52 protein-coding genes and 1 pseudogene (1 of these 53 only partly in view) are annotated in these 48,004 nt (G+C 60.2%); 22 read left to right on the top strand and 31 right to left on the bottom strand.

Features of this window, described 5'->3' with window-relative positions:
• The 4 genes in view from zur to NTD84_RS24790 are tightly spaced (at most 37 nt apart) and all read left to right on the top strand, a layout consistent with a single transcriptional unit that may run on beyond the window.
• Positions 1-432: the 3' portion of a zinc uptake transcriptional repressor Zur gene (gene zur / locus NTD84_RS24775; protein WP_262171087.1), read on the top strand. 51 nt of this gene lie to the left of the window's left edge; the window shows 432 of its 483 coding nt (coding positions 52-483); its start codon lies off the left edge, out of view; it ends in the stop codon at positions 430-432.
• On the top strand, positions 432-1,217 hold the full coding sequence (znuC, locus tag NTD84_RS24780) for a zinc ABC transporter ATP-binding protein ZnuC (RefSeq protein WP_262171089.1): 786 nt from the start codon (positions 432-434) through the stop codon (positions 1,215-1,217). The genes zur and znuC overlap by 1 nt, the downstream gene beginning before the upstream one ends.
• Positions 1,210-1,998: a zinc ABC transporter permease subunit ZnuB gene (gene znuB / locus NTD84_RS24785; protein WP_150630694.1), complete on the top strand. Its 789-nt coding sequence runs from the start codon at positions 1,210-1,212 to the stop codon at positions 1,996-1,998. Before znuC ends, znuB begins: the two co-directional genes overlap by 8 nt.
• Before the next feature lie 37 nt (positions 1,999-2,035).
• Positions 2,036-2,752, top strand: a complete 717-nt coding sequence (locus tag NTD84_RS24790; RefSeq protein WP_262171093.1) for a PA5502 family lipoprotein — start codon at positions 2,036-2,038, stop codon at positions 2,750-2,752.
• Between the two features lie 111 nt (positions 2,753-2,863).
• Here NTD84_RS24790 and katE read toward each other — a convergent pair whose 3' ends face one another.
• Positions 2,864-5,053, bottom strand: coding sequence for a catalase HPII (katE, locus tag NTD84_RS24795; protein ID WP_262171185.1), 2,190 nt, complete (start codon positions 5,051-5,053; stop codon positions 2,864-2,866).
• Positions 5,054-5,265: 212 nt separating this feature from the next.
• On the opposite strand from katE, the gene NTD84_RS24800 reads away from it, so the two are divergent.
• From NTD84_RS24800 to NTD84_RS24810, 3 genes are all read left to right on the top strand, one after another.
• A complete protein-coding gene (locus tag NTD84_RS24800; protein ID WP_262171095.1) occupies positions 5,266-6,273 on the top strand; it encodes a methionine ABC transporter ATP-binding protein in 1,008 nt (335 codons plus the stop codon).
• Complete coding sequence (locus NTD84_RS24805; protein WP_262171097.1) at positions 6,273-6,947, top strand: methionine ABC transporter permease; 675 nt, start codon at positions 6,273-6,275, stop codon at positions 6,945-6,947. The genes NTD84_RS24800 and NTD84_RS24805 overlap by 1 nt, the downstream gene beginning before the upstream one ends.
• 70 nt (positions 6,948-7,017) lie before the next feature.
• Complete coding sequence (locus NTD84_RS24810) at positions 7,018-7,788, top strand: MetQ/NlpA family ABC transporter substrate-binding protein (RefSeq protein ID WP_262171099.1); 771 nt, start codon at positions 7,018-7,020, stop codon at positions 7,786-7,788.
• A 180-nt stretch (positions 7,789-7,968) separates the two neighbouring features.
• On the opposite strand, the gene NTD84_RS24815 is transcribed toward NTD84_RS24810, so the two are convergent.
• The 5 genes from NTD84_RS24815 to NTD84_RS24835 are packed head-to-tail and all read right to left on the bottom strand — an operon-like array spanning position 7,969 to position 11,877.
• Positions 7,969-8,604, bottom strand: a complete 636-nt coding sequence (locus NTD84_RS24815; protein WP_262171102.1) for an SCO family protein — start codon at positions 8,602-8,604, stop codon at positions 7,969-7,971.
• Complete coding sequence (cyoE, locus tag NTD84_RS24820; RefSeq protein ID WP_262171104.1) at positions 8,601-9,500, bottom strand: heme o synthase; 900 nt, start codon at positions 9,498-9,500, stop codon at positions 8,601-8,603. Before cyoE ends, NTD84_RS24815 begins: the two co-directional genes overlap by 4 nt.
• Complete coding sequence (locus NTD84_RS24825; protein ID WP_262171105.1) at positions 9,488-10,567, bottom strand: COX15/CtaA family protein; 1,080 nt, start codon at positions 10,565-10,567, stop codon at positions 9,488-9,490. The genes cyoE and NTD84_RS24825 overlap by 13 nt, the downstream gene beginning before the upstream one ends.
• A gap of 10 nt (positions 10,568-10,577) precedes the next feature.
• Complete coding sequence (locus tag NTD84_RS24830; protein WP_262171106.1) at positions 10,578-11,171, bottom strand: hypothetical protein; 594 nt, start codon at positions 11,169-11,171, stop codon at positions 10,578-10,580.
• The gene (locus NTD84_RS24835) at positions 11,137-11,877 is read right to left on the bottom strand and encodes an SURF1 family protein (RefSeq protein WP_262171108.1); all 741 of its coding nucleotides are present in this window, start codon (positions 11,875-11,877) and stop codon (positions 11,137-11,139) included. Before NTD84_RS24835 ends, NTD84_RS24830 begins: the two co-directional genes overlap by 35 nt.
• Before the next feature lie 70 nt (positions 11,878-11,947).
• Here NTD84_RS24835 and NTD84_RS24840 point away from each other — a divergent pair, with 70 nt between their 5' ends.
• A complete protein-coding gene (locus NTD84_RS24840; protein ID WP_007940724.1) occupies positions 11,948-12,151 on the top strand; it encodes a twin transmembrane helix small protein in 204 nt (67 codons plus the stop codon).
• A gap of 17 nt (positions 12,152-12,168) precedes the next feature.
• On the opposite strand, the gene NTD84_RS24845 is transcribed toward NTD84_RS24840, so the two are convergent.
• The 4 genes from NTD84_RS24845 to coxB all read right to left on the bottom strand — a co-directional run bounded on the left by NTD84_RS24845 (position 12,169) and on the right by coxB (position 16,472).
• On the bottom strand, positions 12,169-13,056 hold the full coding sequence (locus NTD84_RS24845) for a cytochrome c oxidase subunit 3 (protein ID WP_262171112.1): 888 nt from the start codon (positions 13,054-13,056) through the stop codon (positions 12,169-12,171).
• 25 nt (positions 13,057-13,081) lie between these two features.
• On the bottom strand, positions 13,082-13,633 hold the full coding sequence (locus NTD84_RS24850) for a cytochrome c oxidase assembly protein (RefSeq protein WP_262171114.1): 552 nt from the start codon (positions 13,631-13,633) through the stop codon (positions 13,082-13,084).
• Between the two features lie 39 nt (positions 13,634-13,672).
• Entirely contained in the window at positions 13,673-15,262 is a 1,590-nt protein-coding gene (gene ctaD, locus NTD84_RS24855; protein WP_133835161.1) for a cytochrome c oxidase subunit I, read from the bottom strand.
• Positions 15,263-15,344: 82 nt separating this feature from the next.
• On the bottom strand, positions 15,345-16,472 hold the full coding sequence (gene coxB / locus NTD84_RS24860; RefSeq protein WP_262171119.1) for a cytochrome c oxidase subunit II: 1,128 nt from the start codon (positions 16,470-16,472) through the stop codon (positions 15,345-15,347).
• A gap of 372 nt (positions 16,473-16,844) precedes the next feature.
• Between coxB and NTD84_RS24865 the strand changes: the two genes are divergently transcribed.
• Entirely contained in the window at positions 16,845-17,495 is a 651-nt protein-coding gene (locus tag NTD84_RS24865; RefSeq protein WP_262171121.1) for a hypothetical protein, read from the top strand.
• 119 nt (positions 17,496-17,614) lie between these two features.
• Here NTD84_RS24865 and NTD84_RS24870 read toward each other — a convergent pair whose 3' ends face one another.
• The 3 genes from NTD84_RS24870 to NTD84_RS24880 form a co-directional block, all read right to left on the bottom strand.
• Positions 17,615-19,141, bottom strand: a complete 1,527-nt coding sequence (locus NTD84_RS24870) for a SulP family inorganic anion transporter (RefSeq protein ID WP_262171122.1) — start codon at positions 19,139-19,141, stop codon at positions 17,615-17,617.
• A gap of 89 nt (positions 19,142-19,230) precedes the next feature.
• Positions 19,231-19,962, bottom strand: coding sequence for a carbonic anhydrase (locus NTD84_RS24875; protein ID WP_262171124.1), 732 nt, complete (start codon positions 19,960-19,962; stop codon positions 19,231-19,233).
• Positions 19,963-20,204: 242 nt separating this feature from the next.
• Complete coding sequence (locus NTD84_RS24880) at positions 20,205-21,263, bottom strand: PA0069 family radical SAM protein (protein ID WP_262171125.1); 1,059 nt, start codon at positions 21,261-21,263, stop codon at positions 20,205-20,207.
• A 232-nt stretch (positions 21,264-21,495) separates the two neighbouring features.
• Between NTD84_RS24880 and NTD84_RS24885 the strand changes: the two genes are divergently transcribed.
• The gene (locus tag NTD84_RS24885; protein WP_262171127.1) at positions 21,496-21,801 is read left to right on the top strand and encodes a hypothetical protein; all 306 of its coding nucleotides are present in this window, start codon (positions 21,496-21,498) and stop codon (positions 21,799-21,801) included.
• 188 nt (positions 21,802-21,989) lie between these two features.
• The gene (locus NTD84_RS24890) at positions 21,990-22,631 is read left to right on the top strand and encodes a tyrosine-protein phosphatase (protein WP_262171129.1); all 642 of its coding nucleotides are present in this window, start codon (positions 21,990-21,992) and stop codon (positions 22,629-22,631) included.
• Positions 22,632-22,673: 42 nt separating this feature from the next.
• Here the strand turns inward: NTD84_RS24890 and NTD84_RS24895 are convergent, their stop codons facing one another.
• Complete coding sequence (locus NTD84_RS24895) at positions 22,674-22,961, bottom strand: YheV family putative zinc ribbon protein (RefSeq protein WP_262171130.1); 288 nt, start codon at positions 22,959-22,961, stop codon at positions 22,674-22,676.
• Positions 22,958-25,009, bottom strand: a complete 2,052-nt coding sequence (gene prlC, locus NTD84_RS24900) for an oligopeptidase A (RefSeq protein WP_262171132.1) — start codon at positions 25,007-25,009, stop codon at positions 22,958-22,960. Before prlC ends, NTD84_RS24895 begins: the two co-directional genes overlap by 4 nt.
• Positions 25,010-25,097: 88 nt before the next feature.
• Here prlC and NTD84_RS24905 point away from each other — a divergent pair, with 88 nt between their 5' ends.
• Positions 25,098-25,643 (top strand): gamma carbonic anhydrase family protein, encoded by a 546-nt coding sequence (locus tag NTD84_RS24905; RefSeq protein WP_262171134.1) that lies wholly within the window; start codon positions 25,098-25,100, stop codon positions 25,641-25,643.
• Between the two features lie 28 nt (positions 25,644-25,671).
• Positions 25,672-26,322 (top strand): HAD family hydrolase, encoded by a 651-nt coding sequence (locus NTD84_RS24910; protein WP_262171136.1) that lies wholly within the window; start codon positions 25,672-25,674, stop codon positions 26,320-26,322.
• Between the two features lie 35 nt (positions 26,323-26,357).
• Here NTD84_RS24910 and NTD84_RS24915 read toward each other — a convergent pair whose 3' ends face one another.
• Positions 26,358-27,449 carry an aminopeptidase gene (locus tag NTD84_RS24915; protein WP_262171138.1) on the bottom strand — a complete coding sequence of 364 codons (1,092 nt, stop codon included), beginning with the start codon at positions 27,447-27,449 and terminating at the stop codon, positions 26,358-26,360.
• Positions 27,450-27,509: 60 nt separating this feature from the next.
• Between NTD84_RS24915 and NTD84_RS24920 the strand changes: the two genes are divergently transcribed.
• Entirely contained in the window at positions 27,510-27,932 is a 423-nt protein-coding gene (locus NTD84_RS24920) for a hypothetical protein (protein WP_262171140.1), read from the top strand.
• 40 nt (positions 27,933-27,972) lie between these two features.
• Positions 27,973-28,392, top strand: a complete 420-nt coding sequence (locus NTD84_RS24925; RefSeq protein ID WP_262171142.1) for a hypothetical protein — start codon at positions 27,973-27,975, stop codon at positions 28,390-28,392.
• Positions 28,393-28,398: 6 nt separating this feature from the next.
• On the opposite strand, the gene NTD84_RS24930 is transcribed toward NTD84_RS24925, so the two are convergent.
• Positions 28,399-28,644, bottom strand: coding sequence for a DUF1161 domain-containing protein (locus NTD84_RS24930; RefSeq protein ID WP_262171144.1), 246 nt, complete (start codon positions 28,642-28,644; stop codon positions 28,399-28,401).
• A 148-nt stretch (positions 28,645-28,792) separates the two neighbouring features.
• On the bottom strand, positions 28,793-29,224 hold the full coding sequence (locus tag NTD84_RS24935; RefSeq protein ID WP_008152515.1) for an OsmC family protein: 432 nt from the start codon (positions 29,222-29,224) through the stop codon (positions 28,793-28,795).
• A gap of 242 nt (positions 29,225-29,466) precedes the next feature.
• On the opposite strand from NTD84_RS24935, the gene NTD84_RS24940 reads away from it, so the two are divergent.
• The gene (locus tag NTD84_RS24940; RefSeq protein ID WP_262171147.1) at positions 29,467-30,468 is read left to right on the top strand and encodes an LLM class flavin-dependent oxidoreductase; all 1,002 of its coding nucleotides are present in this window, start codon (positions 29,467-29,469) and stop codon (positions 30,466-30,468) included.
• Positions 30,469-30,531: 63 nt separating this feature from the next.
• Here NTD84_RS24940 and NTD84_RS24945 read toward each other — a convergent pair whose 3' ends face one another.
• Together NTD84_RS24945 and NTD84_RS24950 are read right to left on the bottom strand one after the other, a co-directional pair.
• Complete coding sequence (locus tag NTD84_RS24945) at positions 30,532-30,756, bottom strand: DUF1161 domain-containing protein (protein WP_262171149.1); 225 nt, start codon at positions 30,754-30,756, stop codon at positions 30,532-30,534.
• 122 nt (positions 30,757-30,878) lie between these two features.
• Positions 30,879-31,094, bottom strand: a complete 216-nt coding sequence (locus tag NTD84_RS24950; protein ID WP_262171151.1) for a dodecin — start codon at positions 31,092-31,094, stop codon at positions 30,879-30,881.
• Between the two features lie 157 nt (positions 31,095-31,251).
• Here NTD84_RS24950 and NTD84_RS24955 point away from each other — a divergent pair, with 157 nt between their 5' ends.
• Positions 31,252-31,578: a YqjD family protein gene (locus NTD84_RS24955; RefSeq protein ID WP_262171153.1), complete on the top strand. Its 327-nt coding sequence runs from the start codon at positions 31,252-31,254 to the stop codon at positions 31,576-31,578.
• Here the strand turns inward: NTD84_RS24955 and NTD84_RS24960 are convergent.
• Positions 31,551-32,468: a LysR family transcriptional regulator gene (locus tag NTD84_RS24960; protein ID WP_262171155.1), complete on the bottom strand. Its 918-nt coding sequence runs from the start codon at positions 32,466-32,468 to the stop codon at positions 31,551-31,553. The two genes, NTD84_RS24955 and NTD84_RS24960, sit on opposite strands and share 28 nt — an antisense overlap.
• A 112-nt stretch (positions 32,469-32,580) precedes the next feature.
• On the opposite strand from NTD84_RS24960, the gene trpB reads away from it, so the two are divergent.
• The 3 genes from trpB to NTD84_RS24975 all read left to right on the top strand — a co-directional run bounded on the left by trpB (position 32,581) and on the right by NTD84_RS24975 (position 35,178).
• On the top strand, positions 32,581-33,801 hold the full coding sequence (trpB, locus tag NTD84_RS24965; RefSeq protein WP_262171157.1) for a tryptophan synthase subunit beta: 1,221 nt from the start codon (positions 32,581-32,583) through the stop codon (positions 33,799-33,801).
• Positions 33,801-34,613: a tryptophan synthase subunit alpha gene (gene trpA, locus NTD84_RS24970; RefSeq protein ID WP_262171159.1), complete on the top strand. Its 813-nt coding sequence runs from the start codon at positions 33,801-33,803 to the stop codon at positions 34,611-34,613. Before trpB ends, trpA begins: the two co-directional genes overlap by 1 nt.
• Positions 34,614-34,734: 121 nt before the next feature.
• Positions 34,735-35,178 carry an RcnB family protein gene (locus tag NTD84_RS24975; RefSeq protein ID WP_262171161.1) on the top strand — a complete coding sequence of 148 codons (444 nt, stop codon included), beginning with the start codon at positions 34,735-34,737 and terminating at the stop codon, positions 35,176-35,178.
• Between the two features lie 121 nt (positions 35,179-35,299).
• On the opposite strand, the gene NTD84_RS24980 is transcribed toward NTD84_RS24975, so the two are convergent.
• The 10 genes and pseudogenes from NTD84_RS24980 to NTD84_RS25025 all read right to left on the bottom strand — a co-directional run bounded on the left by NTD84_RS24980 (position 35,300) and on the right by NTD84_RS25025 (position 45,119).
• Complete coding sequence (locus tag NTD84_RS24980; RefSeq protein ID WP_262171163.1) at positions 35,300-37,261, bottom strand: DUF4105 domain-containing protein; 1,962 nt, start codon at positions 37,259-37,261, stop codon at positions 35,300-35,302.
• Positions 37,258-37,578: a DUF2388 domain-containing protein gene (locus NTD84_RS24985; RefSeq protein WP_262171165.1), complete on the bottom strand. Its 321-nt coding sequence runs from the start codon at positions 37,576-37,578 to the stop codon at positions 37,258-37,260. The genes NTD84_RS24980 and NTD84_RS24985 overlap by 4 nt, the downstream gene beginning before the upstream one ends.
• Positions 37,579-37,605: 27 nt before the next feature.
• A pseudogene (locus tag NTD84_RS24990) lies at positions 37,606-37,913 on the bottom strand (DUF2388 domain-containing protein).
• 96 nt (positions 37,914-38,009) lie between these two features.
• Positions 38,010-38,327 (bottom strand): DUF2388 domain-containing protein, encoded by a 318-nt coding sequence (locus tag NTD84_RS24995; RefSeq protein ID WP_262171167.1) that lies wholly within the window; start codon positions 38,325-38,327, stop codon positions 38,010-38,012.
• Between the two features lie 358 nt (positions 38,328-38,685).
• The gene (locus tag NTD84_RS25000; protein WP_262171169.1) at positions 38,686-38,901 is read right to left on the bottom strand and encodes a DUF1127 domain-containing protein; all 216 of its coding nucleotides are present in this window, start codon (positions 38,899-38,901) and stop codon (positions 38,686-38,688) included.
• Between the two features lie 319 nt (positions 38,902-39,220).
• Positions 39,221-40,714 carry an acetyl-CoA hydrolase/transferase family protein gene (locus NTD84_RS25005; protein WP_262171171.1) on the bottom strand — a complete coding sequence of 498 codons (1,494 nt, stop codon included), beginning with the start codon at positions 40,712-40,714 and terminating at the stop codon, positions 39,221-39,223.
• A 180-nt stretch (positions 40,715-40,894) separates the two neighbouring features.
• Positions 40,895-42,328: an NAD(P)(+) transhydrogenase (Re/Si-specific) subunit beta gene (locus NTD84_RS25010; protein WP_262171173.1), complete on the bottom strand. Its 1,434-nt coding sequence runs from the start codon at positions 42,326-42,328 to the stop codon at positions 40,895-40,897.
• A complete protein-coding gene (locus tag NTD84_RS25015) occupies positions 42,328-42,648 on the bottom strand; it encodes an NAD(P) transhydrogenase subunit alpha (RefSeq protein WP_003187417.1) in 321 nt (106 codons plus the stop codon). Before NTD84_RS25015 ends, NTD84_RS25010 begins: the two co-directional genes overlap by 1 nt.
• A gap of 15 nt (positions 42,649-42,663) precedes the next feature.
• Positions 42,664-43,785 (bottom strand): Re/Si-specific NAD(P)(+) transhydrogenase subunit alpha, encoded by a 1,122-nt coding sequence (locus NTD84_RS25020; RefSeq protein WP_262171175.1) that lies wholly within the window; start codon positions 43,783-43,785, stop codon positions 42,664-42,666.
• Positions 43,786-44,219: 434 nt separating this feature from the next.
• Positions 44,220-45,119 (bottom strand): LysR family transcriptional regulator, encoded by a 900-nt coding sequence (locus tag NTD84_RS25025; RefSeq protein WP_262171177.1) that lies wholly within the window; start codon positions 45,117-45,119, stop codon positions 44,220-44,222.
• Positions 45,120-45,276: 157 nt separating this feature from the next.
• On the opposite strand from NTD84_RS25025, the gene NTD84_RS25030 reads away from it, so the two are divergent.
• Positions 45,277-46,458, top strand: coding sequence for an acyl-CoA dehydrogenase (locus NTD84_RS25030; protein WP_262171179.1), 1,182 nt, complete (start codon positions 45,277-45,279; stop codon positions 46,456-46,458).
• 13 nt (positions 46,459-46,471) lie between these two features.
• Complete coding sequence (locus NTD84_RS25035; RefSeq protein WP_262171181.1) at positions 46,472-47,692, top strand: CaiB/BaiF CoA transferase family protein; 1,221 nt, start codon at positions 46,472-46,474, stop codon at positions 47,690-47,692.
• The last annotated feature ends 312 nt before the right edge of the window (positions 47,693-48,004 follow it).

Consider the following 48,004-nt stretch of genomic DNA (forward strand, 5'->3'; position numbering starts at 1 on the left):
CATAGCGCTCTGTCTGAGGCCGATACCCTGTGCGCACGTCAGGGCTTGCGCTTGACGGCTTTGCGTCGGCGGGTGCTGGAACTGGTGTGGCAGAGCCACAAGCCGCTGGGTGCCTACGACATTCTCGCGGTGCTCAGCGAGCAGGACGGCCGCCGCGCGGCGCCGCCGACCGTGTACCGCGCGCTGGATTTCCTGCTGGAAAACGGCCTCGTGCACCGCATTTCCTCGTTGAACGCCTTCGTCGGCTGCAATCACCCGGAGCACGCCCACCAAGGTCAGTTCCTGATCTGCCGCGAATGCCACGCCGCCATCGAACTCGAACAGAAATCCATCAGCGACGCGATCGTCGGCAGCGCCGGGGAGGTCGGGTTCATCGTTGAGGGCCAGACCGTTGAAGTGGTCGGTCTCTGCTCGGGTTGCCAGGGGGCTTGATGAGCAACGCGTTGATCCGCCTCGAGCAGGTTGCCGTCACGTTCGCCGGGCAGAACGTGCTGGATAACATCGAGCTGAGTGTCGAGCCGGGGCAGATCGTCACGCTGATCGGCCCCAATGGTGCCGGCAAGACCACGTTGGTGCGGGCGGTGTTAGGCCTGTTGAAGCCGGACAGCGGCAGTGTGTGGCGCAAGCCGAAACTGCGGGTCGGTTACATGCCGCAAAAACTTCACGTCGACCCAACGCTGCCGCTGTCGGTGCTGCGCTTTCTGCGGCTGGTGCCGGGTGTGGATCGCCCTCGCGCTTTGGCGGCGCTCAAGGAAGTCGGCGCCGAGCAGGTCATCGACAGTCCGGTGCAAAGCGTTTCCGGCGGTGAAATGCAGCGGGTGCTGCTGGCCCGGGCCTTGTTGCGCGAGCCGGAGTTGCTGGTGCTGGACGAACCCGTGCAGGGCGTCGATGTCGCCGGTCAAGCCGAGCTGTACAGCTTGATCACCCGTCTGCGTGACCGCCATGGCTGCGGCGTATTGATGGTTTCCCATGATTTGCATCTGGTCATGAGCACGACCGACCAGGTGGTCTGCCTCAACCGTCACGTCTGCTGCTCCGGTCATCCCGAACAGGTGAGCGGCGATCCGGCTTTCGTCGAGCTGTTCGGAAAAAACGCACAAAGCCTGGCGATTTATCACCACCATCACGACCACGCCCACGATCTGCATGGTTCGGTGGTCACCGCCGCCTCGGCGGCTCAACCCCATGTTCACGGAGATGGCTGCAAGCATGGCTGATTTTCTGCTTTACGCCCTGCTTGCAGGCCTGGCCCTGGCGCTGGTCGCGGGCCCGTTGGGGTCTTTCGTGGTCTGGCGGCGCATGGCGTACTTCGGCGACACCTTGTCCCACGCGGCCTTGCTCGGCGTGGCGCTGGGCTTCCTGCTGGATGTCAGCCCGACGGTGGCGGTGACCGTCGGTTGCCTGCTGCTGGCAGTACTGCTGGTGACCCTGCAACAACGTCAACCGCTGGCGTCCGACACCCTGTTGGGAATTCTCGCACCGAGTACGCTCTCTCTCGGCCTGGTCGTACTAAGCTTCATGCACGAAGTACGGATCGACCTGATGGCGTACCTGTTCGGCGACCTGCTGGCGATCAGTCCGACCGATCTGGCATGGATTCTCGGCGGCAGTGCGGCGGTGCTCGCGTTGTTGATCACGTTGTGGCGACCGTTGCTGGCGATCACGGTGCACGAAGAGTTGGCGCGAGTGGAAGGCTTGCCGGTGCCAGCGCTACGCCTGACCTTGATGTTGCTGATCGCCGTGGTGATCGCCGTGGCGATGAAAATCGTCGGTGTATTGCTGATCACATCGCTGCTGATCATCCCCGCGGCTGCGGCACAACGCCACGCCCGATCGCCGGAACAGATGGCGCTGGGCGCGAGCCTGCTGGGTATGCTCGCGGTGTGTGGCGGGTTGGCGTTGTCCTGGTTCAAGGACACCCCGGCGGGCCCGTCGATTGTGGTGACGGCGGCCGCGCTGTTTCTGCTGAGTTTTGTCCTGCCCCGTCGAGGGGTGTAGACTTGCTCGTTTTTTGCGCAAATAGAGAGTCGCAGGAATGAAGCCGTTCGCCTCCCGTTATCTGCTCCTTGTCGCATTTTCGCTGCTACTAGGGGCCTGTCAAAGCACGCCACCGGCGGCCCCTGGGGCCACTGATGCACGGGCCACGGCCATCGCACAGCTCGAGCAAAGCCTCGCCAGCAGCGAACTGGCCACCGCCGAGGATCAACTGGCGGCGTTGCAGGCCGAGTCACCCAACGATCAATCCCTTGAGCAATACCAGCGGCAACTGGCCGAAGCCTATCTGCGCCGTAGCCAGATCGTGCTGCAAAAAGGTGATGTGAATGCCGCGGCGACAGCACTGAGCCGTGCCCGGGCGCTGATGCCCAAGGCGCCGGCACTGACCGGCGGTGTCAACAACGCCATCGTCAACGCGCGCAAGGCTGAGCTGGATAAAGCCGAAGCCGCGCTCAAGGCGGCAGAAGCCAGGCCGCCGGCAAAGGTGATCGACCCGACCGCGGAAAGCACCACGGTGGCGTTGAACCTCACCGATATGGCCAAGCTTCGTCGGCAGCTCGATGCGATTGCCGCGGATACGGTGAATTATCAGTGTGACGTGAGCATTCAGGTGCCACGGACCCAGGATTACCCATGGTTGGCCACGTTGCTGACCAAGCGGGTGAAGAAGCTGGATTCGGGCTTTGACCTGAATGTGCAGAAGCAGATTGTGCGCAATATCCCGGCACAAATCGTCTTGAGTCCGCGTAAACCCTGAAAAGCGTCGCGGGTAAGCCCGCTCCCCCATTAGACCGCGTTCTTGCGAACAACACGGTCATCTGTGGGGGCAGGCTTACCCGCGAAGGCGTCCTTGCTATCGATACATACCTTACGCCGGAATCGCCTTGGCCTTAGGCTCCCGATCCCAAACCCGATGCTGCCCGATCGCGGCAATGAACGGTTTGGCCAACTTGCCATTCGCCCCCACGATCAACCCCGCATCAGTCTCCAGCTTCAACACATCCAGCAACTGTTTCGCCTCGCCGTGCAGCGCGATGGCTTTCAGGTGCTTGTACGCTTCCAGCACGTAATGCAGCGCTACGCCGTCACCGCTCAACGCCTTGATCGACGCCGCGCCGCCCGGCACGAACACCGCGTCGAACGCAATGGACGGCAGCCCTTCCATCGACGCGTCCACCGGCAACGCCTTGCCATCAGCCGTGGTGACCGGAGCAGAGGTCGGGCCAAGCAGTTTCGCGTGGGCGCCTTCGGCTTTCAGGGCTTTCTTCATCGCATCGATGGCCGCACCATCGACACCGTTGGCCGCCAGAATCGCGACTTTCCGGGACTTGATATTGCCCGGCAACAGATTGGCCTGGCTCAAGGCCGGCGAGCGCTCCAAAGAGATCTTCGGCACGTCGACCGTTCCGGCTTTCGGTGCCGGCAAGCCCAGGTTCTGCGCCACACGCTTGGCCAGTTCCAGGTCGATGTTGGCGAGGATCTCATTCACCTCCCGCGCGCGGATGAACTCACGCTCAACCTTGCCCAACTCGAAGCTATAGGCGGCGATGATGTGTTCCTGCTCGTGCTTGCTCATGCTATGGAAGAACAGGCGCGCCTGCGAGAAGTGGTCGCCGAACGACTCGCTGCGCTGACGGATCTTGTTGGCGTCGATGCGCTCCGGGTAGGTTTCGAAACCGCCATCCTGCGCCGCGGGCGGCGTTTCTTTCGGCCAGCCGCCGTCGATGGAATTTGGTTCGTAAGACGCGCGACCCTTGTCGATGGTGGTGCGGTGCAGCGCGTCACGCTGGCCATTGTGGAACGGCGCCACCGGACGGTTAATCGGGATCTCGTGAAAGTTCGGCCCGCCGAGTCGGCTGATTTGTGTGTCGGTGTAGGAAAACAGCCGACCTTGCAGCAATGGATCGTTGGAGAAGTCGATCCCCGGCACGATATGTCCCGGGCAGAACGCAACCTGCTCGGTTTCGGCGAAGAAATTGTCCGGGTTGCGGTTCAGGGTCATTTTGCCCAGCGGCGTAATGGGCACAATTTCTTCGGGGATGATTTTGGTCGGGTCGAGGATGTCGAAATCGAACGAGTGCTCGTTCTCCTCTTCGACGATCTGCACGCCCAGTTCCCATTCGGGATAATCGCCCATCTCGATCGCTTCCCAGAGGTCGCGACGGTGATAGTCGGTGTCCTTGCCGGCCAGCTTCTGCGCTTCATCCCAGACCAGCGAGCAGGTGCCGTTGGAAGGGCGCCAGTGGAATTTGACGAAACGCGATTTGCCCTCGGCGTTGACCAGCCGGAACGTATGCACGCCAAAGCCCTGCATGCTGCGCAGGCTTTTCGGGATCGCCCGGTCGGACATGGCCCACATCACCATGTGTGCGGATTCCGGCACCAGCGAGACAAAGTCCCAAAAGGTATCGTGAGCAGAGCCGCCTGTAGGAATCTCGTTATGCGGCTCGGGTTTTACCGCATGCACGAAGTCAGGAAACTTGATCGCGTCCTGGATGAAAAACACCGGCATGTTGTTACCCACCAGGTCGAAGTTACCCTCGTCGGTGAAGAACTTCACGGCGAAACCGCGCACGTCCCGCACGGTATCGCCCGACCCGCGTGGGCCCTGCACCGTGGAAAAACGTACGAACACCGGGGTTTTCTTGCCCGGATCCTGCAGGAACCCGGCCTTGGTCAGGACGGAATGGTTCTCGTAGGTCTGGAAGACACCGTGAGCACCCGTGCCTCGAGCGTGGACGATGCGCTCGGGAATGCGTTCATGGTCAAAGTGCGTGATCTTTTCACGCATGATGAAGTCTTCCAGCAACGACGGCCCGCGGGCGCCGACTTTCAGGGTGTTCTGGTTGTCCGCGATCTTCACGCCCTGGTTAGTGCGCAGGGCTTGTTCGGTGGCATCGGAGCGAAATTTTTCCAGGCTGTCGAGCTTGGCATTGGTGTTGCCGCGGTCCAGGGTATCGGTCCCGGCCAGTGCGCTTTTGGGGGCGGCAGGTTTCTTGGTACTCATCAGTCGTAAACTCCTCGTTGCGTTCTCGTCCTGGGCCGGACTTGTGAGCAAGGTTCCAGGCACGGCACCTGGTCGTTATCGAGTTGCTTAAATAGTGACTGGCGAGGCCTTCAACCGTTCCTTTTTTATGACCTTTGATCGCGTTATTGCCAAATGAAAGGTTGAATGCGGAATAAATGCTAATAACCTCTATACGGACAGGCTAAAATGCGCGCCCGGCTAACCGCTGATCCCTTTCTAACGCGCCCCACAAGGTTCGCTACGTGATCGAGTTTCAAAACGTCCATAAAACCTACCGCGTCGCCGGTAAGGATATCCCCGCCCTGCACCCGACCAATCTGACGATTGAGAACGGTCAGGTCTACGGCCTGATCGGTCATTCCGGTGCGGGAAAAAGTACCCTGCTGCGTCTGATCAACCGCCTGGAAAACGCCAGCGGCGGCAAGATCTTCGTCGACGGCGAAGAAGTCACCGCGCTCGACGCCAACAGCCTGCGGCGCTTCCGTCAGCAGGTCGGGATGATTTTCCAGCACTTCAACCTGCTGGCGTCCAAGACCGTCGCCGACAACGTCGCGCTGCCGCTGACCCTGGCTGGCGAGCTGTCGCGCGGCGAGATCGACCAGCGCGTCGCCGAGTTGCTGGCGCGGGTGGGGTTGTCCGACCACGCGAAAAAGTACCCGGCGCAGTTGTCCGGTGGCCAGAAGCAGCGCGTCGGCATTGCCCGCGCCCTGGCGACCAAGCCGAAAATCCTGCTGTGCGACGAAGCCACCAGCGCGCTCGATCCGCAGACCACGGCATCGGTCCTGCAATTGCTGGCCGAAATCAACCGCGAGCTGAAGCTGACCATCGTCCTGATCACCCACGAGATGGACGTGATCCGTCGTGTCTGTGATCAGGTGGCGGTGATGGACGCCGGTGTGATCGTCGAGCAAGGCACGGTGGCCGAGGTATTCCTGCACCCCAAGCACCCGACCACCAAGCGCTTCGTGCAGGAAGACGAGCAAATCGATGAAAGCGAACAGCGTGATGACTTCGCTCACGTGCCGGGTCGTATCGTGCGTCTGACCTTCCAGGGCGAAGCGACCTACGCGCCGTTGCTGGGCACTGTCGCTCGTGAGACCGGCGTGGACTACAGCATCCTGGCCGGTCGTATCGACCGCATCAAAGACATCCCCTACGGCCAGCTGACCCTGGCGGTCACCGGCGGCGACATGGACGCAGCGTTTGCCCGCTTCACCGCGGCTGACGTCCACATGGAGGTCCTGCGCTGATGGAAGCCGTCACAAGTTTCTTCGCCCATATCGACTGGTTCGAAATCTGGCTGGCCACCGGTGACACCCTGCTGATGCTCGGCGGTTCGCTGTTGTTCACCGTGCTGTTGGGCTTGCCGCTGGGCGTGCTGTTGTTCCTCTGCAGCCCGCGCCAGTTGCTCGAAGCCAAAGGTGTGTACGCACTGTTGTCGCTGGTGGTGAACATCCTGCGTTCGCTGCCTTTCATCATTTTGCTGATCGTGATGATTCCGTTCACCGTGTTGATCACCGGCACGTCGCTGGGTGTTGCCGGTGCGATTCCGCCGCTGGTGGTGGGCGCCACGCCGTTCTTCGCGCGGCTGGTGGAAACCGCCCTGCGTGAAGTTGATCGCGGCATCATTGAAGCGACCCAGGCCATGGGCGCGACGACACGTCAGATCATCACCAATGCCTTGCTGCCGGAAGCCCGTCCGGGCATCTTCGCGGCGATTACGGTGACAGCTATTACACTGGTGTCCTACACGGCGATGGCCGGTGTGGTGGGCGCCGGTGGTCTCGGCGACCTGGCGATCCGTTTCGGTTACCAGCGTTTCCAGACCGACGTCATGATCGTCACCGTGATTTTGCTGCTGGTGCTGGTACAAGTGCTGCAAACCGTTGGCGACAAGTTGGTCGTACACTTTTCGCGTAAATAATCAGGCCGGTCCTCGCTGGCGGACGCCTTGGATTGGCGCTGCTGGCGGGTATTCACAAGGAGTTAGCTGAATGAAAAAACTACTCGTCGCGTTCGCTGCCGTTGCAGCCTTTTCCGCCCACGCCGACACCCTGACCGTGGCGGCCACCCCGGTTCCGCACGCAGAAATCCTCGAATTCGTGAAGCCGACCCTGGCCAAGGAAGGCGTAGACCTGAAAGTCAAAGTCTTCACCGACTACATCCAGCCGAACGTGCAAGTGGCCGAGAAGCGTCTTGACGCCAACTTCTTCCAGCACCAGCCGTACCTCGATGAATTCAACAAGGCCAAGGGCACCGATCTGGTCGCCGTGGCCGGCGTGCATCTGGAGCCGCTGGGTGCTTACTCCAGCAAATACAAAACACTCGCCGAACTGCCGGGCGGCGCCACCGTGGTGATCCCGAACGATGCCACCAACGGCGGCCGTGCCCTGCTGCTGCTCGCCAAGTCTGGCCTGATCACATTGAAGGATCCGACCAACATCCTGTCGACTGTCAAAGACATCACCGCAAATAGCAAAGACCTGAAATTCCGCGAACTGGAAGCCGCGACCATCCCGCGCGTGCTGACCCAGGTCGACCTGGCGCTGATCAACACCAACTACGCGCTCGAAGCCAAGCTCGACCCGTCCAAGGACGCCCTGGTTATCGAAGGCAGCGACTCGCCGTACGTGAACATCCTCGTTGCCCGCGCGGACAACAAGGACAGCGAAGACATGAAGAAGCTGGTTGCCGCGCTGCACAGCCCGGAAGTCAAAGCCTTCATTCTCGAGAAGTACAAAGGCGCGGTAGTGCCGGCGTTCTGATCTGAAGCCGTAACGAAAAATGGGGCGCATTCAAATGCGCCCCATTTTTTTGCCTGCAATTCTTCCCCTGTAGGAGCGAGCACGCTCGCGATGGTCTTCAGAACACCGCTGGGTGTCAGGCTTCCAGCGTTATCGTTCACGTCCATCGCGAGCGTGCTCGCTCCTACAGGGGATGTGCTGTTACTTGCGTTTGAGCATCACCGGCAACTGCGCTATCAGCTTGGCGTTGTTCAGCGGCGCGCGGATGAACCCACGCTGTGTGCCGTCCGGGCCGATCACCGCCAGGTTACCGCTGTGGTCAACCGTGTAATTCGGCTTGCTGGTGTCCGCCGGGATAAACGGAATGCTCACCGCGTTGGCCAGTTTCTGGATGTCCTCCACCGACGCCGCCGTCAGGCCCTGGAACTGCGGATCGAAGTAACCCAGGTATTGCTTGAGCTGCTTGGGCGTGTCGCGGTTCGGATCGACGCTGACCAGGACGATCTGCAATTTATCCACAGCCTCCGGCGGCAGTTCGCTCTTGATCTGGCGCAGTTGGGCGAGGGTGGTCGGGCAGATGTCCGGACAGAAGGTGTAGCCGAAGAACAGCAGCGACCATTTGTCCTTGAGCTCATTGACCGCCACCGGCTTGCCGTCCTGATCGGTCATCGTCACGTCCGGCAGGTTGCGGCTTTGCGGCAGCAGGATGATACCGGCGTCGATCAATGCGGTCGGATCACCCTGGCCTTTGCCGGACAGCACTTTATTGATGGTCAGGCCCAGGACCAGCGCGATCAGGGCGACAAGGATGAAGACGGTTTTCTGGGTTCGAGTCATAGGTTCAACAGTAAGTAATGGTCTACGAGCAGCGCGATAAACAGCAGGAACAAGTAGTAGATAGAGTACTTGAACGTGTTGATCGCCGCGTGCGGCCGAGTGCCACGGTACAGCACCACGGCCCATTGCAGAAACCTCGCCCCCAATCCCAGCGCGCAAATCAGGTAGAGCATGCCGCTCATGTGGATCACGTAGGGCATCAGGCTCACGGCCAGCAACGCAAAGGTGTACAGCAGGATATGAATCTTGGTGTAGTGCTCGCCGTGGGTCACCGGCAGCATCGGAATGTCGGCCTTGGCGTATTCCTCCTTGCGGTGAATGGCCAGGGCCCAGAAGTGCGGCGGGGTCCAGGCGAAGATGATCAGCACCAGCAGCAACGGTTCGGCGCTGACGTGACCAGTGGCGGCGGTCCAGCCAAGCAGTGGCGGGGCGGCCCCGGCCAGGCCGCCGATGACGATGTTCTGCGGCGTCGCGCGCTTGAGGAAACCGGTGTAGACCACGGCGTAACCGAGCAGCGAGGCGAGGGTCAGCCACGCCGTCAGCGGATTGGTAAACGCCAGCAACAAAGCCTGGCCCAGCAGTGCCAGGACCAGGGCAAACGTCAGCGCCGCCGCCGGCGAAACCCGGCCTTCGGCCAAGGGCCGTTTGTGGGTGCGCGCCATCACTGCGTCGATCCGCCGGTCCACCACATGATTGACCGCTGCCGCCCCGCCGGCACACAACGCAATCCCCAGGTTGCCGAAGACCAGCACGGTCCACGGCACCCCCGCGCGGGTCGCGAGAAACATGCCGACCAGCGAGGTGATGAGCATCAGCACCACCACTTTCGGTTTGGTCAGCTCCAGGTAGTCACGCCAGATCGCCTGGCTGTGACCTGCGCCGATCAGAGTCGCCATGGCATCTCTCCTTTTATTGTTATGGGCCCGGCTGAATGTTTACGCGGGCTGAAGCGCCAGCGCGCCGGGGATGGCTGCCTGACCCGAACCAGGCTGGTTCGCGCGTGATAATTGACCAGCACCATCGTCAGCAGCAACGCAGCACCGCCGGCGTTATGCGCGACGGCCACCGGCAGCGGCAGGTGAAACAGCACGTTGCTGATGCCAAGGGTGATTTGTGCGGCGAGGGCGATCAGCACCAGACCCGCCAGGCGCGTCATGCCGACCACTTTCAGTTGCCAGGCCAGGCCGAGCAGCACCAGCGTGACCAGCAAGGCGCCGATGCGATGGGTCAGGTGAATTGCGGTGCGCGCATCGCTGTCGAGTTGCCCGCCGAGGTAATTGGGGCCGATGTGCTGCGTCAGGTGAAAGCCGTTGGCGAAGTCCGCCGGCGGCAGCCATTGGCCGTGGCAGGTCGGGAAGTCGATGCAGGCCACGGCGGCGTAGTTGGAACTGACCCAGCCGCCGAGGGCAATTTGCAGGATCACCAGCAGCAACCCGGCCGTCGCCCAGTATTGCAGGCGCCGGGGCACCGTCAACGCCGGCAGCACGCCAGACAGGCGCAACGTCAGCAGGAACAGCAGGCTCAACGTCGCAAAACCACCGAGCAAATGCCCGGTCACCACCTGCGGCCACAGTTTTAGCGTGACCGTCCACATACCGAACGCCGCCTGGGCGAACACCACCGCCAGCAGAAACAACGGCAGCTTCACCGGTTGTCCCGGATGGCGACGATGCACCCATGCGCGGCCGGCCAGCACCGAGATCAGCAAGCCCAGCGTGCCAGCGAAATAGCGGTGGACCATCTCGTTCCAGCCCTTGTGCGCTTCGACAGGTGCATCGGGAAAATGCAGCTCGGCGTGGGCCAGCTGGGCCTCGCTTTTCGGCACGCTGATAAAGCCGTAGCAGCCGGGCCAGTCCGGGCAGCCGAGGCCCGCGTGGGTCAGACGGGTGTAGGCGCCGAGTAACACCACAATCAGTGCCAGCAGGGTGGCAAACAGCGCGAGGCGAAATCCAGGTTTGGCCATGACGATGCCCTTATCCGATGTTCGACAGTTTCAGCAGGTGACGCAGGTCGTTGAGCAGGTCCTTACCCTTCACGGTCGGGTCGTAGCGCAGCACCAGATTGCCGTGCGGATCGATGATCCACAGCTGCGGCACGGCTTTGTCACCGGTCGTCTTGCTGAACGTAGTCAGGTCCATGGGGTAGCGTTGCAGCTGCGGGTATTCACGGCTCAGCTTGGCCTCGTAGTCGGCGCTCAATGGCTGCGCAGCGGCCAGTGCATGGCTGGCGCGTGACGCATCGCGGCCGAGGCCGATCTGGATTTGTCGCGCCAGGTACACCAACTGCTGGCAGTCCACCGAGCACTCCTTCGGCGCCGTCACCAGCATCTGCCAGCGCTCCTCCTGCGCCTGAACGCCGAGGTCGGCGCGGGTCTGGCCGTTGCCGATCAGTTCGCCGTGATAGCTGCGCCCCTCCGGCACCCAGAACTGCAATTTGTACATGCCGGTGGCGAGGATCATCGGACCGATCACCCCCAGCAGGATCAGCAACAGCTGCAAGCGGCCCTTGCGCCGGTTCGCCGGCGTTTTCGCCTCAGACATGCTGGGTGGATTCATGGCCGCTCCCATGGTGTTTCTCCTTTGCGTTGTGCCAGCCGAGGTAAATGAAAAGGCCAAGCAGGGCGATCGCCATGGCGAACCACTGCACGGCATAAGCGATATGTTTTTCCGGGCCCATGGCGACCACCGGCCAATCGGCCTGGTAGGACGCGGGGCCGCTTTCTGCGCGTAATTCGTAGGCGAAGCCCTCACGGTCCAGCGCCGTCCAGAGCTTCGCCGGCTCGACCGCGGTGATTAACTCAGGCCAGGTGGTGGCGTTCGGGTCGGCGTGCAGCTGGAAGGTCGCGCCAGGCGACACGTAGACCCAGGCATCCAGGCTCAACGCCTGGGTCGGTGTGCTGAATTGCGGCGGTGTACGCCGGTCCGGCCACGGCAGCCAGCCGCGATTGACCAGCAGCCACAGGCCGGTGGCCTGATCCTGAAAAGGTTGCAACAACTCGACGCCCACCTTGCCGTCACGCTGACGGTTATCCAGCAGCAGGCTGTGGACGGCATCGAACTGGCCATGCAGGCGGACGCGGCGGAACGCTGGGTCTTCGCTGTGTTGCAACTCGGTGCTGGCCATCGGTTCGGCGACACGGCGCTCGGCATAGGTATGCAGCAGTGCGCTTTTCTCCGCGCCGCGGCTCAGTTGCCAGAAGCCAAGCGACACCAGCAGCGGCAGCAGGAGCGCGACCACCAGGGTCGGCACGACCCCCGGCTTGAAGCGCTTCATGGCGTCGCCAGAAAGTCGGTCATCGCGATAGCTATACTCAAGTGCATCGCCTTTCCCCCGGAGCCCCACCATGCTCAAAGCAGCTATCGTCCTGATGCTGATTGCCACGGTTGTCAGCCTGTTCAGCGGCCTGTTTTTTCTGGTCAAGGACGACAGCAGCTCGAACCGCCTCGTCATTGCCTTGAGTGTTCGTGTGGCCCTGGCCGCCGCGACCGTCGGCTTGATTGCCTGGGGTTTTTTCAGCGGCCAGTTGGTGTCGCACGTGCCTTGGTAGTTCGATACGTCAAACGTTCAAAGCACGTAGACGAAAACGAACAGCCCGATCCACACCACGTCCACGAAGTGCCAGTACCAACTCGCTGCCTCGAAGCCGAACTGATGGTCGTTGTCGAAGTGCCCGCGCATGATCCGCATCAACATCACGAACAGGATGATGGTGCCGATGGTCACGTGGGCGCCGTGGAAGCCGGTCAGCATGAAGAAGGTCGCGCCGTAGATGCCCGAACCCAGGGTCAGGCCCAGTTCGTGGTAGGCATGCATGTACTCTTCGGCTTGAAAGCCGAGAAATGCGCAACCCAGCAACACGGTGATCGCCAGCCAGATTTTCAGCGCGCCGCGATGGCCCTTTTTCAAGGCATGGTGGGCGAGGGTCACGGTGACGCTGGAGCTGACCAGTAAAATGGTGTTGAGCAGCGGCAGGCCCCAGGGGCTGATGACCTCCTTGGGCGGCGGGAACAGTTTCGAGTCAGGGTTGTTCAGCAGCGGCCAGACGAACTCGAAGTTCGGCCAGAGCATATGCGCGATACCTTTCGGGCCTTCACCGCCGAGTGCCGGACCGGACACGTGACGCACGTAAAACAGTGCACCGAAGAAGGCGATGAAGAACATCACTTCGGAGAAAATGAACCAGCTCATGCCCCAGCGGAACGAGCGATCCATCTGCGCGCTGTACAGCCCGGCGCGCCCTTCCTTGACCACGGTGCCGAACCAGCCGAACAGCATGTACGCCAGCAGCAGGCCGCCGACGAAAAAGATCAGCGGGCCGTGGGATTCAGGGCGCGCGGCTTTCAGGTCGTTGAACCAGGTGGCCAGGCCGAACACGGTGGTGAACATGCCGACCGTGGCGATGATCGGCCACTTGCTCTGGGCCGGTACGTAATAGTGCTCATGAGTTGCCATTTATTGTTCTCCTTATCGGGCACGCTCAGCCGCCAGTATTTACAGCCACCGGTGGATGTCGGGCGGTGATATCGAACAGCGTGTAGGACAGCGTCAGGTGCTTCACATCCTTGGGCATGTCACGGTCGACGATGAAACGTACCGGCATCTCGATCCGTTGACCGGGCTGCAGCACTTGCTGGGTAAAGCAGAAACATTCGGTCTTGTGGAAATACGCCGCGGCGGTGCTCGGCGCGATGCTCGGCACCGCTTGCGCGCTCATTGGCTTGTCGGTCGGGTTGTGCGCGATGAAGATCATTTCGTTCACCGCTCCCGGGTGAGCCGTCAACTCGTCGCTCTTGGGGTAGAAGTCCCAGGACATGTCGACGGAATTGGTCGTCAAAAACTGCACGCGAACCTGCCGCGAGGCATCGACGGTTTGCTCGCCCTCATACTGCCCGGCGGTCTTGCCGTTGATGCCGAACGCCTTGCACATCACGTCGTAGATCGGCACCAGGGCAAACCCGAAGACAAACATCGCCACCACCACCAGCAACAGGCGGGTGACCAGTTTTTTCATCGAAATCGAGTCAGCCATGGCAGCTCCTCTCTACACCACCCTCTGTAGGAGCGGTGTTCATTTCACTTCCGGTGGCGTAGTGAACGTGTGATACGGCGCCGGTGACGGAATGCTCCACTCCAGGCCTTCCGCGCCATCCCACGGTTTGGCCGGTGCTGGCGGGCCGCCGCGAATGGTCTTGATCACGATGAACAGGAAGAACAGCTGCGTGGTGCCGAACATGAACGCGCCAATCGACGACACCATGTTGAAGTCGGCAAATTGCAGGTTGTAGTCCGGAATCCGCCGCGGCATGCCGGCCAGGCCCACGAAGTGCATCGGGAAGAACGCCATGTTCATGCCAATGAACGAGAGCCAGAAGTGCAGCTTGCCGAGGGTTTCGTCGTACATGTGGCCGGTCCATTTCGGCATCCAGTAGTAGGCCGAGGCGAAGATCCCGAAGATCGCCCCTGGCACCAGCACGTAGTGGAAATGCGCGACCACGAAGTAGGTGTCCTGGTACTGGAAGTCCGCCGGCGCGATGGCCAGCATCAGCCCGGAGAAGCCGCCGATGGAGAACAGGATCACGAACGCCACCGCGAACAGCATCGGCGTCTCGAAGGTCAGCGAGCCTTGCCACATGGTGCTGGCCCAGTTGAACACCTTCACCCCGGTCGGCACGGCGATCAGCAGCGTGGCGTACATGAAGAACAACTCGCCTACCAGCGGAATGCCGACCACGAACATGTGGTGCGCCCAGACGATGAAAGAAAGGAACGCGATGCTCGCCGTGGCGTAGACCATCGAGGTGTAGCCGAACAACGGCTTGCGCGAGAACGTCGGAATGATCGAGCTGACGGCACCGAAGGCCGGCAGGATCATGATGTACACCTCGGGGTGACCGAAGAACCAGAACACATGCTGGAACAACACCGGATCACCGCCACCCGCCGCACTGAAGAAGCTGGTGCCGAAGTGGATGTCCATCAGCATCATCGTCACGCACCCGGCCAGTACCGGCATCACTGCGATCAGCAGGAACGCGGTGATCAGCCAGGTCCAGACGAACAGCGGCATTTTCATCAACGTCATGCCGGGGGCGCGCAGGTTGAGGATGGTGGCGATCACGTTGATCGCGCCCATGATCGAACTGATCCCCATCAGGTGGATGGCGAAGATGAAGAACGTCACGCTTTCCGGCGCGTAGGTGGTCGACAGCGGGGCGTAGAACGTCCAGCCGAAGTTCGGTCCGCCCCCAGGGGTGAACAGGGTCGACACCAGCAGGATGAACGCCGCCGGCAGGAGCCAGAAGCTGAAGTTGTTCATCCGTGGCAGGGCCATGTCAGGCGCGCCGATCATCAACGGGATCATCCAGTTGGCGAGGCCGACGAACGCTGGCATCACCGCACCGAACACCATCACCAGGCCGTGCATGGTGGTCATTTGGTTGAAAAACGCCGGTTCGACGATTTGCAGTCCCGGCTGGAACAGCTCGGCGCGAATGACCATCGCAAACGAACCGCCGAGCAGGAACATGGAAAAGGCGAACCACAGGTACAGGGTGCCGATGTCCTTGTGGTTGGTGGTCAGCACCCAGCGCATCAGGCCCTTGGCGGGGCCGTGGGCGTGATCGGTGGCATGACCATGGTCATCGATGACGGCGCTCATGGCGTGTCTCCTGCAAACAGATGGGCTGGGCAGGCCGGGGCGCGCTGCCCCGACCGGTTCCTTACATGCGCAATAGACCGGGTCATTTGCTTTCCGCCTGTTTCAGCTCCAGCACTTCTTTAGGCGTGACCATGTCGCCTTTGTTGTTGCCCCAGGCGTTACGTTCGTAGGTCACGACCGCTGCGATATCGACTTCCGAAAGCTGCTTGCCGAATGCCGCCATGGCGGTGCCGGGCTTGCCGTGGAAGACGAGGCTCAGGTGACCTTCCTTCGGTCCGGTAGCGATTTTCGAGCCTTTGAGCGCCGGGAACATGGGCGGCAGGCCCTGGCCTTCGGCCTGGTGACACGCCACGCAGGTGGTGTGATAGATCTTGTCGCCGCGTTCCTTGAGTTCGTCGAGGGTCCATTCCTTGCTGGTCAGCTCCTTGAGCTGCATGGCCTCGGCTTTACGTTCGCCCAGCCATTTGTCGTAATCGGCCTTTTCCTTGACCTCGACCACGATCGGCATGAAACCGTGGTCCTTGCCGCACAATTCGGCGCACTGACCGCGATAGATGCCGGGCTTGTCGATACGGGTCCAGGCTTCATTGACGAAACCGGGGATCGCATCACGCTTGACCGCGAAGGCCGGCACCCACCAGGAGTGGATCACGTCGGCGGAGGTCACGAGGAAGCGCACCTTGGCGCCAATCGGCAGCACCAGCGGCTTGTCGACCTCCAGCAGGTAGTGCTCGCCTTTGGCTTCCTTGTTGTGGATCTGGTCGGCGGGCGTGGCCAGGTTGCTGAAGAACTCGACGTCCTGGCCCAGGTACTTGTAGTGCCATTTCCACTGGTAGCCCGTGACCTGGATATCGATATCCGGCTCACTGGCGTCGTACATCTTGATCAGGGTCGCCGTCGCAGGAACCGCCATGGCCACCAGGATCAGGAAGGGCACGATGGTCCAGAGGATTTCGACGGTGGTGCTTTCATGAAATTTTGCAGCCACCTGCCCGGTCGAGCGGCGGTGGAGGATCATCGACCAGAACATGGCGCCGAAGACGATGATGCCGATCACTACACAGATCCAGAAAATGGTCATGTGCAGGTCGAATACTGCGTGACTGATTTCAGTCGCTCCCGGCGCCATATTCACAGTCCAGGCGGCTTGCGCCTGACTGAAAATCGACCACAACAGGAGGCCCATCCAGACGTGTGGATGTCGCATCATTGCGGGTTCCCCTTATCGTTCTTGTTATCCCGCCGGCTTTCACCTGCGGCAAGGGAGCGGCTTTTTCAGACTACGAACTTGAATCGCCGGGTCTTGCTGCGTGTGCAGTCGGACGTCATCAGCTAACTCCATTTCCAACCCGAGTATAGACAGCGACTGCTACCTCGCAACGTGACGGCGTAAATCATCTGAAACAGGTCGGACTTGCGTTCAAGGTCCCGAATGGAGAAGGATGCGGACGAGTGGTGGCAAATCGATATAACTGTGATGTCTCAAGGATGAAATAATTATGACAAATGCGTCTTAGCGTTTTTCATAAGCCAGCTAAGTTATGTCTTCCCTATTTCATTGCCTTTGTTTCCTGGAGTTTTCATGAACACCGCCGCATTGCGCGAGCAGATCCAAAAAGCCCAACAACACGAGGCCGAGACCGGCCTGTTGACGCGTCAGCTGGAAGGTAAATTGCCTCACCTGCATCCGTCGATCCAATTGCCGGAAACGGATGCCAACGGCGTGCTGACGCGTTTTGTCGCCGCCTACATCGATGAAGTGCCTGACCTGCTGGATGCAGCGAATGAAGTGGCGAGGGAAGCGGGTATCGAGTCGCAGATCAAACCGGTGCTGAAAATCGCCGAACAGTACTTCCTCCAGCCGCCGGACATCATGACCGGGCACGTCGGGCTCGACAGCCTGCTGGATGAAGCTTACCTGGCGCATCGGTTTGTCGAAGAGGTCAATGACCTGTACATCAAGCATTTTGGCCAGCCACTGATCCCCTTGGACATGACTGTCGCCAACCTCATTGCCCACCAGCTGATCGGTGAGGCATTTGCCAACCAACTGGACGAAGTGGTGCACCACGCGGTGGACAGCATGCTCGACGACGAAAGCTTTGCACTGGAGTCGGTGGAAGCCTACCGCGAGAAGCTCAGCAGCCCGGACACCGGCGCCGCGTGGAAGCGCTGGCCGTGCATGTCGCGCCGTTTGGGCGTGGGCCTGGAGCTGGATCAGCCGGCCGCATAACGCTATCTCCGTAGGCGCGAGCACGCTCGCGATGGACTTCAGAACGCCGCTGGGTGTCAGGCTCCCCGCGTTATTGTTCGCGCCCATCCCGCGCATGCTCGCTCCTGCAAGGTTGTGTTTCAGCCAGCGGTTCCCACACCAGTGGTGGTACGTAACCGCCCCTCCAGCCTGCGTTTCAACCCCCGCGCTTCGATCAACAGGGTCGACCCCTTCGCCGCATTGGCCCGACCCCATTCCTCCAGCAACTCCAGACACGAATGATCGATATAGCTCAGGTTGTTGAGCGGCACATGCACCGTCGCACCTGGCGGAATGCTGCCCAGCACCTGGGTCAGCGCCGGCACTTTCAGGAAGGTCGCCGCGCCAATCAGGCGCAACTCCATCTCCCCATCCTTGGGCAGATCGATCAGGCTGATCTTCAAGCGCGAGGCTTTCCACGCCAGTTTGGCCAGGGTCAAACCGAAGCCGATCAGCACCCCGGTGAGCAGGTCGGTGAAGATGATCGCCAGCGCGGTCGCCGCGTAGGTAAACATCGGCATCCGGCCGTAGCGACCCAAACCACGGAAGGCTTTGAGGTCGACCAGTTTGAAACCGGTGTACACCAGCACCCCCGCCAGGCTCGCCACCGGGATGCTTTGCAGCACGCTCGACAGCAGCAACACGAACGCCAGCAGCCACAGGCCATGGAAGATCGTCGACATTCGGGTGGTCGCGCCGGCCTGAACGTTGGCCGAACTGCGCACGATCACCCCGGTCATCGGCAGTGCGCCGAGCAGACCGCAAAGCATGTTGCCGACGCCTTGCGCCGACAGCTCCCGGTCAAAGTCCGAGCGCTGGCCGCTGTGCATGCGGTCCACCGCAGCGGCCGACAGCAGGGTTTCAGCGCTGGCGATGAAGGCCACGGCGAAAGCGGCGATCAACAAAGTCGGGTCGGCGAGATTGAGCAAGTCCGCCGGTTTGAGCCAGTCGATGGCTTCCGCCAGATTGGCCGGGACCTCGACGCGTTTGACCTCCAAAGCGAGCATCAAACTGGCGACCGTTGCCAAACCGACACCGAGCAAGGCGCCGGGAATAAAGCGCAGGGAATGCGGGCGAAATTTTTCCCACATCCACATCACCGCAATCGTCGACAGCCCGAGTAATCCGGCCTGCCAGCCTAACGACGGTAGCGCCTGGATCACCGCAGCGGGGAAGGCAGCCAGGTTATCCAGTCCCGACGGCTTCGGCACCGCGTCGAGCATCACATGCACCTGTGACAGCACGATCAGCACGCCAATCCCGGCGAGCATCCCGTACACCACCGCGGGCGCCGTGACCCGAAACCAGCAGCCCAGCTTCAAGCGTCCGGCCACCAATTGCAGAAAACCAGCGAGCAGCAGGATCGGCCCGAGCATGGCGATGCCGTGCTGGCGCACCAGTTCGAACACCAGAACGGCCAGCCCCGCCGCCGGACCGCTGACTTGCAATGGCGAGCCCGCGAGCCAGCCCACGACCAACCCCCCGACGATCCCGGTGATCAGTCCTTTCGAGGGTGGCAATCCCGAGGCGATGGCGATGCCCATGCACAGGGGCAGGGCGACCAGAAACACAACCACTGAAGCCAGCAGCTCCCGTGGCAGAACAGCTTTGAGTTGCGCAGCACGCATGGTGATTCTCCCGAAGTTTTCTTCAGGCATGGCAAAGCCGGGCTGCTCGATCAGCAGCCACGGCCAAACCACACTGGATTTAGGAGGGGTTAGAAGCGCGCTTTAGGCGTCGCCACCGGAATCGGATGGCTGCCGTCGAGGGGCAGGAAGCGACTCTGATCCGCGTCGTAAGCTTTGATTGCGCTGGTTTCGATGTCGTAGACCCAGCCATGGATAAACAGTTGCCCGTTTGCAATGCGCGAGGCTACCGAGGGATGGGTTCGCAAGTGCTGCAATTGAGCGATGACATTTTCCTCGGTGAGGATGTGCATCGTCTCGTTTTCGTCGGCGCAGTTGCAGTTGTCGTGGACCATGGTCTTCGCGACTTCCGCATGCTGTAACCAGGCTTTGACCGTGGGCATCTTTTCCAGGCTACCGGGATTGAGCACCGCACGCATCGCGCCGCAATCGGAGTGGCCGCAGATGATGATGTGCTGCACGCCCAACGCCAGCACCGCGTACTCGATGGCGGTGGAAACGCCCCCGTTCATCTGACCGTACGGCGGTACGACGTTGCCGACATTACGGGTCACGAACAGATCGCCCGGCGAGCTGTGGGTGATCAGTTCCGGCACGATGCGCGAGTCGGCGCAGGTGATGAACATCGCCCGTGGCTGTTGCGCCGTTGCGAGTTTCTTGAAGAGTTCTTCCTGCTGCGGAAAGATCTCATGATGAAAATGCAAAAAGCCGTCAACGATATGTTTCAACGCTGCATCGGCGGTTTCCGTCTCGGGTTGGGCAGAAGCCGACGCAGCCAACGGCTGTTTATCCTTGTCACTCATGAATTCATCCTCATTGGCGGAGTTCAGGGAATTTTCCCGTTTTGTCCGGTGTGAAGCCAGTGGCTGTCTAAAAAACATTCAGGCGAGAGATCCCGACCCGTCAGTCACTCGATGAATAAGGTAGCGGCCGAAACTTAACTCAAACTGAATCAACCGCTCTAGCACGTGTGTTACAGATTATACAAAACGTGACCAGCCTAAGCTCGCCAGACGTTTCCCCTCACTCAACCTTAGGCCAATTGTCAGATCAACGACATCTGGCGACCCGGCGGACAGAAGGCCGTGCAGTCCAGGTTAAAACCCTCCCGTCGATTGAGCCCCAGACGCTTGATGGTTTTGGCGAAGCGCTGCGCGAGCAGATCAGCGAACGGGCCTTCGCCCCGCATCCGGCTGCCAAATTGACTGTCGTAAAGCTCACCGCCACGACTCTGGCGGATCAGGCTCAACACATGGGCAGCGCGCTGAGGATAGTGGGCCGTGAGCCATTCTTCGAACAACGGTGCGACTTCCAGGGGCAGGCGCAACATCATGTAGGCCGCACTTTGTGCGCCTGCCGCCTGGGCTTCGGTCAGCAGGCTTTCGAGTTCGCTGTCGTTGATCATCGGAATCATCGGCGAGCACAGCACGCCCACCGGGATCCCGGCCTCGCGCATCACGCGGATTGCCCGGAGCCGGGCCTTGGGTGCGGCGGCGCGGGGTTCGAGGATGCGTTTGAGTTCATCGTCCAGGGTGGTGAGGCTGATCATCACTGCCACCAGTCGTTGCTCGGCGAGTTCGGCCAGCAGGTCCAGGTCGCGCAGGATCAATGAGCCTTTGGTGATAATCGTCACCGGGTGACGGTAGCGAAGGAGCACCTCCAGGGTCTGGCGGGTGATCTTGTGCTCGCGTTCGATAGGTTGATAGGGATCGGTGTTGGAGCCCAGGTTGATCGGCGCGCATTGATAGCCGCGTTTGGACAGCTGTTCCTCAAGCACATCGGCGGCGTTGGTCTTGGCGATCAGTCTGGTTTCGAAATCCAGCCCGGGCGACATGTCCCAATAGGCGTGGCTGGGCCGCGCGTAACAATAGATGCATCCATGTTCACAGCCCCGATAGGGATTGATCGAGCGATCGAAGGGCAGGTCCGGCGAGTTATTGCGGGTGATGATGGTTTTGGCCGTCTCGATGCGCACCTCGGTGCCCTGGGTCATTGGCGCTTCCTGGTACCAGCCATCGTCCTCCGTCACCGAGCGATTCGGCGCGAAACGGTTGTGCGGGTTCGTGGCGGTGCCGCGACCGCGTGGAGGCAAAGGCGTATTCATCGGACTATACTCGTAGCTGTATGTGCATACAGTATCGAAGGTCCGGCGTACCGGCCAGTGCCGTTCGGCGCTCTGCCTGTCTGAACATACCTTCTTCTCAGTGAATTGCTGGATGAATTCAACTTCATGCAATTCTGGGAAACATATGACGAATAGCGTTTTTACCAACTTGATAAGTAGTATTCATCTCACACGAACTGTCGTGTCTTAACTTATTAAATGGAATTAGAACATGTCCTTTTTTAATCAGCGCGGTATCTTTTTACAACTATTGGCCCCGGTTCCAACCAACCCTCGTGAAGCCCAGGTGTCCATGCAACTGGCTCGCAAGGAATCTGGCTGGGACCCAATGAAACAGGAGGCTTCGGAGTCTCTGGTGGATTCGGTATTCGTAACGGCGGTCTCCAGCGATGGCGGTCGATCCTTCAACATCCGAACGGTAAAAAGCGATGTAGATGGAGATGGCGATATTGATAACGACGATAAACAAAAATTGTTGGCGTTGGCCAAAGCCTACTCCAGCATCGTCAATCCATAAGGCCGTTATATACCAAGCCTGTGTGCAAAGCATGCAGGCTTAGTTGCAATTAACCGGCGGAATTATATTTTGATGAATACCGCATCGGAACAGGCGCGTTCACGATTCTTTGACAGTCGGCTCACGGACCTTTGACTGCCGTGGGTTCACTCTCGCGCCACCTGCCATTCTTTATACGGTCGCCGAACATGTCCCTACGCCTGATCCCCGCGATGTGCCTGTCGCTGGTCGCCCTGTTCAACCTGACTGCTGCCTGCGCGGACGATGCGGTCGAGCCCCGTCCTGCGGAGTGGGCTCAACCGGTCGAGGCTCAGTACAACCTTTTCCAGATGTCCCCGACCCTCTACCGCAGCGCATTACCGGATCGCGGCGCCGTCCCGTTGCTGATGAAGCTGAAGGTGGCCACCGTCATCAACTTCCTGCCTGAATCCGATTCCAGCTGGTTGGCGGCGCCCGGTATCGACCAGGTGCAACTGCCCTATCGGACCAACCACGTGGACGATGCCGATGTCCTCAAGGCCCTTCGTGCCATCCAGGCCGCCGAGGCCAAGGGGCCGGTGCTGATGCACTGCAAACACGGCTCGGACCGTACCGGCCTGATGGCGGCCATGTACCGGGTGGTCGTGCAAGGCTGGAGCAAGGAAGATGCGCTGAACGAAATGACTCAGGGTGGCTTTGGCGAAAGCGGTCACTTCAAGGACGGCGTGCGTTACATGATGCAGGCCGATGCCGACAAGCTGCGCTCGGCCCTGGCTAATGGGGAGTGCAGCACCAGTCCGTTCGCCGCGTGCTCGATGAAGAACTGGTTCAAGTCGGCCAACGTCCAGTAACCGGCACCTCCCAGAGCATTGCGCTATGGGAGGTGATGGCCGTCAGTGCGGTTCGTCAGGCTTTTTCTTCAGCTTGGGGTTGGGGAAAAACTGCACCGCCTGAACCTTGGCGTCCGGCGCCTTCAGCGCCGATGTGTTGACCCGCGTGCCCAATTCCTTGGGCACCGACAGCCCTTGTTCATTCAACGTATCGGAATAGCCGCAGGCCACGCACTCGCGATGCGGGACGTCGTCTTCGTTCCACATCATCAACTTGTCCGGCTCGCTGCACGCCGGGCAGACCGCCCCGGCGATGAAGCGTTTTTTCGTCTTCACAGGCCCCTCGCTCATGCTGCTGCGTCCTCACTCAGGCCGCTGTGGCGCAAGAGTGCGTCAATCGACGGGGCGCGGCCACGGAAGTCGACGAACAGCACCATGGGCTCCTGCGAGCCGCCGCGCGCCAGGATCGCTTCGCGGAAGGCGCGACCGGTATCGGCATTGAGCACGCCGTCTTCTTCGAACTTGGAGAAGGCATCGGCCGACAGCACTTCCGCCCATTTGTAACTGTAGTAACCCGCCGCGTAACCGCCGGCGAAAATGTGCGCGAAGCTGTTGGGGAAGCGGTTGTAGGCCGGTGGACGCATGACCGACACCTCGTCGCGCACGCCTTCGAGCACTTGCAGCACGCTGCGGCCGTCGCCGTGGGTGGCGTGCAGTTCAAAGTCGAACAGCGAGAATTCGAGCTGACGCACCATCATCAGGCCGGACTGGAAGTTCTTCGCTGCGAGCATCTTGCCCAGCAGGTCCTGTGGCAGCGGCTCGCCGGTTTCGTAGTGACCGGAAATCAGCGCCAGGCCTTCCGGCTCCCAGCACCAGTTTTCCATGAACTGGCTCGGCAACTCGACCGCGTCCCAGGCCACGCCGTTGATGCCGGACACGCCGGCATGTTCGACGCGGGTCAGCAGGTGATGCAGGCCATGGCCGAATTCGTGGAACAGGGTGGTGACTTCATCGTGGGTCAGCAGGGCAGGCTTGCCGCTGTCGGCCGGGGTGAAGTTGCACACCAGATTGGCCACCGGGCTTTGCAACACGCCTTCAGCGGTGCGACGACGGTCACGGGCGCCGTCCATCCATGCGCCGCCACGCTTGTTGGCGCGAGCGTAGAGGTCGAAGAAGAAACGTCCGACGTGCTGGCCGTTTTCCTTGATTTCGAACAGGCGGACATCCGGGTGCCAGGTGTCGAAGCCTTTCTGCTCGGTGATTTCGATGCCATACAGACGCTGGACAATGGCGAACAGGCCGCCCAGTACTTTGTCGATCGGGAAATACGCGCGCAGGGCTTCCTGGGCAACGCTGTAACGTTGTTCGCGGAGTTTTTCACCGTAGAAACCGCTGTCCCAGCTTTGAAGGTCCGGACAACCCTGTTCGGCGGCGTAAGCCTTGAGTTGCTGCAGATCCTGGGCGGCGAACGGCTTGCTGCGTTTGGCCAGGTCGCGCAGGAAACCCAGTACCTGATCGCTCGATTCGGCCATCTTGGTGGCGAGGCTCAGCTCCGAGAAGCTGGCGAAGCCAAGCAATTTGGCCAGCTCCTGACGCAGGTCGAGGATTTCTTCCATGACCGGGCCGTTGTCGTTTTGCCCGGCATTCGGGCCCTGGTCCGATGCGCGGGTGCAGTAGGCCGCATAGACTTCTTCGCGCAAGGCGCGGTCCTGGGCGTAGGTCATCACTGCGTAGTAGCTGGGGAATTCCAAGGTGATCAGGAAACCGTCCAGGCCTTTGGCCTGGGCTGCGGCGGCCATTTGCGCCTTGGCCGAATCAGTCAGGCCGGCGAGGGCGGCTTCGTCGGTAACGTGTTTGGTCCAGGCTTGAGTGGCGTCGAGCAATTGGTTGGAAAAGCGGCTGCCCAGTTCCGAGAGCTTGCTCTGTACTTCGGCGTAACGCTTCTGCTCGGCTTCCGGCAGGTCGATACCCGACAGACGGAAGTCACGCAGGGAATGTTCCAGGATGGTCTTCTGCGCCACGTCGAAACCGGCGGCTTCCGGGCTGTTGGCGAGGGCTTCGAAAGCCTCGAACAACTCGCGGTTCTGGCCCAGCTCGGTGGAATAGGCGCTCAACGCGGGCAGGCACGACTCGTAGGCTTCGCGCAGCTCGGCGCTGTTGCACACGGCATTCAGGTGGCTGACCGGGCTCCAGGCTGCGCCCAGGCGATCGTTGAGTTCATCCATCGCCAGCACCAGGCCGGCCCAGGTGGGTTGTTTGCCCTGGGTCTTGAGGATCTCGATAATGGCGGCGCGGTTGTCGGCCAGGATCTGCTCAATGGCCGGTTGCACGTGTTCGGCACGGATCGCCGAGAACGGCGGCAGGTCGTAGGACTGCAAAAGAGGGTTGTTCACGCTCACGGTTGATACCTTGGCTGGAGAAACATGCAGCCATCTTAATTACAATCGGCACTCACCGCAGCTATCAGCGACAGAGAGAGAACCTATCGTGTCCCTTCGCAAGTATCAGAACCACACACCGCTGCTGGGCAAAGGCGCTTTTGTCGACGGTTCGGCGGTGGTGATCGGCGACGTTGAAATCGGCGATGACAGCTCCGTCTGGCCGCTGACGGTGATCCGCGGCGACATGCACCGCATCCGTATCGGCGCGCGCACCAGTGTCCAGGACGGGTGTGTGCTGCACATCACCCATGCCGGTCCGTTCAACCCCGATGGCTTTCCGTTGCTGATCGGCGACGACGTGACCATCGCGCATAAGGTCATGCTCCATGGCTGCAGTGTGGGCAGCCGGGTTTTGATCGGCATGGGCAGCATCGTCATGGACGGCGCGGTGGTCGAAGACGATGTCATCATTGGCGCCGGCAGCCTGGTGCCGCCGGGCAAGCGCCTGGCCAGCGGCTTTCTGTACGTCGGTAGCCCGGTGAAACAAATTCGTCCGCTGACCGATAAGGAACGCGCCTTTTTCACCTACAGTGCGGCGAACTACGTGAAGCTCAAGGACCTGCATCTGGCCGAAGGCTACGACCAGGTCTGATGTCGACGCACTTATCCAGGATTCAACCATGCATTACCAAACCGTACTGTTCGACCTTGATGGCACCCTGACCGACCCGCGCGAGGGCATTACCCGCTCGATCCAGTTCGCCCTGAGCAAACTGGGCATTGATGAACCGGACCTGACCAGGCTCGAACACTTCATCGGCCCGCCGTTGTTGCAGGCGTTCATGCAGTTCTACGATTTCGACGAAGCCAAGGCCTGGGAAGCGGTGAACTTCTATCGCGAACGCTTCAAGGTCACCGGTCTCTACGAGAACCGCGTGTTCGAAGGTGTCACACCGCTGCTGGAAACCCTCGGCGGGCAAGGACGGCAGCTGTATATCGCGACGTCCAAACCGTGGGTCTTCGCCCGGGAAATCGCCCGGCATTTCGATTTTGCCAAACACTTCAAGGTGATTTACGGCAGCGAACTGGATGGCACGCGCACCAACAAGGTCGAACTCATCGCCCACCTCATGGCCGAAGAAGGCCTGGACCCTGCCAACACCCTGATGATCGGCGACCGCAAGCACGACTTGATCGGCGCGCGCAGTAACGGTCTGGATGCGGCGGCGGTGGGGTATGGTTTCGGCAGTCGCGAAGAACTGAGCGCGGAAGCACCGGCCTATCATTTTGAAACGTTGGCTGAGCTGCACCAGGCGTTTTTGCAGCGCTAAAAAAATCGCCTTTGCGGGCAGTCGAAGAGGCCGGATCAGCCACCACGACTGTCCGATCCCGCTAACGTTTTCAATGTCGCCTTACGCTCAAGAACCGGCAGCGCGCCAAGCCTCTCCACCGCCGCATAGAACGCCAGCCAATCCCCACCGGCCTGCTTGAACAACGCGGCAAACGCCGGCACCCACTGGTCGTACAAACCAAACGGGAGCAATCGGGCGTTGTTCATCGGGGCGTTGATCCACGGATCGTAGCGTTTATCCCCGGCCCATTGGCTATCTCTTAGTTGCCGGTATTCCTGCCGCAGTTGTTCGAATTCATCAGCTTTTCGCTGACGCAGTTGTTCAACGGGGAGCGGTTGAGTGTACAAGCGTTCAAGCCGGGTGCGTGTGTCCAGAACCAGCTGAATGAACTGATCCCGGCGCTGCGCCTCCTCGCCATTGTCTGGCGCCATCCCGCGATAGGCGCGCCACTGCCGGGTACCTTCCTGTTCCACGAACGTCGCGAATGACTCGTTGAACTCAGTGTCGTCCTTCACATAAAAGCGCTGGTGCGCCAGCTCATGGAAGATCAACGTCGCCAGTCGCTCATCGCCCCAACCCATCATCGAACTGATGATCGGATCGTTGAACCAGCCGAGCGTCGAATAGGCCTCGACGCCACCGATCGACACGTCCATACCTTGCAGTCGCAATATCGCTGCCTCACCACGGGCTGCGCTCTGGTTGTAATAGCCGCGGTAGGCCACGCAACCGGCGATGGGAAAACAATGGTTTTGCGGGGTCAGGGAAAATTCCGGCGTGGCGAACACATTCCAGACGACGAACGGTCGGCCAATGTCGGCGTACAGGCGGTAGCTCTGGTTATCCGGCAGATGCAGCTGCTGGCTGGCGAACGTCCGGGCCTTTTGCGATTGGGCCAGGTGCGCACGCAGTTTCTCGTCGCGAGACGGATCGGCAATCACCCTGGACACCGGCTCTCGAGCCCGTAGCAAGTGCAGCTGACCACTGGCCAATTGGCCGTAATAGCTGACGCTCGCGCAGCCGTTGAGCAACAAAAACAACACACCCGGAAACAAAACGCGCAAAACGCGATCAAGTAACCCAAGGCTTGGAAGCGGCCTGATCAAAATAAAATCATCCCTGGAAAGTCTGCCCGCAAGACTATCCCGCCTGACTGGAGCTCCGCTATGCGCAAGATGATGCTGACGGGAGGCCTGTTGATGCTGACAGGTTGTGCAGGATTCGGCTTACCCCACCACGACCCGTCTCAAGCGTGGATCGATCTCGATTCACCGCGGGAAGACACGGCGCTGCAAGCCCTGGAAGTCGACGACAAAGCCTCTACCGACAAGCGCTATTTCGAAGTTCAGCCCGGTAGCCACGAGCTGACGGTGCGTTATCAATTCCCGGTCGAGCCGAGCAACATCGGCCCCGACGCCGAGCCGTTGTGGCGCGATTGCCAGCTGAATGTGAAATTCAACAGCTTCAACGCGGGTGAGAAATATCAGCTGCAAGCGGGGAATATCGGCTTTCGGCCGTGGGCCAAGCTCTATGATCAACAGCGAAAAATGATAGGCCAGGGCACCCCCGCGGGCTGCCAACGCACCTGATCGGCGCTATGCTGAAGGCCCAATCCTCGGGACATTCATCATGCGCAGGTTGTTGCTTTTGCTCGCGGCTGGCGCCTTCGCCGGTTGCCAGAGCCCGCTGCCGGCGGTCAACCCACAGATGGCCTGGGTCGACTTCGCGACCCCCAGCCCCGGCGGCAAACTACTCATGGCCGAACGCCTGGACAACCAGCGCCTGAGCGATGGGCGTTTCTTCCAGGTCACGCCGGGCAGCCATGAGTTGAGGGTGCGTTTCGACTTCGAGGTGTTTGGCGGCGGCGGCAGCCTGATGACGGGCCCAGTGGAGCGACTGTGCTACATGACCATCCGCTTCGACCATTTCGAAGCCGGCCAGCGTTACCGGCTGGAAGCCCGCTCCCTGGCGTTCACCCCCAGTGCCCGGCTATATAACGCCAAGCGGGAGATCGTCGCCGAAGATCGCGACACGAACTGCATTATCTGAGGCGTATCAGCGGTCGTTCTTCTGATAAATGATCGCTTTGGTGCCGTTGTCGCAGGTGCCCACGACCATGGCGATGTCATGCTTGTCGGCCTCTTGCTTCGATACGATCTCCAGGGTGTAGGACGGCACGGCGTTCGCCTGAATCTTCACTTCGATCTCGTTCTTGAGTTCTTCGCAATCTTTGGGCGCCGCAAATGCCGAGGCCGAAGTTGCCAGCGCACTGCAGATAATCGCCAGGGCAAAACGTTTCATGGATGGAGCTCCTTAGAGGCGGCACGCAGGGGATGCGTTTTCGCTGCTGTCATTTATTCGACCACAACCGTATCGACCGGGTTTTGTTTCAGCGCAAAAAAATCGCAGCCTGTGGAAGGCTGCGATCGTTTATCGCGACTACACCGACTTAGCTGACCAGCGTGGCATCCAGACTGATCTTGGCGTTCAACACTTTGGACACCGGGCAGCCTTCTTTGGCCTTATTGCTCAGTTCCTCGAACTGCGCCTGGGTCGCGCCAGGGATTTTCGCCTTGAGGATCAATTTCACCGCGGTAATCGCAAAACCGCCGTCTACCTGATCCAGGGTGACTTCGGCATTGGTATCGATGCTGTCTGCCTTGAGACCGGCATCGCCCAGGATCATCGAAAAAGCCATGGAGAAACAGCCCGCGTGGGCCGCGCCGATCAGCTCTTCCGGATTGGTGCCTTTGCCGCCCTCGAAACGGGCCTTGAAGCCGTAGGGCGCTTCTCTGAGCACACCGGTTTCCGTGGAAATCGAGCCAATGCCGGTCTTCAGATCACCTTCCCAATGTGCCGATGCTTTCTTGGTAATAGCCATGTCTGCCTCCTCAGGGTCAGGCGCGAAGCGTCGCGCCTTCGTGTTTTCGCTTGCTAGGGTTCTGAGGATAGACGGTGGCGCAAAGTTCACCTGATCTGATTTGTCCTACCATTTTCGTAGGAAATTTCGTCGCTACTATTGAAACTCGGGTATATGCCCTCATTGCATGAAACACGCTTATGCATTCGGCAGGTTTTCGTTCGACAGAAGAAACCTGCGCCCTCAATTGGAGAAGCAGGTTTATGAAACGACTGTCCGATATCAAGTTCTCGGCTCTTGATCTGGTGCCCGTGCGGGAGAACGGCAGCGCGGCCCAGTCGCTGCGCAATTCCCTGGATTTGGCGCAGCGCGTCGAACAATTCGGCTACAACCGTTTCTGGGTGGCCGAGCACCACAACATGGACGGTATCGCCAGTTCGGCCACCTCCGTGCTGCTGGGCTATCTGGCCGGCGGCACGTCAACCATACGGGTCGGCTCGGGTGGGGTGATGTTGCCCAACCACGCGCCGCTGGTGATTGCCGAGCAGTTCGGCACCCTTGAAAGTCTTTATCCGGGCCGGATCGACCTGGGCCTGGGGCGCGCACCCGGCTCCGATCAAATGACCGCTCGCGCGCTGCGCCGTGAACGCTCCGGCAGCGCCGACGATTTCCCCGAAGATGTGGCGGAATTGGTGCGCTACCTCGGCCCGCGCACGCCGGACCAACGCATCATCGCGATGCCGGGTACCGGCACTCAGGTCCCGGTGTGGTTGCTGGGCTCCAGTCTGTTCAGCGCGCAACTGGCGGGTGAGCGCGGTTTGCCCTACGCCTTCGCCTCCCATTTCGCACCGCGCTTCATGCATGAGGCGATTCGCGTCTACCGCAATCACTTCAAGCCTTCGGCGGTGCTAGATAAGCCTTACGTGATGCTGGGTGTTCCGCTGGTCGCGGCCGACACCGACGAGCAGGCCGAATACCTGGCCACTTCGGTCTATCAGCGCATCCTCGCCCTGATGCGCGGGCAGAGCCTGGTGCAACGTCCGCCGGTGAAAACTATGAATGGCCTTTGGCTGCCTCATGAAAAAGAAGCCGTCCATGATTTCCTCGGGCTGGCGATGGTCGGCAGTCCGCAGAAAATCCGCGCCAAGCTGGAGGTGCTGATCGAGCAGACCCAGGCCGATGAGCTGATCTTCACCTGCGACCTGTACGAACACGCCGATCGGGTGCATTCCTACGAGCTCCTGGCGCAGGTCATGAAAGGCTGAGACTGACCCGCGCCCATGAAAAAGCCGACGCCATGGCGTCGGCTTTTTCACATCTGTGCGGGATCATCCGCGTTTGTAGACGATTTCCTTTGTGCCTTTCTCGCACTTGCCGACGACTTTTCCGTCAGCCGCAGCGCCTTTATCGACAATTTCCAGCGAGTAATTCGCTGCGCCTTTGGCATCAATCTTGGCTGCGATTTCCGCTTTCAGCTCTTCGCACGACTTGCCGTCAGCCAACGCTGTCCCCGCAAGGCTCAACAAACCTACCGCCAACATAAATTTCTTCATCGGTCGCATTCCCTGGTCGGATCAAAGGGAGCATCCGGCTTTCAACCGGATGCACACATGTAGCGCTTTGCCATTCCCTATGGCACTCGGCCAGCGCGCAAGTTCAGAAGACTAGCGCAAACTCAGCTGCTGGCAATCCGGAACCCGACTTTAAGCGTGACCTGGAAGTGTGCAGCCTTGCCGTCCTTGATGTGCCCGCGGGTTTCGGTCACTTCGAACCATTCCAGGTGCTTGATGCTTTTATTGGCTTCGGCCAGCGCATTGTTGATGGCGTCCTCGATGCTGCTGGCGGACGAGCCGACGAGCTCGACTTTCTTGTACGTGTGGTGGTCAGACATGGGCGTTCTCCTTGGGTTTGAAATACAGCCTAGCAGTGATTTTTCGTATTACTTCTGTCGGCTAATGCGATGCGAAAGTTCAGATTTACTGCACTTTCTCGAACCCCTGAAGTCCCAACCAACACACGCCACTCATCACCCATGAAGGAGAGCCACCATGGCCAACACCTCTTTACGTAAAGCCTCATTGCAAAGCATGGAAGCCGAGATCGAGAGTCTGCTGAAGTCTTTGGAAAGCCTGAAGGACGATGCCTCGGACGAGTCGCGTAAAACGCTCAAGGCCTTGAAAGCCAACGCCGAGACTGCGCTGAAACACTCGCGTCACCTGCTCAGCGACGCGTACGAAGAAGTCAAAGTCAAAACCCGCGAAACCGGGATCGCCACTCGGGACTACGCCCAGGAACACCCTTGGACTACAGCCGGTGTGGCTGTCGGTGCCTTGGGTCTGCTGGCGGCTTACTTGCTGTGCAAGCGCGGCGACTGACCCGGCTGGCGCAGCTCGTTCTTGAGCCACTGCGCAAGTTGCCTGGCGCGCCCGTCCGCGGCGCGCTTGGGTAGCCACAACGCCAGTTGCGCCGCGGTCTCACTAAAACCCCACGGCGCGATCAGGCGACCGGCCTTCAAGTCCTCGGCCACCAGCGGTTCCGGGGCAATGGCTACACCCAATCCGGCGACTGCTGCCTCCAGCAAATAATACAAATGCTCGAAACCCTGCCCGTACTTCAGCGCCTTGGCGTCGAGGCCGCTTTGCTGCGCCCAACTCGGCCAGGCCTGCGGGCGTGAGGTGGTGTGCAGCAAGGGCTCATTCAACAATGCGCTGGCAGGCGCTTGTTGCAGTCTCTCGTAACCGGAGAAGCGGGGGCTCATTACCGGGCCGATGCGTTCACTGGCCAGTTCGTAGACCTGCATGTCCGCGGGCCACGGCGGCTCGGCAAACACCAGCAAGGCGTCCAGCCCCGGACGACGGGGATCGAGGTCGCCTTCCCCGGCCGACAGATGCAGGCGCAGGTCCGGCAAATCGGCATTCAACCGTCCCAGACGCGGAATGAACCAGCGCGCCAGCAAGCTCCCCGAACAGCCCAGCACGAACGGCGCGTCGGCGGTGCTTTGAGTCAGCTCGGCGCAGACCGTGCGCAAACGCTCAAAGGCGTCCGCGCTGGCGTCCCGCAACCGCACACCGGCATCTGTGAGTTTAAGGCCGCGCCCGTCCTTGACGAAAAGACTGACGCCGAGATGCTCTTCCAGCACCTTCAGCTGCCGGCTGACGGCGCCATGGGTGACGTGCAGCTGTTCAGCTGCCTGACTGACGCTGTTCAGGCGGGCAGTGGCTTCGAAGGCACGAAGGGCGTTCAGCGGAGGAAGGTCGTGGCTCATGGGATCTGTGAGTTTTCCTGACAGGTTGTGGCGATCTTATCGGTTTTCAGCTCAAGGCGTCAGGGGTAGAGTTAAGCCCATCGTCATCTCACGCATTCAACTGGAGCGACCCATGACCCAGACTAATCTGCGCAACGGCCCCGACGCCAACGGCTTGTTTGGCGCGTTTGGCGGCCGCTACGTCGCCGAAACCCTGATGCCGTTGATCCTCGACCTGGCCCGTGAATACGAAACGGCCAAGGAAGATCCGGCATTCAAGGAAGAACTGGCCTACTTCCAGCGCGACTATGTCGGACGTCCAAGCCCGCTCTATTACGCCGAACGCCTGACCGAGTTCTGCGGCGGCGCGAAGATTTATCTGAAGCGTGAAGAGCTGAACCACACCGGCGCGCACAAGATCAACAACTGCATTGGGCAGATCCTGCTGGCGCGGCGCATGGGCAAGAAACGCATCATCGCCGAGACCGGCGCTGGCATGCACGGCGTGGCGACCGCCACCGTGGCAGCGCGTTTCGGCCTTGATTGCGTGATCTACATGGGCACCACCGACATCGAACGTCAGCAAGCCAACGTCTTCCGCATGAAACTGCTGGGCGCCGAGGTTATTCCGGTCGTGGCTGGCACCGGCACTCTGAAAGACGCGATGAACGAAGCCTTGCGCGACTGGGTGACCAACGTCGACAGCACCTTCTACCTGATCGGCACCGTGGCCGGCCCGCACCCTTATCCGGCAATGGTTCGTGACTTCCAGGCAGTCATCGGCAAGGAAACCCGCGACCAGCTGCAAGCTCAGGAAGGTCGTCTCCCGGACAGCCTGGTGGCGTGCATCGGCGGTGGCTCCAACGCCATGGGCCTGTTCCACCCGTTCCTCGACGACACCAGCGTCGAGATCATCGGTGTTGAAGCGGCCGGTCACGGCATCGAAACCGGCAAGCACGCCGCCAGCCTGAACGGTGGGGTGCCGGGCGTGTTGCATGGCAATCGTACGTTCCTGCTGCAGGACGACGATGGCCAGATCATCGACGCCCACTCGATTTCCGCCGGTCTCGACTACCCAGGCATCGGCCCGGAACATGCCTGGTTGCATGACATTGGCCGCGTTCAATACACCTCGGTGACCGACGACGAAGCCCTGGATGCGTTTCACAAATGCTGCCGCCTGGAAGGGATTATTCCTGCACTGGAAAGCGCCCACGCCCTGGCTGAAGTGTTCAAACGCGCACCGAACCTGCCGAAGGATCACCTGATGGTGGTGAACCTCTCCGGCCGTGGCGACAAAGACATGCAAACCGTGATGCACCACATGGAACAATCGAAGCAGGAGAAACACTGATGAGCCGCCTGCAAACGCGTTTTGCCGAACTCAAGGAACAGAACCGCGCCGCGCTGGTGACCTTCGTTACCGCTGGCGACCCGAGCTATGACACCTCCCTGGCGATCCTCAAAGGCTTGCCCGGTGCTGGCGCCGATGTGATCGAGCTGGGCATGCCGTTCACCGACCCGATGGCCGACGGTCCGGCGATCCAGTTGGCGAACATTCGCGCACTGGCCGCCAGGCAGAATCTTGCAAAAACCCTGCAAATGGTTCGTGAGTTCCGTGAAGGCAACAGCGAAACACCGCTGGTGCTGATGGGTTACTTCAACCCGATCCACATGTACGGCGTGGAGCGTTTCATCGCCGACGCCAAAGAGGCGGGCGTGGATGGCCTGATTGTTGTTGACCTGCCGCCCGAGCATAACGGCGAACTGTGCGACCCGGCGCAGGCTGCGGGCCTGGACTTCATCCGTCTGACCACGCCGACCACCGATGATGCGCGCCTGCCGACGGTATTGAACGGCAGCTCCGGTTTTGTCTACTACGTGTCCGTGGCCGGGGTGACCGGTGCTGGCGCGGCGACACTGGAGCACGTTGAGGAAGCGGTGGCGCGTCTGCGTCGTCACACTGACCTGCCGATCAGTATCGGTTTCGGTATCCGTACGCCGGAGCAGGCCGCGGCCATCGCGCGTCTGGCCGACGGTGTGGTGGTGGGGTCGGCGTTGATCGATCACATCGCCAATGCCTCGACGCCGGATCAGGCGATCGATGGCGTGCTGAGCCTTTGCGCGGCATTGTCCGATGGCGTGCGTAAGGCCCGCGTCAGCTGAAGGTAAAGTTCCTGATACAGAGGAATTAGAGCCTCGCCGCACAGACTAAATAGCAAGACCGAGGGCTTCAGGACTGCGTTCTGAAGCCCTTTTTGCTGTAGGTGCAGTGAGGAAAGACCCCATGAAAATGCCGAAACGTCTGATTGCCAGCCTGGGCGTGCTGATGCTCAGTGCCACCCCGTTGCTGCACGCGAGCGCCGATCAGCGCGACGATCACGACCACGGCGGCCAGCAACAAGGCCATTACGATAACCACGGCGATGACCACCGTGGCCCACAGGACTACCACCGCGGTGGCCCTCCGCCACGGGACTTCGGCCCGGTGCGCCAGGTGATCCATGACAATCATGGCTATTTCGTCCGCGGTGCACCGCCACCGCCCGGCATTCATCTGGTGCGTGGCCGGCCGTTACCGCACGGGTATTACGGAGAACGCCTGGATAATCGCGCCTTGAGCCGGCTGCCGTATTACCCGGGTTACGAGTGGCGGCGAGCCGGTGGCGACATCGTGCTGATCGCGGTGGGTACCGGAATCGTCTATGAAATTCTGGAAGGGGTGCTTTGACGTGAGAAAACTGTAGGAGCGAGCTTGCTCGCGATGGAGGTACAGACGCCGCGTTGAATCAGACAGTGCGCGTTATCGTTAACGACCATCGCGAGCAAGCTCGCTCCTACTGGCACTGCATTTACGGTAATTCCAGCCCGCCCGCTGCTTTATGCAGTTTCCGCAAATGCTCGCCAACCTGTTTCAGGTTGGCTTCGTTGGCGGCCATCTCCGCCGCGCGGCTCGGTTCGAGCAGCGCCCGGACTTCCTTGTCCAGATCGCCGGTCAGCGCCTGCAGCTGTTTCTGCCGCAGGCTGCTTTCCGATTCCAGGCGTTGCCATTCGCTTGGCTGCGGCAAGCCATAACCGCCACTGCCGAGCAGCTCCGCCGGACGGCTGAGGAAGCCGCTGTTAGCGAGAATCTCCTGCAGCGTGGCGTTTGCCTTGTCCATGCCGCCATTCTCCAACTCCCGGGCACCGAGATAGCGCTGCTTGACTTCGTCCTGAGCCAACACCAGCTGTTGGCGGAACGCCGCCTGTTCCAGCAACAGCAACGCCGCGCTGGTGCGCAAATCCGCCTGCTCGATCCACGGGCGGCGTTCTTCGGCTTTCAGGGACAGCCAGTCTTCAACCTTTTCCTGTTTGATCGGCAGGTGCTTCTTCAGCACCTCGAACATCGCTTGATAGCGGTCGCGGAAAGAATCGAAGCGGTAGCCCAGACGCAGGGCTTCTCGAGGATCATCCAGCACGCTGGTGTCCGCCAGCCCTCGGCCCTTGAGCACCTCCAGCAAACCATTGGGCATGATGTTGTCGAGCCCGACCAGCTTCGCGTTATTGGTGCCGCTGCGTAGCAGCTTGAGACCTTCCACCGCGCAGTTGTTGGACAGGAAAAAGTAATTGCCGTCGTAGCTCCAGTGCATCTCGGCGGCGTGTTCCACCACATCTTCAATCTCGTTGCGCGACAGGTTCAACGGCACCGACGCAAGGCTGCGCAGTTCGGTCTTGGTGTACTCGTCGATCACCTGGGCCAACGGCAGTACGAACAGGCGTGAAGGGTACTTGCCGACCAGTCCATCCCAGCTCGACAGCTGTACGTCGCCGACGAACGCGCGGTAGGACAGTACCAGGTGCTGATCCAGGTCCAGGCGGCAATCCGGGCCACGTGGCCGGCCCGGTGCGCAAATCACCAGGCGCAACATGCTGTGGCCCCAACGGCTGACCCAGTTCTGATTGGCCTCTGCCAGCAGATAGTCCACGGCATACACACGCTCCGGATCGACCTGACCCAGCGGCGTTTTGGCGAAGTCATTCCCGGCATTGAGGAACGCGAAGGTTTTGCTGCAGGTGTCTTTGGCGGCGGGCGCCCAGCCGAAGTGTTCCTTGTAGTAGCGGTACAGCGCAGGGCGGCGACAGGCGTAGCTCGGGTCGAGGAGGAAATACTCCATGTTGACCGCGACGAACTCTTTGGGACTGCTGGTCTCGTAGATGTCCGGGCTGCGGGCGATCTGGCGGTTGTGCTGCTCACGCTCGCCGCGACGGCCCACGTACTGTGGCCAGCCCGCGAGGTCGAGCAGGCGCGGGTCATCGCTGAGAGTAAAGCGTCGGGAAGATTGGCCACGGCATTCGTCCGGAATGCCGACCAGCCCAGAGCTGCCGTTCAGGCGCGTGCAGCGTCGGATCAGCGTGCGCTCAGTGGCGGGCCACAGACGCGAGCGGTCATAGATGTGGGTAAGTTCGTGCAGCACGGTGGCGAGCATTTCGCGGCGGACGGTGCCGTGCGGACGATAAGTCTTTTTGCTGGCAGCGCTACCGTCAGTGAGGCTGGCCAGCAGATTACGGTTGAGGTCGAGCTCGGACACCAGCGACGCCTGGCCGTAGGCGTTGCCCGGCATATCATCGGTCCAGCCAACATCAATGCGCCGGTCGAGTTGCTCGATGAATCGCGGCGGCAGCGCCTGCATGGCTTCATCAAGCAGTGCCTGGCTGGCCTGTTGTTGCGCGGGGCTCAGACCTTCGGTCTTGAGCCGTAGTTGCAGGTCGGCCTGGGCCGTATTGCCGAGCAGCAACACGACCCCGGCCAGAAGCCAGGCACTGAGCGACCTCACAGTGCGAGGATGGCTTCGGCGAGAACCTGATCACTGGCGTCCCGGGCTTCCGGTACGCGGGTGCGCAATGTGTTGAAGGCGGCTTCCAGGTGCGCACCACGAATGTCGCCGTCGCTGGCGACGAAACTGGCCGCATCGTCATGGGCTTCACGAACGATTTTCGAATCGCGAATGGACGTCGTGGTATCGGAGGTGAAATCCAGGGTGCGCCGGGTGGCGTTGACGAGGATGTTACTGGTGGCTACCAGGGTGTGCGCCTGGGCCATATCGGCCAATAAAAGCAGGCCAAGGGTGGCGACAATCAGCGGGTTACGCATGGAACGACTCCGGAGGAACAAGGATAACTATTGGACGAGAATAGCCCGTGCCAGTTCAAGGTCGCTTGCATGAAGTTTTGCCTGGGTCCGACGCAGGTAAATCAGCGCGGACTCCAGTTGCGCTCCTCGCAATGGCCGTCGCTGGCAATGAATGACGCGGCGTCATCCCGGGCGGCGAGCAGCAGCTTACGGTCGAAGGGCGCCGAGGTCACCATGCTTGTGGCATAGCCCGTGGCGACGACGCCCTGCGTCGTCAGGTCAAAGGCCTGGACCGGTCCCGCCCAGCAGACAGCGACAAAAAACGGTGCAATTAATAGCGATAAGGAAAAACGCATGGGACCCGACAGTTGAAGGCGAATCCCAAGGCTAGCGCAACGCCCGGTCTAGAGCCAGCGCCGGGCACCTTTGAGGTGTCCCGGCGACATGACGGCTTAGATAGTCAGGATGGCTTGAGCCAGTTGAGCGTCGGTCGCGTTCAGCCCAGGCACCTGGTGGCGAATGTGGTCGAATGCGCTTTCCAGTTTCACGCCACGAATGACGCCGTCGCTGGCGACAAAGCTGGCGGCATCGTCACGGGCGGCGCGGACGATCTTGTTATCGCGAAAGGACGACGTGACATCCGAAGTGGCATCGGACGTGGCCTTGAGTGCATCGACGATCGTATCGGTGGTGACGATGAAGCTGCTGGCGTGGGAATTGGCAGCTACGGCAAACAGGGCTGCGGCGCTGAGCAGGCGAAGACGGGACATGGTGTTACTCCTGTGGAAATCAATTGAGAAGTGGCGGGGTATCTGATGAGTCAGACGCCGGTCGCGCAGCCATCGCCACGTACTGACCTGATATTAGGCCTGCCTGCGGTGGTTCGAACAGTCCCGTCCGTACCGGTACCCTAAAGTCGCCCGACCACCTGCAAAAGAAACGCCCTACACATATTGTACTGGTCCAGTTTGCTGTCTTATCAACTGTGCTGGTCAGGTAAAACGCTTTCTATTTTAAGCATCTGAAGCCCAAAACGACAAAACCCGCCGCGGTTTCCCACGACGGGTTTTGTTTGTTCAATTCGGGTGCTGGCGGGTGACCTTAAAGGTCAGAGCCAGCGACGCTAACTTAGCGCCAGAACGGCTTGCTCAGCTCTTCGTAGCGTTGTGCTTCGCTAATCCCGGCGTCAGCCAGCAGACGCGAATCCAGACGAGCCAGTTGATGGCGGCTGGAGATGCGGCGCTGCCACAACATCAGGTTGGCGATAACGCGAAGAGGCATCGAAGTCTGGGTTTTTGCAGCGGTATCTTCGAAGAACAGTTCGGAACTGAGTGTACGTTCCATGGTTGACATCCTTCCGCTTGTGGCGGGATTAGGTAGTGGTTTAACTGATGCCAATGATCCTCTCGTTTGGCCAGTCTCTCTAGATACAGTTCACCTGTATTGTGAGAGACCAGTTAACTGTTAAACGTGGGTGTACTGGTCTAAATTGAGGCAACTGTACCTGTAAGCACCGATATGGTGCGTTTTATGGCTTTTCAGCGATTGCTGTAGGACTTTACGGTAGGAAATGACCGGTACAGCAGTACAGTTTTATTCAGATCTATCCCTGACAACAGCCGGCTGACGAAACTGTGTTTGCGTCAGCGGCTATCTGTACCCATTACACGGCGAGCATGCGTCCGGTTTCTTCCAGGTTCATGTGCCAGCTCAGGGCATCACGCAGGATATGTGGCGTGTGCCCACCGAGCGCGCAGGCAGCGGTGAAGTAGTCGTCCAGGGCCTGGCGATAGTCCGGATGTACGCAGTTATCGATGATGACGCGCGCCCGTTCCCGCGGCGCCAACCCGCGCAAGTCCGCCAGACCGACCTCGGTGACAAGGATGTCGACGTCATGCTCCGTATGATCGACGTGGCTGACCATAGGCACGACGCTGGAGATCGCGCCTCCTTTGGCAATCGACTTGGTCACGAAAATCGCCAGGTGGGCGTTACGCGCGAAATCGCCCGAGCCGCCGATGCCATTCATCATTCGCGTTCCGCAGACGTGCGTGGAGTTGACGTTGCCGTACAGGTCGAATTCCAGCGCGGTGTTGATGCCGATGATGCCGAGCCGGCGCACCACTTCCGGGTGGTTGGAAATTTCCTGCGGACGCAGGATCAGTTTGTCCTTGTAGCGCTCCAGGTTGCCGAACACATCGGCATTGCGCCGGCTCGACAGAGTGATCGAGCTGCCCGAGGCAAAACTCAGCTTGCCGGCGTCGATCAGGTCGAAGGTCGAGTCCTGCAACACTTCGGAGTACATGGTCAGGTCTTCGAACGGCGAGTCGATCAGGCCGCACATCACCGAGTTGGCGATGGTGCCGATCCCGGCCTGCAGCGGCCCGAGCTTGTTGGTCATGCGCCCGGCCGCGACCTCTTGCTTGAAGAAGTCGATCAGGTGGTCGGCGATGGCCTGGGTGTCGACGTCCGGTGGCAGCACCGTCGAAGGCGAGTCCGGCTGCTGGGTGATCACGATAGCGACGATCTTTTCCGGCGGGATCGGGATGGCGGTGCTGCCAATGCGATCGTCGACCTTCACCAGGGGAATCGGTGTGCGGGTCGGGCGGTAAGTCGGGATATAGATGTCGTGCAAACCTTCGAGATTCGGGTTGTGCGCCAGATTGATCTCGACGATCACGTGTTTGGCGAAAATCGCGAAGCTAGCCGAGTTGCCCACGGACGTCGTCGGCACGATGTGGCCCTGTTCGGTAATCGCCACGGCCTCGATCACGGCGATGTCCGGCAGCTTCAGCTGCTGGTTGCGCAGTTGCTCGACGGTTTCCGAGAGGTGCTGATCGATGAACATCACATCGCCCGCGTTGATCGCCTTGCGCAAGGTGCTGTCGACCTGGAACGGCATGCGTCGCGAAAGAACGCCGGCTTCGGTGAGCTGTTTGTCAAGGTCGTTGCCCAGGCTCGCGCCGGTCATCAGGGTGATTTTCAGCGGGGTGACTTTGGCTCGTTCAGCCAATGCGTGAGGCACGGCTTTGGCTTCGCCGGCGCGAGTGAAACCACTCATGCCGACGGTCATGCCGTCCTCAATCAGAGCGGCGGCATCAGCGGCGCTCATCACCTTATCCAACAACGAAGGCAAGCGAATACGATCACGGTACATGGAGTGTTATCTCGGGCAACGGAAGCAAGGTGTGCAGTCTAGTGATTTCAAAAAAATTCCTCCCGCTACCATGGTCGAATGCAGACCGCTGATTTAGAGCCTTTTGTCGGGTTTCACCGGGAATAAAAAAACCCCAGCCTACTAAAGGCTGAGGTTTTGGGTCTTGCGCTGGAGCAGGTTTTACTCGACGGCCTTGACCATGTCTTCGATGACTTTCTTGGCGTCGCCGAAGACCATCATGGTTTTGTCGAGGTAGAACAGTTCGTTATCCAGACCGGCATAGCCGCTGGCCATCGAGCGCTTGTTGACGATGATGGTCTTGGCCTTGAACGCTTCGAGAATCGGCATGCCGGCAATCGGCGATTTCGGGTCGTTCTTCGCCGCCGGGTTAACCACGTCGTTGGCGCCGAGTACCAGCACCACGTCGGCCTGACCGAACTCGGAGTTGATGTCTTCCATCTCGAACACCTGGTCGTAAGGCACTTCAGCCTCGGCCAGCAACACGTTCATGTGCCCAGGCATCCGGCCGGCAACCGGGTGGATTGCATACTTCACGGTTACGCCGCGATGAGTCAGTTTCTCGGTGAGCTCCTTCAGCGCATGTTGGGCCCGGGCGACTGCGAGGCCGTAACCCGGAACGATGATCACCGTGTCGGCGTTGGTCAGCAGGAAGGTCGCATCGTCAGCCGAGCCGGATTTTACCGGGCGTGCTTCCTTGGCACCGGCAGGACCGGCGTCGGCCGTATTGCCGAAGCCGCCGAGCAGTACGTTGAAGAACGAACGGTTCATCGCCTTGCACATGATGTACGAGAGGATCGCGCCGCTCGAACCGACCAGCGAACCGGCGATGATCAGCATCGAGTTGTTCAGCGAGAAGCCGATACCTGCCGCTGCCCAGCCGGAATAACTGTTGAGCATCGACACCACCACCGGCATGTCCGCGCCGCCGATCGGGATGATGATCAGCACGCCCATCACGAAGGCCAGGGCCAGCATCAGCGCAAACGCGCTGAGGTTGCCGGTCAACATGAAAGTGATGCCCAGTGCCAGCGTCGCAACGCCCAGCAGCAGGTTCAGCTTGTGCTGACCGCCAAACTGTACCGGTGCGCCCTGGAACAGACGGAACTTGTACTTGCCCGACAGCTTGCCGAAGGCAATCACCGAACCTGAGAAGGTGATCGCACCGATGGCCGCGCCAAGGAACAGCTCCAGGCGGTTGCCTGCCGGGATTGAGTCGCCCAGCTGTTTAACGATGCCCAGCGACTGCGGCTCAACGACCGCCGCAATGGCGATGAACACTGCCGCGAGACCGATCATGCTGTGCATGAAGGCGACCAGTTCCGGCATCTTGGTCATTTCAACGCGCTTGGCCATGATCGAACCGGCGGTGCCGCCGATCAGCAGGCCAACGATGACGTAACCGATGCCCGCGGTAGCGAGCTCAGCGCCGAGCTTATAGATGAGGCCCACGGTCGTGAGAATCGCCAGGCCCATGCCGAGCATGCCGAACAGGTTGCCGCGCCGCGACGTGGTGGGGTGCGACAGGCCTTTGAGGGCCTGGATGAAGCAGATCGACGCGATCAGGTAGAGCGTCGTTACGAGGTTCATGCTCATTACTTAGGCGCCTCTTCTTTTACTTTCGGGGCTTTTTTCTTGAACATCTCAAGCATTCTGCGGGTGACCAGGAAGCCACCGAACACATTCACCGCCGCCAGGGCCACTGCAAGGGTGCCCATGGTTTTGCCCAGAGGCGTCACGGTCAGCGCCGCGGCGAGCATGGCGCCGACGATCACGATCGCCGAGATTGCGTTGGTCACCGCCATCAGCGGCGTGTGCAGTGCAGGCGTAACGTTCCAGACCACGTGATAACCGACATAAATCGCCAGCACGAAGATGATCAGGTTGTAGATACCGGGGGAGATAAGCTCTTCCATCGTCTGAATCCCTGCTTAGGCGTTTTTGCGGATGACTTGGCCGTCGCGGCACATCAGGCACGCGGCGACGATGTCGTCTTCGAGGTTGATCTCGAACTGGCCTTCCTTGTTGAAGACCAGCTTCAGGAAGTCCAGCAGGTTGCGGGCGTACAGGGCCGAAGCGTCTGCCGCGACTTCGCCGGCCAGGTTGGTCGGACCGCAAATCGTCACGCCATTCTCGACGACGATCTGATCGGCCACGGTCAGCGGGCAGTTGCCGCCCTGAGCCGCCGCGAGGTCGATGACCACCGAGCCAGGCTTCATTTGCGCCACAGTTTCCGCGCTCAACAGCGTCGGCGCCTTGCGGCCCGGAATCAGCGCGGTAGTGATGACGATGTCCGCCAGCTTGGCGCGCTCGTGCACGGCCACGGCCTGACGCTGCATCCAGCTCGCTGGCATCGGACGGGCGTAGCCGCCGACACCGACGGCGCATTCACGTTCTTCATCGGTCTCGTAAGGCACGTCGACGAACTTGGCGCCGAGGGATTCGATCTGTTCTTTAACCGCAGGGCGTACGTCGGACGCTTCGATCACCGCACCCAGACGTTTCGCCGTAGCGATGGCCTGCAAACCCGCTACGCCGGCACCGAGAATCAGCACGCGCGCCGCTTTCACGGTGCCCGCTGCCGTCATCAGCATCGGCATGAAGCGAGGATAGTGGTGAGCGGCCAGCAATACGGCTTTATAACCAGCAATGTTGGCCTGGGACGACAGCACATCCAGGCTCTGGGCGCGGGAGGTGCGGGGCGCCGCTTCCAGTGCGAACGCGGTGATGCCGCACTCCGCCAGTTTGGCAATGGTTTCATTGCTGAACGGGTTGAGCATGCCCACGACAACGGTGCCGCTCTTGATCAGAGTCAGTTCGCTGTCGCTGGGTGCGACCACCTTGAGAATCAGCTCGGCACCAAACGCGTCGTTGGCGCTGCCAATGGTTGCGCCTGCCGCTTCATAAGCACTGTCGACAACACTGGCTGTGACACCGGCGCCGCTTTGAACCGTGACCTTATGACCCTGGCCGATCAGCTTCTTGATGGTTTCCGGGGTTGCAGCAACCCGTGTTTCACCCGTCTGGGTTTCGAGAGGAACACCAATGTGCACGTCAAATCTCCTGCGTGATCTTATTGAGTAAACCCAGGCACTTCGGATGGTGCGTCTGGGGCGGCCGATCAGCACGATCCCGCCGAATCAGGGCGGGGCGCGGCATTTTGCAGGCGAACTTTGTGCCCTTCAAGGGATTATGACGGGTGACGGAAAATTAACTACAAGTCACCCCGTGACCGAATGTCGCAACCACCCGGCACAATCCCTTGCAGACCGTGCCCTGTAGGGCTATTCGGCGAATTTAAAGAATTTATACATCGACTCGGTGAATACGCTGCCATTGTTCCAAAACAGCGGCTCAAGGCCGCGTCGTTAGGCGCTTCCGGGACATTTGTGCAGCGTGTAGATACAGTCTGCGAATATGCGACAAATACTTATATCTGTAGGGCTTTTTATTTGCTGACTACGGGGTCAACAACTGTCACGGCTCTTTATCCTTCCAGGCTGTAGCTTTGTGCCTGGCTTACCAGCCAATCACGAAACGCCTTCAATGACGCCGATTCGACCTTTCGCTCTGGAATCATCAGGTAATACGCCTTGATACTGGACAGCGCCTGAGGGTTGGCAATCATCAGGCGTTTCTCCGCCAGTTCGCGCTGGATCAGGAACGGCGGGATCAAGGCTATCCCCATGTCGTGCATGGCCGCCTGGGCCAGCATGGAGAATAGCTCGTAGCGCGGTCCTGTCATGTCGCGCGGGACACTAACGTGTTGCGAGTTGAACCATTGGCGCCAGGCGTAGGGGCGTGTGGTCTGTTGCAGCAGGGGTAACTCGGCGATTTCAGTGGGTGTGAAGTGGGCCTTTTTACCCAGCAGGTTGGGGCTGCACACGGGCATCGGATTTTCGCCCATCAACCTGTGGGATTCGGTACCTGACCAGTCCGCGTCGCCGAAGTAAATCGCTGCATCGAAGTCGGTGTCGGCAAAAAGGAAAGGTCGGGTGCGGTTGGTGAGGTTGACCGTCACTTCCGGATGTTTTTGCTGGAAATCCTTGAGTCTTGGTAGCAGCCACTGTGTGCCGAAGGTGGGTACGACCGCCAGTTCGATGACGTTGGCGCCTTGCTGGCCCATGACCGATAGGGTGTCACGCTCGACGGCGTCGAGTTGGGTGGCGACCCTGCGGCTGTAGGAAAGTCCCGCTTCCGTGAGTTTGACCCCGCGTCGGGAGCGTCGGAACAGTTCTACGCCAAGGAACTCCTCAAGGCTGGCGATCTGTCGGCAAATCGCGCCCTGAGTGAGCGAAAGCTCCTGAGCCGCCTTGGTGAAGCTCTCGTGGCGTGCGGCCGCTTCAAAGCTGATCAGGGCTGTGGTGCTGGGAATCTTTCTGCGCATGTACGTCAACCTCACTAATACATCGCACAAAAGCTACTTCGCGACGTTTCGGAGTGAGAAATTAGCACAACAGTATGCAAAATCCTCGTTTGCCGTGACGCCGAACCCAGCCTAGGATCACTCCACGTTATTTGACCCGATTCGAGAGGACACACTCATGGGCGGCAAAGCTAGCTTCAACTGGATCGATCCCCTGCTGCTGGATCAACAGCTCACTGAAGAAGAGCGCATGATCCGCGACACTGCCGAGCAGTTTGCCCAGCAGAAGCTCGCGCCGCGCGTCCTTGAGGCTTTCCGTCATGAAAAGACCGATCCGGCCATCTTCCGCGAGATGGGCGAAGTGGGTCTGTTGGGCGCCACGATCCCTGAGCAGTACGGCGGCAGTGGCTTGAACTACGTCAGCTACGGTCTGATCGCTCGTGAAGTCGAACGCGTCGACTCCGGTTATCGTTCGATGATGAGCGTGCAGTCCTCGCTGGTGATGGTGCCAATCAATGAATTCGGTACTGAAGCCCAAAAGCAGAAGTACCTGCCGAAACTGGCGACCGGTGAATGGATCGGTTGCTTCGGTCTGACCGAGCCGAACCACGGTTCCGACCCGGGCGCGATGATTACTCGGGCACGTAAAGTGGAAGGCGGCTACAGCCTGACGGGTAGCAAGATGTGGATCACCAATAGCCCGATCGCCGATGTGTTCGTGGTCTGGGGCAAAGACGATGCCGGCGACATCCGTGGCTTCGTGCTGGAGAAAGGCTGGAAAGGCCTGAGCGCTCCCGCGATCCACGGCAAGGTCGGGCTGCGTGCGTCTATCACCGGTGAGATCGTCATGGACAACGTGTTTGTGCCGGAAGAGAACATCTTCCCTGACGTCCGGGGTTTGAAAGGCCCGTTTACTTGCCTCAACTCCGCACGCTACGGCATTTCCTGGGGCGCTTTGGGCGCTGCCGAGTTCTGCTGGCACACCGCTCGCCAGTACACCCTGGACCGTCAGCAGTTCGGCCGCCCATTGGCCGCTACCCAGCTGATCCAGAAGAAGCTGGCGGACATGCAGACTGAAATCACCATGGCGTTGCAAGGCTGTTTGCGTCTGGGCCGTATGAAAGATGAAGGGACGGCGGCCGTCGAGATCACTTCAATGATGAAACGCAACTCCTGTGGCAAGTCCCTGGACATTGCTCGCATGGCTCGCGACATGCTGGGCGGCAATGGCATCTCCGATGAATTCGGCGTGGCGCGGCACCTGGTCAACCTGGAAGTGGTGAATACCTATGAAGGTACGCACGACGTGCACGCGCTAATCCTCGGCCGCGCACAGACCGGCATCCAGGCGTTCTACTAATAGGAGAACGGCCATGGGCGCGCTTTCGCATCTACGGGTACTGGATTTATCGCGGGTGCTGGCCGGACCCTGGTCTGGGCAGATACTGGCGGACCTTGGCGCTGAGGTGATCAAGGTCGAGCGTCCGGGCAATGGCGATGACACGCGCGCCTGGGGGCCTCCTTTTCTCAAGGACGCCTATGGCGAGAACACCAGCGAGGCCGCCTATTACTTGTCGGCCAATCGCAACAAGCAATCGGTGACCATCGACTTCACGCGGCCAGAGGGGCAGGAGCTGGTGCGTGAGCTGGCATCCAAGTCAGACATCCTGATCGAAAACTTCAAGGTGGGTGGCCTGGCGGCTTATGGGCTGGACTATGAGTCGCTCAGGACGCTGAATCCGAATTTGATCTATTGCTCGATCACGGGGTTTGGTCAGACGGGTCCCTACGCCAAGCGCGCGGGTTATGACTTCATGATTCAGGGTTTGGGTGGCCTGATGAGTCTGACGGGGCGGCCTGAGGGTGATGAGGGCGCGGGGCCGGTAAAAGTCGGCGTCGCGCTGACGGACATTCTGACCGGGCTCTATTCGACCGTGGCGATCCTCGCAGCGCTCGCGCATCGGGACCATGAAGGTGGCGGTCAGCATATCGATATGGCGTTGCTGGATGTTCAGGTGGCTTGTCTGGCTAATCAGGCGATGAACTACTTGACGACGGGCAATGCACCGAAGCGTCTGGGTAACGCGCATCCGAACATCGTGCCTTATCAGGATTTTCCTACGGCAGATGGTGATTTCATCCTTACCGTGGGTAACGACGGGCAATTTCGCAAATTCGCAGAAGTGGCGGGGCAGCCTCAGTGGGCGGATGACCCGCGCTTTGCCGCCAACACGCTGCGCGTGGCGAACCGGGCAGTGCTGATTCCACTGATCCGCCAGGCTACGGTGTTCAAGACCACGGCTGAATGGGTGGCGCAGTTGGAGCAGGCGGGGGTGCCGTGTGGCCCGATCAATGATCTGGCGCAGGTGTTTGCCGACCCCCAGGTGAAGGCGCGTGGGCTGGCGATCGAGCTGCCTCATGTGCTGGCGGGGATGGTGCCGCAGGTGGCAAGTCCAATTCGTCTGTCCGAGACGCCTGTGGAGTATCGCAATGCGCCTCCTCTATTGGGCGAGCACACACATGAGGTGCTGCAGAGGGTGTTGGGCCTGGATGCTGATGCAGTGGCTGCGTTTAAAGAGGCGGGGGTCCTTTGAGGCAGCCTTCTATATAGAAGGAGACGCTGTGCTTTTTTCTGCTTTCTGCAAGTTATTGATAGAAAAGCCAAATTAGGGGTTGACGGCAGATTCTGGAGGTCTATAATTCGCCCCACTTCCAGCGCAGTCGAAACGGAAAACTCCTTGGTAAACAACGAGTTACGCAGGTTTCGATAGCGAGGTGCTTCAGGTCATCGAAGCCTGGAAGGAGTTGGTAAGGTGGTGTGTTTTTACCTTATTAACGATTCGATCTTCTCGGTCGACAGCGGTGAAAAAGAGGTGTTGACAACAGCGAGTAGCGCTGTAGAATTT

The organism is Pseudomonas sp. 14P_8.1_Bac3 (assembly GCF_025466085.1).
GTDB lineage: Bacteria > Pseudomonadota > Gammaproteobacteria > Pseudomonadales > Pseudomonadaceae > Aquipseudomonas.

Excerpts from the sequence above, each read along its gene's own strand:
- NTD84_RS24830 (WP_262171106.1), bottom strand. The coding sequence starts at position 11,171 with ATGGGAGCGGCCATGAATCCACCCAGCATGTCTGAGGCGAAAACGCCG.
- NTD84_RS24910 (WP_262171136.1), top strand. The coding sequence starts at position 25,672 with ATGCATTACCAAACCGTACTGTTCGACCTTGATGGCACCCTGACCGAC.
- NTD84_RS24920 (WP_262171140.1), top strand. The coding sequence starts at position 27,510 with ATGCGCAAGATGATGCTGACGGGAGGCCTGTTGATGCTGACAGGTTGT.
- NTD84_RS25010 (WP_262171173.1), bottom strand. The coding sequence starts at position 42,328 with ATGAGCATGAACCTCGTAACGACGCTCTACCTGATCGCGTCGATCTGC.
- NTD84_RS24955 (WP_262171153.1), top strand. The coding sequence starts at position 31,252 with ATGGCCAACACCTCTTTACGTAAAGCCTCATTGCAAAGCATGGAAGCC.
- NTD84_RS24985 (WP_262171165.1), bottom strand. The coding sequence starts at position 37,578 with ATGCGTAACCCGCTGATTGTCGCCACCCTTGGCCTGCTTTTATTGGCC.
- trpB (WP_262171157.1), top strand. The coding sequence starts at position 32,581 with ATGACCCAGACTAATCTGCGCAACGGCCCCGACGCCAACGGCTTGTTT.
- NTD84_RS24825 (WP_262171105.1), bottom strand. The coding sequence starts at position 10,567 with ATGGCCAAACCTGGATTTCGCCTCGCGCTGTTTGCCACCCTGCTGGCA.
- NTD84_RS24890 (WP_262171129.1), top strand. The coding sequence starts at position 21,990 with ATGTCCCTACGCCTGATCCCCGCGATGTGCCTGTCGCTGGTCGCCCTG.
- trpA (WP_262171159.1), top strand. The coding sequence starts at position 33,801 with ATGAGCCGCCTGCAAACGCGTTTTGCCGAACTCAAGGAACAGAACCGC.
- NTD84_RS24960 (WP_262171155.1), bottom strand. The coding sequence starts at position 32,468 with ATGAGCCACGACCTTCCTCCGCTGAACGCCCTTCGTGCCTTCGAAGCC.
- NTD84_RS24810 (WP_262171099.1), top strand. The coding sequence starts at position 7,018 with ATGAAAAAACTACTCGTCGCGTTCGCTGCCGTTGCAGCCTTTTCCGCC.
- NTD84_RS24975 (WP_262171161.1), top strand. The coding sequence starts at position 34,735 with ATGAAAATGCCGAAACGTCTGATTGCCAGCCTGGGCGTGCTGATGCTC.
- NTD84_RS24940 (WP_262171147.1), top strand. The coding sequence starts at position 29,467 with ATGAAACGACTGTCCGATATCAAGTTCTCGGCTCTTGATCTGGTGCCC.
- NTD84_RS24895 (WP_262171130.1), bottom strand. The coding sequence starts at position 22,961 with ATGAGCGAGGGGCCTGTGAAGACGAAAAAACGCTTCATCGCCGGGGCG.
- NTD84_RS24850 (WP_262171114.1), bottom strand. The coding sequence starts at position 13,633 with ATGGCTGACTCGATTTCGATGAAAAAACTGGTCACCCGCCTGTTGCTG.
- NTD84_RS25030 (WP_262171179.1), top strand. The coding sequence starts at position 45,277 with ATGGGCGGCAAAGCTAGCTTCAACTGGATCGATCCCCTGCTGCTGGAT.
- NTD84_RS24790 (WP_262171093.1), top strand. The coding sequence starts at position 2,036 with ATGAAGCCGTTCGCCTCCCGTTATCTGCTCCTTGTCGCATTTTCGCTG.
- NTD84_RS25005 (WP_262171171.1), bottom strand. The coding sequence starts at position 40,714 with ATGTACCGTGATCGTATTCGCTTGCCTTCGTTGTTGGATAAGGTGATG.
- NTD84_RS25000 (WP_262171169.1), bottom strand. The coding sequence starts at position 38,901 with ATGGAACGTACACTCAGTTCCGAACTGTTCTTCGAAGATACCGCTGCA.
- znuC (WP_262171089.1), top strand. The coding sequence starts at position 432 with ATGAGCAACGCGTTGATCCGCCTCGAGCAGGTTGCCGTCACGTTCGCC.
- NTD84_RS24815 (WP_262171102.1), bottom strand. The coding sequence starts at position 8,604 with ATGACTCGAACCCAGAAAACCGTCTTCATCCTTGTCGCCCTGATCGCG.
- NTD84_RS24930 (WP_262171144.1), bottom strand. The coding sequence starts at position 28,644 with ATGAAACGTTTTGCCCTGGCGATTATCTGCAGTGCGCTGGCAACTTCG.
- coxB (WP_262171119.1), bottom strand. The coding sequence starts at position 16,472 with ATGATGCGACATCCACACGTCTGGATGGGCCTCCTGTTGTGGTCGATT.
- NTD84_RS24845 (WP_262171112.1), bottom strand. The coding sequence starts at position 13,056 with ATGGCAACTCATGAGCACTATTACGTACCGGCCCAGAGCAAGTGGCCG.
- NTD84_RS24885 (WP_262171127.1), top strand. The coding sequence starts at position 21,496 with ATGTCCTTTTTTAATCAGCGCGGTATCTTTTTACAACTATTGGCCCCG.
- NTD84_RS24865 (WP_262171121.1), top strand. The coding sequence starts at position 16,845 with ATGAACACCGCCGCATTGCGCGAGCAGATCCAAAAAGCCCAACAACAC.
- cyoE (WP_262171104.1), bottom strand. The coding sequence starts at position 9,500 with ATGGCGACTCTGATCGGCGCAGGTCACAGCCAGGCGATCTGGCGTGAC.
- NTD84_RS24945 (WP_262171149.1), bottom strand. The coding sequence starts at position 30,756 with ATGAAGAAATTTATGTTGGCGGTAGGTTTGTTGAGCCTTGCGGGGACA.
- NTD84_RS25015 (WP_003187417.1), bottom strand. The coding sequence starts at position 42,648 with ATGGAAGAGCTTATCTCCCCCGGTATCTACAACCTGATCATCTTCGTG.
- NTD84_RS24880 (WP_262171125.1), bottom strand. The coding sequence starts at position 21,263 with ATGAATACGCCTTTGCCTCCACGCGGTCGCGGCACCGCCACGAACCCG.
- znuB (WP_150630694.1), top strand. The coding sequence starts at position 1,210 with ATGGCTGATTTTCTGCTTTACGCCCTGCTTGCAGGCCTGGCCCTGGCG.
- NTD84_RS24950 (WP_262171151.1), bottom strand. The coding sequence starts at position 31,094 with ATGTCTGACCACCACACGTACAAGAAAGTCGAGCTCGTCGGCTCGTCC.
- NTD84_RS24875 (WP_262171124.1), bottom strand. The coding sequence starts at position 19,962 with ATGAGTGACAAGGATAAACAGCCGTTGGCTGCGTCGGCTTCTGCCCAA.
- NTD84_RS24935 (WP_008152515.1), bottom strand. The coding sequence starts at position 29,224 with ATGGCTATTACCAAGAAAGCATCGGCACATTGGGAAGGTGATCTGAAG.
- NTD84_RS24835 (WP_262171108.1), bottom strand. The coding sequence starts at position 11,877 with ATGAAGCGCTTCAAGCCGGGGGTCGTGCCGACCCTGGTGGTCGCGCTC.
- NTD84_RS24925 (WP_262171142.1), top strand. The coding sequence starts at position 27,973 with ATGCGCAGGTTGTTGCTTTTGCTCGCGGCTGGCGCCTTCGCCGGTTGC.
- NTD84_RS25025 (WP_262171177.1), bottom strand. The coding sequence starts at position 45,119 with ATGCGCAGAAAGATTCCCAGCACCACAGCCCTGATCAGCTTTGAAGCG.
- NTD84_RS24870 (WP_262171122.1), bottom strand. The coding sequence starts at position 19,141 with ATGCGTGCTGCGCAACTCAAAGCTGTTCTGCCACGGGAGCTGCTGGCT.
- NTD84_RS25035 (WP_262171181.1), top strand. The coding sequence starts at position 46,472 with ATGGGCGCGCTTTCGCATCTACGGGTACTGGATTTATCGCGGGTGCTG.
- NTD84_RS24805 (WP_262171097.1), top strand. The coding sequence starts at position 6,273 with ATGGAAGCCGTCACAAGTTTCTTCGCCCATATCGACTGGTTCGAAATC.
- NTD84_RS24995 (WP_262171167.1), bottom strand. The coding sequence starts at position 38,327 with ATGTCCCGTCTTCGCCTGCTCAGCGCCGCAGCCCTGTTTGCCGTAGCT.
- NTD84_RS24840 (WP_007940724.1), top strand. The coding sequence starts at position 11,948 with ATGCTCAAAGCAGCTATCGTCCTGATGCTGATTGCCACGGTTGTCAGC.
- ctaD (WP_133835161.1), bottom strand. The coding sequence starts at position 15,262 with ATGAGCGCCGTCATCGATGACCATGGTCATGCCACCGATCACGCCCAC.